This window comes from Mesorhizobium sp. PL10 (assembly GCF_053714315.1).
The window spans coordinates 1-56,227 of sequence record NZ_JBSKBR010000019.1 but is presented as its reverse complement, the minus strand read 5'-3'; the positions used below and the strand labels follow the sequence as shown (position 1 = coordinate 56,227).

The 56,227-nt window shown below is 63.4% G+C and carries 54 protein-coding genes, 1 tRNA gene and 1 riboswitch (1 of these 56 cut by a window edge); of the genes, 39 read left to right on the top strand and 16 right to left on the bottom strand.

Features of this window, described 5'->3' with window-relative positions; translation table 11 throughout:
• From nuoF to ACWGTO_RS25475, 14 genes are all read left to right on the top strand, one after another.
• Nucleotides 1-682, top strand: the 3' portion of a protein-coding gene (nuoF, locus tag ACWGTO_RS25540) for an NADH-quinone oxidoreductase subunit NuoF (protein ID WP_192257651.1). 623 nt of this gene lie to the left of the window's left edge; the window shows 682 of its 1,305 coding nt (coding positions 624-1,305); its start codon lies off the left edge, out of view; its stop codon occupies nt 680-682.
• A 74-nt stretch (nt 683-756) separates the two neighbouring features.
• On the top strand, nt 757-1,449 hold the full coding sequence (locus tag ACWGTO_RS25535) for an NADH-ubiquinone dehydrogenase (protein ID WP_454577570.1): 693 nt from the start codon (nt 757-759) through the stop codon (nt 1,447-1,449).
• A 9-nt stretch (nt 1,450-1,458) separates the two neighbouring features.
• Nucleotides 1,459-1,740, top strand: coding sequence for a pentapeptide repeat-containing protein (locus ACWGTO_RS25530; RefSeq protein WP_454577569.1), 282 nt, complete (start codon nt 1,459-1,461; stop codon nt 1,738-1,740).
• Nucleotides 1,740-3,821 (top strand): NADH-quinone oxidoreductase subunit NuoG, encoded by a 2,082-nt coding sequence (nuoG, locus tag ACWGTO_RS25525; RefSeq protein WP_454577568.1) that lies wholly within the window; start codon nt 1,740-1,742, stop codon nt 3,819-3,821. The genes ACWGTO_RS25530 and nuoG overlap by 1 nt, the downstream gene beginning before the upstream one ends.
• A gap of 2 nt (nt 3,822-3,823) precedes the next feature.
• Nucleotides 3,824-4,867 (top strand): NADH-quinone oxidoreductase subunit NuoH, encoded by a 1,044-nt coding sequence (gene nuoH / locus ACWGTO_RS25520; protein ID WP_454577567.1) that lies wholly within the window; start codon nt 3,824-3,826, stop codon nt 4,865-4,867.
• 244 nt (nt 4,868-5,111) lie between these two features.
• Entirely contained in the window at nt 5,112-5,603 is a 492-nt protein-coding gene (gene nuoI, locus ACWGTO_RS25515) for an NADH-quinone oxidoreductase subunit NuoI (protein ID WP_454577566.1), read from the top strand.
• Between the two features lie 123 nt (nt 5,604-5,726).
• Complete coding sequence (locus tag ACWGTO_RS25510; protein ID WP_454577565.1) at nt 5,727-6,347, top strand: NADH-quinone oxidoreductase subunit J; 621 nt, start codon at nt 5,727-5,729, stop codon at nt 6,345-6,347.
• A 2-nt stretch (nt 6,348-6,349) separates the two neighbouring features.
• Complete coding sequence (locus ACWGTO_RS25505) at nt 6,350-6,613, top strand: hypothetical protein (RefSeq protein ID WP_454577564.1); 264 nt, start codon at nt 6,350-6,352, stop codon at nt 6,611-6,613.
• A 7-nt stretch (nt 6,614-6,620) separates the two neighbouring features.
• Complete coding sequence (nuoK, locus tag ACWGTO_RS25500; RefSeq protein ID WP_023670810.1) at nt 6,621-6,929, top strand: NADH-quinone oxidoreductase subunit NuoK; 309 nt, start codon at nt 6,621-6,623, stop codon at nt 6,927-6,929.
• A 10-nt stretch (nt 6,930-6,939) separates the two neighbouring features.
• Nucleotides 6,940-8,913: an NADH-quinone oxidoreductase subunit L gene (nuoL, locus tag ACWGTO_RS25495; protein ID WP_454577563.1), complete on the top strand. Its 1,974-nt coding sequence runs from the start codon at nt 6,940-6,942 to the stop codon at nt 8,911-8,913.
• On the top strand, nt 8,913-10,418 hold the full coding sequence (locus tag ACWGTO_RS25490; protein ID WP_454577562.1) for an NADH-quinone oxidoreductase subunit M: 1,506 nt from the start codon (nt 8,913-8,915) through the stop codon (nt 10,416-10,418). The genes nuoL and ACWGTO_RS25490 overlap by 1 nt, the downstream gene beginning before the upstream one ends.
• Nucleotides 10,419-10,436: 18 nt before the next feature.
• Nucleotides 10,437-11,873, top strand: a complete 1,437-nt coding sequence (nuoN, locus tag ACWGTO_RS25485; protein ID WP_454577561.1) for an NADH-quinone oxidoreductase subunit NuoN — start codon at nt 10,437-10,439, stop codon at nt 11,871-11,873.
• A 5-nt stretch (nt 11,874-11,878) separates the two neighbouring features.
• Entirely contained in the window at nt 11,879-12,700 is an 822-nt protein-coding gene (locus tag ACWGTO_RS25480; RefSeq protein WP_454577560.1) for a biotin--[acetyl-CoA-carboxylase] ligase, read from the top strand.
• A 93-nt stretch (nt 12,701-12,793) separates the two neighbouring features.
• Nucleotides 12,794-14,464, top strand: a complete 1,671-nt coding sequence (locus tag ACWGTO_RS25475) for a ribonuclease J (protein ID WP_454577559.1) — start codon at nt 12,794-12,796, stop codon at nt 14,462-14,464.
• Between the two features lie 18 nt (nt 14,465-14,482).
• Here the strand turns inward: ACWGTO_RS25475 and ACWGTO_RS25470 are convergent, their stop codons facing one another.
• A complete protein-coding gene (locus ACWGTO_RS25470; protein ID WP_454577558.1) occupies nt 14,483-15,325 on the bottom strand; it encodes an MBL fold metallo-hydrolase in 843 nt (280 codons plus the stop codon).
• A 133-nt stretch (nt 15,326-15,458) separates the two neighbouring features.
• On the opposite strand from ACWGTO_RS25470, the gene mce reads away from it, so the two are divergent.
• From mce to ACWGTO_RS25440, 6 genes are all read left to right on the top strand, one after another.
• Nucleotides 15,459-15,863 (top strand): methylmalonyl-CoA epimerase, encoded by a 405-nt coding sequence (gene mce, locus ACWGTO_RS25465; RefSeq protein ID WP_454577557.1) that lies wholly within the window; start codon nt 15,459-15,461, stop codon nt 15,861-15,863.
• Nucleotides 15,860-16,144, top strand: coding sequence for a DUF1467 family protein (locus ACWGTO_RS25460; protein WP_454577556.1), 285 nt, complete (start codon nt 15,860-15,862; stop codon nt 16,142-16,144). The genes mce and ACWGTO_RS25460 overlap by 4 nt, the downstream gene beginning before the upstream one ends.
• A gap of 742 nt (nt 16,145-16,886) precedes the next feature.
• On the top strand, nt 16,887-18,215 hold the full coding sequence (gene proS / locus ACWGTO_RS25455) for a proline--tRNA ligase (protein WP_454577555.1): 1,329 nt from the start codon (nt 16,887-16,889) through the stop codon (nt 18,213-18,215).
• Entirely contained in the window at nt 18,212-19,528 is a 1,317-nt protein-coding gene (locus ACWGTO_RS25450) for a lipoprotein-releasing ABC transporter permease subunit (protein ID WP_454577554.1), read from the top strand. Before proS ends, ACWGTO_RS25450 begins: the two co-directional genes overlap by 4 nt.
• Nucleotides 19,525-20,208 carry an ABC transporter ATP-binding protein gene (locus ACWGTO_RS25445; protein ID WP_454577553.1) on the top strand — a complete coding sequence of 228 codons (684 nt, stop codon included), beginning with the start codon at nt 19,525-19,527 and terminating at the stop codon, nt 20,206-20,208. The genes ACWGTO_RS25450 and ACWGTO_RS25445 overlap by 4 nt, the downstream gene beginning before the upstream one ends.
• Nucleotides 20,209-20,787: 579 nt before the next feature.
• Nucleotides 20,788-22,038: a site-2 protease family protein gene (locus tag ACWGTO_RS25440; protein WP_454577552.1), complete on the top strand. Its 1,251-nt coding sequence runs from the start codon at nt 20,788-20,790 to the stop codon at nt 22,036-22,038.
• 21 nt (nt 22,039-22,059) lie between these two features.
• Here the strand turns inward: ACWGTO_RS25440 and lipB are convergent, their stop codons facing one another.
• Nucleotides 22,060-22,803: a lipoyl(octanoyl) transferase LipB gene (lipB, locus tag ACWGTO_RS25435; RefSeq protein WP_454577551.1), complete on the bottom strand. Its 744-nt coding sequence runs from the start codon at nt 22,801-22,803 to the stop codon at nt 22,060-22,062.
• 233 nt (nt 22,804-23,036) lie between these two features.
• On the opposite strand from lipB, the gene ACWGTO_RS25430 reads away from it, so the two are divergent.
• From ACWGTO_RS25430 to ACWGTO_RS25420, 3 genes are all read left to right on the top strand, one after another.
• A tRNA-Leu gene (locus ACWGTO_RS25430) sits at nt 23,037-23,121 on the top strand.
• A 403-nt stretch (nt 23,122-23,524) separates the two neighbouring features.
• Entirely contained in the window at nt 23,525-24,457 is a 933-nt protein-coding gene (locus ACWGTO_RS25425; protein WP_454577550.1) for a TauD/TfdA dioxygenase family protein, read from the top strand.
• A gap of 207 nt (nt 24,458-24,664) precedes the next feature.
• On the top strand, nt 24,665-27,103 hold the full coding sequence (locus tag ACWGTO_RS25420; RefSeq protein WP_454577549.1) for a GcvT family protein: 2,439 nt from the start codon (nt 24,665-24,667) through the stop codon (nt 27,101-27,103).
• A 150-nt stretch (nt 27,104-27,253) separates the two neighbouring features.
• On the opposite strand, the gene ACWGTO_RS25415 is transcribed toward ACWGTO_RS25420, so the two are convergent.
• From ACWGTO_RS25415 to ACWGTO_RS25385, 7 genes are all read right to left on the bottom strand, one after another.
• The gene (locus tag ACWGTO_RS25415; RefSeq protein ID WP_454577548.1) at nt 27,254-29,920 is read right to left on the bottom strand and encodes a phosphoenolpyruvate carboxylase; all 2,667 of its coding nucleotides are present in this window, start codon (nt 29,918-29,920) and stop codon (nt 27,254-27,256) included.
• Between the two features lie 68 nt (nt 29,921-29,988).
• Entirely contained in the window at nt 29,989-30,957 is a 969-nt protein-coding gene (locus ACWGTO_RS25410) for a 2-hydroxyacid dehydrogenase (RefSeq protein ID WP_454577547.1), read from the bottom strand.
• 72 nt (nt 30,958-31,029) lie between these two features.
• Nucleotides 31,030-31,929 carry a succinate--CoA ligase subunit alpha gene (gene sucD / locus ACWGTO_RS25405; protein ID WP_454577546.1) on the bottom strand — a complete coding sequence of 300 codons (900 nt, stop codon included), beginning with the start codon at nt 31,927-31,929 and terminating at the stop codon, nt 31,030-31,032.
• A gap of 14 nt (nt 31,930-31,943) precedes the next feature.
• Nucleotides 31,944-33,128, bottom strand: a complete 1,185-nt coding sequence (locus ACWGTO_RS25400) for a malate--CoA ligase subunit beta (RefSeq protein WP_454577545.1) — start codon at nt 33,126-33,128, stop codon at nt 31,944-31,946.
• A gap of 18 nt (nt 33,129-33,146) precedes the next feature.
• Nucleotides 33,147-34,109, bottom strand: coding sequence for an HpcH/HpaI aldolase/citrate lyase family protein (locus ACWGTO_RS25395; RefSeq protein WP_454577544.1), 963 nt, complete (start codon nt 34,107-34,109; stop codon nt 33,147-33,149).
• 11 nt (nt 34,110-34,120) lie between these two features.
• Nucleotides 34,121-35,311: an aminotransferase class V-fold PLP-dependent enzyme gene (locus ACWGTO_RS25390; RefSeq protein WP_454577543.1), complete on the bottom strand. Its 1,191-nt coding sequence runs from the start codon at nt 35,309-35,311 to the stop codon at nt 34,121-34,123.
• A gap of 147 nt (nt 35,312-35,458) precedes the next feature.
• Entirely contained in the window at nt 35,459-36,079 is a 621-nt protein-coding gene (locus ACWGTO_RS25385) for a LuxR C-terminal-related transcriptional regulator (RefSeq protein WP_454577542.1), read from the bottom strand.
• Between the two features lie 387 nt (nt 36,080-36,466).
• On the opposite strand from ACWGTO_RS25385, the gene mgtE reads away from it, so the two are divergent.
• Nucleotides 36,467-37,885 (top strand): magnesium transporter, encoded by a 1,419-nt coding sequence (gene mgtE, locus ACWGTO_RS25380; protein ID WP_454577541.1) that lies wholly within the window; start codon nt 36,467-36,469, stop codon nt 37,883-37,885.
• 157 nt (nt 37,886-38,042) lie between these two features.
• The gene (locus ACWGTO_RS25375; RefSeq protein ID WP_095494799.1) at nt 38,043-38,429 is read left to right on the top strand and encodes a MerR family transcriptional regulator; all 387 of its coding nucleotides are present in this window, start codon (nt 38,043-38,045) and stop codon (nt 38,427-38,429) included.
• A gap of 227 nt (nt 38,430-38,656) precedes the next feature.
• On the opposite strand, the gene ACWGTO_RS25370 is transcribed toward ACWGTO_RS25375, so the two are convergent.
• From ACWGTO_RS25370 to ACWGTO_RS25360, 3 genes are all read right to left on the bottom strand, one after another.
• Complete coding sequence (locus ACWGTO_RS25370) at nt 38,657-39,148, bottom strand: methyltransferase family protein (RefSeq protein ID WP_454577540.1); 492 nt, start codon at nt 39,146-39,148, stop codon at nt 38,657-38,659.
• The gene (locus tag ACWGTO_RS25365) at nt 39,145-40,140 is read right to left on the bottom strand and encodes a heparan-alpha-glucosaminide N-acetyltransferase (protein WP_454577539.1); all 996 of its coding nucleotides are present in this window, start codon (nt 40,138-40,140) and stop codon (nt 39,145-39,147) included. The genes ACWGTO_RS25370 and ACWGTO_RS25365 overlap by 4 nt, the downstream gene beginning before the upstream one ends.
• 249 nt (nt 40,141-40,389) lie before the next feature.
• Nucleotides 40,390-41,553: an aromatic ring-hydroxylating oxygenase subunit alpha gene (locus ACWGTO_RS25360; RefSeq protein WP_454577538.1), complete on the bottom strand. Its 1,164-nt coding sequence runs from the start codon at nt 41,551-41,553 to the stop codon at nt 40,390-40,392.
• A 122-nt stretch (nt 41,554-41,675) separates the two neighbouring features.
• Here ACWGTO_RS25360 and ACWGTO_RS25355 point away from each other — a divergent pair, with 122 nt between their 5' ends.
• The 5 genes from ACWGTO_RS25355 to cobO all read left to right on the top strand — a co-directional run bounded on the left by ACWGTO_RS25355 (nt 41,676) and on the right by cobO (nt 44,790).
• Nucleotides 41,676-42,368, top strand: a complete 693-nt coding sequence (locus tag ACWGTO_RS25355) for a gamma-glutamylcyclotransferase (protein WP_454577537.1) — start codon at nt 41,676-41,678, stop codon at nt 42,366-42,368.
• Between the two features lie 67 nt (nt 42,369-42,435).
• A riboswitch (cobalamin riboswitch) is annotated at nt 42,436-42,630 on the top strand.
• Nucleotides 42,631-42,666: 36 nt separating this feature from the next.
• On the top strand, nt 42,667-42,846 hold the full coding sequence (locus ACWGTO_RS25350) for a CbtB domain-containing protein (RefSeq protein WP_112565177.1): 180 nt from the start codon (nt 42,667-42,669) through the stop codon (nt 42,844-42,846).
• Nucleotides 42,847-42,861: 15 nt separating this feature from the next.
• Nucleotides 42,862-43,671 carry a CbtA family protein gene (locus tag ACWGTO_RS25345; protein WP_454577536.1) on the top strand — a complete coding sequence of 270 codons (810 nt, stop codon included), beginning with the start codon at nt 42,862-42,864 and terminating at the stop codon, nt 43,669-43,671.
• Nucleotides 43,664-44,176 (top strand): bifunctional adenosylcobinamide kinase/adenosylcobinamide-phosphate guanylyltransferase, encoded by a 513-nt coding sequence (gene cobU / locus ACWGTO_RS25340; protein WP_454577535.1) that lies wholly within the window; start codon nt 43,664-43,666, stop codon nt 44,174-44,176. The genes ACWGTO_RS25345 and cobU overlap by 8 nt, the downstream gene beginning before the upstream one ends.
• Entirely contained in the window at nt 44,176-44,790 is a 615-nt protein-coding gene (cobO, locus tag ACWGTO_RS25335) for a cob(I)yrinic acid a,c-diamide adenosyltransferase (RefSeq protein WP_454577534.1), read from the top strand. The genes cobU and cobO overlap by 1 nt, the downstream gene beginning before the upstream one ends.
• A gap of 51 nt (nt 44,791-44,841) precedes the next feature.
• Here the strand turns inward: cobO and ACWGTO_RS25330 are convergent, their stop codons facing one another.
• Nucleotides 44,842-45,180, bottom strand: coding sequence for a hypothetical protein (locus ACWGTO_RS25330; RefSeq protein ID WP_454577533.1), 339 nt, complete (start codon nt 45,178-45,180; stop codon nt 44,842-44,844).
• A 154-nt stretch (nt 45,181-45,334) separates the two neighbouring features.
• Nucleotides 45,335-46,312: an adenosylcobinamide-phosphate synthase CbiB gene (gene cbiB, locus ACWGTO_RS25325; RefSeq protein WP_454577532.1), complete on the bottom strand. Its 978-nt coding sequence runs from the start codon at nt 46,310-46,312 to the stop codon at nt 45,335-45,337.
• Here cbiB and cobD point away from each other — a divergent pair.
• Both cobD and ACWGTO_RS25315 read left to right on the top strand, forming a co-directional pair.
• Nucleotides 46,311-47,366 (top strand): threonine-phosphate decarboxylase CobD, encoded by a 1,056-nt coding sequence (gene cobD / locus ACWGTO_RS25320; protein WP_454577609.1) that lies wholly within the window; start codon nt 46,311-46,313, stop codon nt 47,364-47,366. The genes cbiB and cobD overlap by 2 nt on opposite strands.
• Nucleotides 47,363-47,872 (top strand): tyrosine phosphatase family protein, encoded by a 510-nt coding sequence (locus tag ACWGTO_RS25315; protein ID WP_454577531.1) that lies wholly within the window; start codon nt 47,363-47,365, stop codon nt 47,870-47,872. Before cobD ends, ACWGTO_RS25315 begins: the two co-directional genes overlap by 4 nt.
• A 12-nt stretch (nt 47,873-47,884) precedes the next feature.
• On the opposite strand, the gene ACWGTO_RS25310 is transcribed toward ACWGTO_RS25315, so the two are convergent.
• Together ACWGTO_RS25310 and ACWGTO_RS25305 are read right to left on the bottom strand one after the other, a co-directional pair.
• The gene (locus ACWGTO_RS25310; protein ID WP_454577530.1) at nt 47,885-48,688 is read right to left on the bottom strand and encodes a creatininase family protein; all 804 of its coding nucleotides are present in this window, start codon (nt 48,686-48,688) and stop codon (nt 47,885-47,887) included.
• Nucleotides 48,689-48,825: 137 nt separating this feature from the next.
• Nucleotides 48,826-49,209: a RidA family protein gene (locus ACWGTO_RS25305; RefSeq protein WP_454577529.1), complete on the bottom strand. Its 384-nt coding sequence runs from the start codon at nt 49,207-49,209 to the stop codon at nt 48,826-48,828.
• Nucleotides 49,210-49,463: 254 nt separating this feature from the next.
• On the opposite strand from ACWGTO_RS25305, the gene ACWGTO_RS25300 reads away from it, so the two are divergent.
• From ACWGTO_RS25300 to ACWGTO_RS25270, 7 genes are read left to right on the top strand one after another with little or no spacing between them, the layout of a single operon-like run.
• Entirely contained in the window at nt 49,464-50,468 is a 1,005-nt protein-coding gene (locus tag ACWGTO_RS25300; protein ID WP_454577528.1) for an ABC transporter substrate-binding protein, read from the top strand.
• 17 nt (nt 50,469-50,485) lie between these two features.
• Nucleotides 50,486-51,295, top strand: a complete 810-nt coding sequence (locus ACWGTO_RS25295; protein WP_454577608.1) for an ABC transporter ATP-binding protein — start codon at nt 50,486-50,488, stop codon at nt 51,293-51,295.
• Nucleotides 51,282-52,133: an ABC transporter permease gene (locus ACWGTO_RS25290; RefSeq protein WP_454577527.1), complete on the top strand. Its 852-nt coding sequence runs from the start codon at nt 51,282-51,284 to the stop codon at nt 52,131-52,133. The genes ACWGTO_RS25295 and ACWGTO_RS25290 overlap by 14 nt, the downstream gene beginning before the upstream one ends.
• A gap of 1 nt (nt 52,134) precedes the next feature.
• Nucleotides 52,135-53,451, top strand: coding sequence for a cytosine deaminase (locus ACWGTO_RS25285; protein ID WP_454577526.1), 1,317 nt, complete (start codon nt 52,135-52,137; stop codon nt 53,449-53,451).
• Nucleotides 53,451-54,848, top strand: coding sequence for an FAD-binding oxidoreductase (locus ACWGTO_RS25280; protein WP_454577525.1), 1,398 nt, complete (start codon nt 53,451-53,453; stop codon nt 54,846-54,848). Before ACWGTO_RS25285 ends, ACWGTO_RS25280 begins: the two co-directional genes overlap by 1 nt.
• Nucleotides 54,848-55,429: an NAD(P)H-dependent oxidoreductase gene (locus tag ACWGTO_RS25275; protein WP_454577524.1), complete on the top strand. Its 582-nt coding sequence runs from the start codon at nt 54,848-54,850 to the stop codon at nt 55,427-55,429. The genes ACWGTO_RS25280 and ACWGTO_RS25275 overlap by 1 nt, the downstream gene beginning before the upstream one ends.
• Nucleotides 55,429-56,016: an NAD(P)H-dependent oxidoreductase gene (locus ACWGTO_RS25270; RefSeq protein ID WP_454577523.1), complete on the top strand. Its 588-nt coding sequence runs from the start codon at nt 55,429-55,431 to the stop codon at nt 56,014-56,016. Before ACWGTO_RS25275 ends, ACWGTO_RS25270 begins: the two co-directional genes overlap by 1 nt.
• Nucleotides 56,017-56,227 lie beyond the last annotated feature (211 nt).

Sequence of the window (56,227 nt, the reverse complement as noted above, 5' to 3'; positions counted from 1 at the left end):
CAACAATGTCGAGTCGATCGCAGTGGCGCCGACCATTTTGCGCCGGGGTGCGGCCTGGTTCTCGTCCTTCGGCCGCCCCAACAATGTCGGCACCAAGCTGTTTTGCATCTCGGGCCACGTCAACAATCCGTGCACCGTCGAAGAGGCGATGTCGATCCCGTTCCGTGAACTGATTGAGACGCATTGCGGCGGCATTCGCGGCGGCTGGGACAATCTGCTCGCAGTCATTCCGGGCGGCGCTTCGGTGCCGTTGGTGCCGGCCGAGCAGATCATCGACGCGCCGATGGATTTCGACGCGCTGCGCGACCTCAAATCGGGCCTCGGCACGGCAGCTGTCATCGTCATGGACAAGTCGACCGATATCGTGAAGGCGATTGCCAGGCTGTCCTATTTTTACAAGCACGAAAGCTGCGGCCAGTGCACGCCGTGCCGCGAGGGCACCGGCTGGATGTGGCGGGTGATGGAGCGGCTGGTGCGCGGGGAAGCACAGAAACGCGAGATCGACATGCTGCTCGACGTCACCAAGCAGGTGGAAGGCCATACGATCTGCGCGCTGGGCGATGCGGCGGCATGGCCGATCCAGGGCCTGATGCGGCATTTCCGCGGCGAGGTGGAGCGACGCATCGACGAGTTTTCGCGCAACGCGCACCGGGCCGAGCCGGTGATGGTGGCGGCGGAATAGATTTGAAATACGGGCGCAAGCCCGGGACTGACATATAGGGGCGGGGCAGACGAAGAAACGACCAGGAGATATCTATGGCGCCGTATTCGAACCCTTTGATGCCCAATTTGGACCAGCTTGAGAAGATGAACCAGGATTTGACCAGGATGATGCCGAGGGAGATGGCCAGCGCCGTCAACCTTCTCGCGCATCCTGTCGCCGGTGCCGCCGCCATGTCGGCGCTGGGCTTCGGCCTCGCCAACCACGCCTTTGGCGTCTGGCTCGGCGCTATGTCGGGCGCTGCCGAGGCTTCGCAGCGGATTTTCCAGCCGATCATCGACGATTTCGACCAGCGCGCCGAGCGTTACTCGGAGACCGCCCCCGCCACCAAAGCGCGCGCCGCGACCAAGACCCTGATCGCCGAGGCGCAGACCTTTGCCCAGGAGGTGACTGATATTGCCGCCCGCACCGTCAATGCCGAGCCGGAGAAGGCCGATGCCGTCGCCGAAGACGCGACGACCGGGCTGATGCCGGAGGATTTCAGGCAGCCCAAGACCATTGCGCGTCCGTCCAAGCCGTCGGATCTCAAGGCAATAACGGGTGTTGGGCCGAAGCTGGAAAAAGTGCTGAACGGCCTCGGCATCTGGACCTTTGCCCAGATCGCTGCATGGACGCCGGAAGAGATCGCCTGGGTCGAGGATTACCTGTCGCTCAAGGGCCGCATCGGCCGCGACGAGTGGACCCGCCAGGCGGCGGCGCTGACGCTCGCCGCCAAGGCGAAGAGGTAGGGGGCAGGCATGGATGTCCACGACAGGCGCGATGTTCTCGATGTGCGCAATGCCATCGTCAGCAACTCCAGATTTGACGATGTGAACCTGTCGAACACGCAGTTTCACAATGTCAACCTGTCGGCGGCCCTGATGGACGACGCGAACCTCTCGAACGCGTTTTTCAACAATGTGAATATGAGCAACGTGAAGATAGAAAACGCTGACGTCGCCGGCATGATGATCAATGGCATCAGGCTGAGCGATCTGTTTCAGGCATATGAGACGGCGCAGACCGCCGGGGGCAATTGATGGCAAAGCTCAAGGTCGACGGGAAAGAAATCACTGTACCCGACCACTACACGCTGCTGCAGGCGGCCGAGGACGCGGGCGCGGAAGTGCCGCGCTTCTGTTTCCATGAGCGGCTGTCGATCGCCGGCAATTGCCGCATGTGCCTGATCGAGGTGAAGGGCGGGCCACCCAAGCCGCAGGCCTCCTGCGCCATGGGCGTGCGCGACCTGCGCCCGGGCCCGAATGGCGAAACGCCGGAAATCTTCACCAACACGCCGATGGTCAAGAAGGCCCGGGAAGGCGTGATGGAATTCCTGCTGATCAACCATCCGCTGGATTGTCCGATCTGCGACCAGGGCGGCGAATGCGACCTGCAGGACCAGGCCATGGCCTTCGGCGTCGATTCCTCGCGCTATCACGAGAACAAGCGGGCGGTCGAAGACAAGTATATCGGGCCGCTGGTCAAGACGGTGATGAACCGCTGCATCCACTGCACGCGCTGCGTCCGCTTCACCACGGAAGTTGCCGGCATTTCCGAGCTCGGCCTGATCGGCCGCGGCGAGGATGCCGAGATCACCACCTATCTCGAAAGCGCCATGACCTCGGAGCTGCAAGGCAACGTCATCGACCTTTGCCCGGTCGGCGCGCTGACCTCAAAGCCGTTCGCCTTCCAGGCGCGGCCGTGGGAGCTCACCAAGACCGAATCCATCGACGTGATGGACGCCGTCGGCTCGGCGATTCGCGTCGATAGCCGCGGCCGCGAAGTCATGCGCATCCTGCCGCGCGTCAACGAGGCGGTGAACGAGGAGTGGATTTCCGACAAGACCCGTTTCATCTGGGACGGCCTGCGCACGCAGCGCCTCGATCGCCCCTATGTGCGCAAGGACGGCAAGCTCGCCCCCGCAAGCTGGACGGAAGCGTTCGCCGCGATCAAGGATGCGGTGTCCAAGGCTGCGCCCGAAAAGATTGGTGCGATTGCCGGCGATCTAGCTGCGGTTGAGGAAATCTACGCGCTGAAACAGCTCATGGCTTCGCTCGGCTCGAAGAACACCGATTGCCGCCAGGATGGTGCAGCACTCGATCCGGCGCTGGGCCGCGCCAGCTACATCTTCAACCCGACCATCGAGGGCATCGAGCAGGCCGACGCTGTGCTGATCATCGGCGCCAATCCGCGCTTCGAGGCCTCGGTGCTCAACGCCCGCATCCGCAAGCGCTGGCGCATCGGCAATCTGCCGGTCGGCGTCATCGGCGAGGTCGGCGACACACGTTATGACTATGAGCAGCTGGGCGCCGGTCCGGAATCGCTGAAGGATCTGGCCGACGGCAACGGCAGGTTCTTCCAGGTGCTGAAGAAGGCGACGCATCCGCTGATCATTGTCGGCCAGGGCGCGTTGGCGCGCGCCGACGGAGCCGCGGTGCTCGGCCAGGCGGCGAAACTCGCCGCTGCCGTCAACGCCGCCCGCGCCGACTGGAACGGCTTTGCCGTGCTGCACAATGCGGCTGCCCGCGTCGGCGGCCTTGATGTCGGCTTCGTACCGGGCGAGGGCGGCAAGAACGTCGCCGGCATGCTCGGCGACAGCGACGTGCTGTTCCTGCTCGGCGCCGACGAGATCGACATGTCAAAGACCGGCGGCGCCTTTGTCGTCTATGTCGGCACCCATGGTGACGCCGGCGCGCATCGCGCCAATGTCATCCTGCCGGGCGCCGCGTACACCGAAAAGTCCGGCACCTATGTCAACACCGAGGGACGCGTGCAGCAGACCAACCGCGCCGGCTTCGCACCGGGCGATGCGCGCGAAGACTGGGCCATCATGCGGGCGCTGTCGGATGTGCTGGGCAAGAAGCTGCCCTTCGATTCGCTGCAGCAACTGCGCGCCAGGCTCTATGGCGAATATCCGCATCTCGCCCGCATCGACCATGTCGAGGCAGGCAGTGCCGATGATATCGCCAAGGTAGCGAAGCTCGGCGGGCGGCTGAACAAGGGCACTTTCACCTCGCCGGTCGCGGATTTCTATCTGACCAACCCGATCGCACGGGCCTCCGCCGTCATGGCGGAATGCTCGGCGCTGGCGAAGAGCGGCTTCAAGCAGGCGGCGGAATAAGCATGGAAACCTTCCTCTCCTTCTACGTGCTGCCGGCGCTGATCATCGTCTTGAAGTCCGTTTTGCTTATCGTCGTGCTTCTGATCGGCGTCGCCTATCTGCTTTATGCCGACCGCAAGATCTGGGCGGCGGTGCAGTTGCGGCGTGGCCCGAACGTCGTCGGCCCCTGGGGCACGCTGCAGGCCTTCGCCGACCTGTTGAAATTCGTGTTCAAGGAGCCGGTGATCCCGTCCGGCGCCAACAAGGGCGTTTTTCTCCTGGCGCCATTGGTTTCCGCCGTGCTGGCGATCTCGGCCTGGGCGGTTATCCCCGTCAGCGATGGCTGGGCGATCGCCAACGTCAATGTCGGCATCCTCTATGTCTTCGCCATCTCCTCGCTAGAGGTCTATGGCGTTATCATGGGCGGCTGGGCGTCCAACTCGAAATATCCGTTCCTCGGCGCGCTGCGTTCGGCCGCGCAGATGGTGTCCTATGAAGTCTCGATCGGCTTCGTCATCGTCACCGTGCTTCTGTGCGTCGGCTCGCTCAACCTGTCGGACATCGTCATGTCGCAACAGGACGGCCTGGGCACCAAGCTTGGCCTGTCCAACACCTTCCTCGACTGGCATTGGCTGTCGCTGTTCCCGATGTTCGTCATCTTCTTCATCTCGGCGCTGGCCGAAACCAACCGGCCGCCCTTCGACCTCGTGGAAGCCGAATCGGAACTGGTTGCCGGTCACATGGTCGAATATTCCTCGACGCCGTTCCTGCTGTTCTTCCTCGGCGAATATGTCGCCGTGGTGCTGATGTGCGCGCTGGCGACGATCCTGTTCCTTGGCGGCTGGCTGCCGCCGTTCGACTTCGCGCCCTTCACCTGGGTGCCCGGCGTGATCTGGTTCGTGCTCAAGATCTGCCTGATGTTCTTCATGTTCTCGATGGTGAAGGCCTTCGTGCCGCGCTACCGCTACGACCAGCTGATGCGGTTGGGCTGGAAAGTCTTCCTGCCGATCTCGCTGGCGATGGTGGTGATCGTCGCTGCCTTCCTCAAGCTCACGGGGATGGCGTGATGCGCGATTTGGTAATCTTGCTGTTAGGCGGCGCCTCTGGGCTCTTGGTGGGGTGGCTTATGACGCGCTCTGGGGCTCCACTCGAGCCATACCGGAAAAGGCAAAATAGTTTTTTGGGCTTTCCCCTACCCGATGAGGTGAAGCAATTGGACGAGCATTTCGCCAAGCGCGTCTTGACGGCTTACCCGCTCATACTGGGCGTCATGTTCGCGACCGTTGCGTTGGTCGCCTTTGGGAGTGGCAAATGGGTGCACTAACTCAGGCCGCAAAATCGCTACTGCTGCAGGATTTCGTCAGCGCCTTCTTCCTGTCGATGCGCCAGTTCTTCGCGCCGAAGGAGACGATCAACTATCCGCACGAGAAGGGGCCGGTCAGCCCGCGCTTCCGTGGTGAGCATGCGCTGCGCCGTTATCCCAATGGCGAGGAACGCTGCATCGCCTGCAAGCTGTGCGAAGCGATCTGCCCGGCGCAGGCGATCACCATCGAGGCCGGCCCGCGCCGCAATGACGGCACGCGGCGCACCGTGCGCTATGACATCGACATGGTGAAGTGCATCTATTGCGGCTTCTGCCAGGAAGCCTGCCCGGTCGACGCCATCGTCGAGGGCCCGAATTTCGAATTCGCGACGGAGACGCGCGAGGAACTTTACTACGACAAGGACAAGCTGCTGGCGAATGGCGACCGGTGGGAGCGCGAACTGGCGCGCAACATCTCGTTGGACTCGCCCTACCGCTGACATTTGACGCATGGACGGGGCGAGGGGCCTCGTCTAAGGACAACGCAACTTGCACACCGGAGGCGGTGGCAGACATCAAACAGGACGAGCGTCCTGTTTGGACAGGAACCCGGGGGATCCCCAATGCTGAGTGGACTAGAGGCGGCCTTTTTCTACCTCTTCGCCTTTGTCGCGGTGGCGTCGGCCTTCATGGTCATTTCGTCGCGTAACCCCGTGCATTCCGTGCTGTTCCTGATCCTGACCTTCTTCAATGCCGCCGGCCTGTTCATGCTGACCGGCGCCGAGTTCCTGGCGATGATCCTGCTCGTCGTCTATGTCGGCGCGGTCATGGTGCTGTTCTTGTTCGTCGTCATGATGCTCGATGTCGACTTCGCCGAGATGAAGGAGGGAGCGCAGCAATATGCGCCGATCGGTGCATTCGTCGGGCTGATCCTGGCTTTCGAACTGATCATCGTGCTCGGCGGCTACAGCTTCGCGCCGCGACTGGCGTCGACGGTGTCGAAGCCGATCCCGGACCTCGCCGCGCGGACAAACACGGCCGCACTCGGCGACATCCTCTACACGGACTACCTCTATTACTTCCAGATTGCCGGCCTCGTGCTGCTGGTTGCCATGATCGGCGCCATCGTCTTGACGCTGCGTCACAAGGAAGGGGTCAAGCGGCAGTCGATCGCTGCCCAGGTCGGCCGTACGCCGGCGACAGGCATGGAAATCCGCAAGGTCAAGTCGGGCGAGGGGCTCTGAGGATGTTCGACCGTTTGAAGAAAAAATACTGGGGAGAGGAGCTTTCCTCCTGGTCGGTTGCTTCGGCTCAAAGGGCGGCGTCAGTATTTGTCTGGAATCGCGACGGGAAGTTGACCCTCAACATCAAGAGCGAAAACTTTTCATACGTTCAGGCGCCAGGCCGGAATGATGGAACAGTTACCTTCGAAGCTTCCGCAATAGACAGCTTGCTGGACGCCATAGCGTCTGCGCGTTCAATGATTAAACAAATGCCGGGAAAGGTTTGATCTGGCTATGGTCGTCGGCATCGCGCATTATCTGACCGTATCGGCGATCCTGTTCACGCTCGGCGTGTTCGGCATCTTCCTGAACCGCCGCAACATCATCGTCATCCTGATGTCGATCGAGCTGATCCTTCTGGCGGTCAACATCAATTTCGTCGCCTTCTCGGCCGCTCTTGGCGATCTCGTCGGACAGGTGTTTGCGCTGTTCGTGCTGACGGTCGCCGCCGCCGAGGCGGCTATCGGACTTGCCATTCTCGTCGTCTTCTTCCGCAACCGCGGCTCGATCGCGGTCGAAGACGTGAACCAGATGAAGGGTTGACGGGGCTAACATGTATCAAGCGATCGTCTTCCTTCCGCTGCTCGGCTTCCTGATCGTCGGCCTGTTCGGCAATTCGCTCGGCGCCAAGGCATCGGAATACATCACCTCGGGCTTCCTGGTGATCTCGGCCGTGCTGTCCTGGGTCGCCTTCTTCTCCGTCGGCTTCGGCGAGGGCGAAGTGTTCACCGTGCCGGTGCTGCGCTGGATCCAGTCCGGTGGCCTCGACGCCTCCTGGGCGCTCAGGATCGACACGTTGACCGTGGTCATGCTGGTCGTCGTCAACACCGTTTCGGCGCTGGTCCACATCTACTCGATCGGCTACATGCACCATGATCCGAACCGGCCGCGCTTCTTTGCCTATCTGTCGCTGTTCACCTTCGCCATGCTGATGCTGGTGACGGCCGACAATCTGGTGCAGATGTTCTTCGGCTGGGAAGGGGTGGGTCTCGCCTCCTACCTGCTGATCGGCTTCTGGTACAAAAAGCCGTCGGCCAATGCTGCCGCGATCAAGGCCTTCGTCGTCAATCGGGTCGGCGATTTCGGCTTCGCTCTCGGCATTTTCGGCGTCTTCGTTTTGTTCGGCTCGGTCAATCTCGGCACCATCTTTGCCAATGCCGCGACCTTCATTCCGGCCGAAGGCGCTGAGCATGGGGCGGCGGTGCTGACCTTCCTCGGCTATGCGCTCGACAAACAGGCGGCCATGACCATCGTCTGCCTGCTGCTGTTCATGGGCGCGATGGGCAAGTCGGCGCAGGTGCCGTTGCACACCTGGCTGCCGGACGCCATGGAGGGCCCGACGCCGGTCTCCGCGCTCATCCATGCCGCCACCATGGTGACCGCCGGCGTGTTCATGCTGGCGCGCCTGTCGCCGCTGTTCGAGCTGTCGCATTCGGCGCTGACGGTCGTGACCTTCATCGGCGCCTTCACCGCCTTCTTCGCCGCCACCGTCGGCCTGGTCCAGAACGACATCAAGCGCGTCATCGCCTATTCGACCTGCTCGCAGCTCGGCTACATGTTCGTGGCGCTCGGCGTCGGCGCTTATGGCGCTGCCATCTTCCATCTGTTCACGCATGCCTTCTTCAAGGCGCTGCTGTTCCTCGGTTCGGGCTCGGTCATCCATGCCGTCTCCGACGAGCAGGACATGCGCAACATGGGTGGTCTCCGGACGCTCATTCCCAAGACCTACTGGATGATGGTGATCGGCACGCTGGCGCTGACCGGCGTCGGCATTCCGGTGACGGTCATCGGCACCGCCGGCTTCTTCTCCAAGGATGCCATCATCGAGGCTGCCTTTGCCGGGCACAATTCGGTTGCCGGCCTCGCTTTTATCCTGCTGGTCATCGCCGCCTGCTTCACCTCCTTCTACTCTTGGCGGCTGATCTTCATGACTTTCCATGGCGAGCCGCGGGCGAGCCACGACGTCATGCACCATGTCCATGAATCACCGCCGGTGATGCTGGTGCCGCTGTTCATCCTGGCGGCCGGCGCGCTGTTTGCCGGCATTATCTTCCACGGCGCCTTCATCGGCGAGGGCTATGCCGAGTTCTGGAAGGCCTCCCTGTTCACGCTGCCGGACAACCATATCCTGTACGAGATCCACGAATTGCCGTTGTGGGTCGAGCTGGCACCGTTCGTCGCCATGGTCATCGGCTTTGCCGTCGCCTGGAAGTTCTACATACGCTCGCCGGAATTGCCGCGGAGTGTGGCCGCCAACCATCGCCTGCTCTACGCCTTCCTGCTCAACAAGTGGTATTTCGACGAGCTCTACGACGTGCTGTTCGTGCGCCCTGCCAAGGCGCTGGGCCGGTTCCTGTGGAAGACCGGCGACGGCGCCATCATTGATGGGCTCGGCCCGGACGGAGTATCGGCGCGCGTCGTCGACGTCACCAACCGCGTCGTCAAGCTGCAGACCGGCTACCTCTATCACTATGCCTTCGCCATGCTGATCGGCGTGGCCGCACTCGTCACCTGGATGATGCTCTGATGACCGCCGTGCCAATCCTCTCGCTGGTCACCTTCCTGCCGCTGGTGGGTGTGCTGCTGATCCTGCCGATCAGGGATGACAGCCCGAATGCGCGCCGCAACATCCGCGCCATCGCATTCTCGACGACGGCGTTCGTCTTCCTGGTGTCGCTGTTCATCTGGACCGGCTTCGACAATTCGCAGGCCGGCTTCCAGTTCGTCGAAAAGTTCGCCTGGCTGGATTCAGGCATTTCTTACCATATGGGCGTCGACGGCATTTCGATGCTGTTCGTCATCCTGACGACGTTCCTGATGCCGCTTTGCATCCTGGCGTCGTGGGAAGCGATCGACAAGCGGGTCAAGGCCTACATGATCGCCTTCCTGCTCCTGGAAACGCTGATGATCGGCGTGTTCTGCGCACTCGACATCGTGCTGTTCTACGTCTTCTTCGAGGCCGGCCTGATCCCGATGTTCATCATCATCGGCGTCTGGGGCGGCAAGCGCCGCGTCTATGCCTCGTTCAAGTTCTTCCTCTACACGCTGGCCGGCTCGGTGCTGATGCTGCTCGCCATCATGGCGATGTTCTTCCAGTCCGGCACCACCGACATCCCGACGCTTCTGACGCACAACTTCCCAGCCAATATGCAGACCTGGCTATGGCTCGCCTTCTTCGCCTCCTTCGCGGTCAAGATGCCGATGTGGCCCGTGCATACCTGGCTGCCCGACGCGCACGTCGAGGCGCCGACGGCAGGCTCGGTCATTCTGGCCGCCATCCTGCTAAAGATGGGCGGGTACGGCTTCCTGCGTTTCTCCCTGCCGATGTTCCCGCTGGCGTCCGAAATGTTTGCGCCGCTGGTGTTCACGCTGTCGGTGGTCGCCATCATCTACACCTCGCTGGTGGCGCTGATGCAGGAGGACATGAAGAAGCTGATTGCCTATTCCTCCGTCGCCCATATGGGCTTCGTCACCATGGGCATCTTCGCCATGAACCAGGAAGGCGTGCAGGGCGCGATCTTCCAGATGCTGTCGCACGGCCTCGTCTCCGGCGCGCTGTTCCTGTGCGTTGGCGTCATCTACGACCGCATGCACACGCGCGAGATCGACGCCTATGGCGGGCTGGTCAACAACATGCCGAAATACGCCACGGTGTTCATGGTCTTCACCATGGCCAATGTCGGCCTGCCCGGCACTAGCGGCTTCGTCGGCGAATTCCTGACCATGCTCGGCGTGTTCCGGGTCAACACCTGGGTGGCGTTCTTCGCCGCCACCGGCGTCATCCTGTCGGCCGCCTACGCGCTCTGGCTCTACCGCCGGGTGATCTTCGGCGCGTTGACCAAGGAAAGCCTGAAGGGTCTGCTCGATCTCTCGACGCGCGAGAAGGCGATCATCTACCCGCTGGTCGTGCTGGTCATCTTCTTCGGTGTCTATCCCGCCCCCGTCTTCGATGCCACGGCCCAGTCGGTCAAGGCGCTCGTCACCAATGTCACCGCATCCATCGGCGCCGCGCAGACCGCGGCGGCGAACTGACCAGAGGTTTTGCGAACCATGACGCCGGACCTTTATTCCAGCCTTTCGCTCTCGACGCCGGAGCTGATCCTCGCCATCGGCGCGCTGGCGCTCTTGATGGTCGGCGCCTATTCGCGCGCCAACATGGTCAACCTGGTGACAGGCCTTGCCGTGGCGGTGCTGGTGATCGCCGGCCTGTGGCTGGTCTTTTCCACGGGGCAGGGCAGCGCCTATGGCAACGCCTTCATCCAGGATCCCTTTTCCCGCTTCATGAAGGTGCTGTCGCTGGTCGGTTCGGCGGTGACGCTGGTGATGTCGATGCGCTTCGCCAAGCAGGAGCATTTCGACAAGTTCGAATACCCCGTGCTGATCCTGCTGTGCACGCTCGGCATGATGCTGATGATCTCGGCCAACGGCATGATCGGGCTCTATCTCGGTCTCGAACTGCAATCGCTGGCGATCTACGTGCTGGCCGCGATCAATCGCGACAATCTGCGTTCGACCGAAGCCGGCCTGAAGTACTTTGTGCTTGGCGCGCTGTCGTCGGGCATGCTGCTCTACGGCATCAGCCTGGTCTACGGCTATACCGGCAATGTCGGCTTCCAGGAAATCGCCTCGGCGCTCGGCAGCGGCGAACGCCAGCTTGGCCTCGTCGTCGGCCTGGTCTTCGTTTTGGCCGGCCTCGCTTTCAAGATATCGGCGGTGCCGTTCCATATGTGGACGCCAGATGTCTATGAGGGCGCACCGACGCCGGTCACCGCCTTCCTGGCGGCAGCCCCCAAGATGGCGGCGATGGCGCTGATCGTGCGCGTCACCATGGGCGCCTTCAAGCCGATCGCCTCGGACTGGCAGCAGATCGTGGTCTTCATTTCGATCGCCTCGATGGCGCTCGGCGCCTTTGCCGCGATCGGCCAGACCAACATCAAACGGCTGATGGCGTATTCCTCGATCGGCCATATGGGCTATGCGCTGGTCGGCCTTGCCGCCAACAGCGAGGCCGGCGTGCGCGGCGTCGCCATCTACATGCTGATCTATCTTGTGATGACGCTCGGCACCTTCGCCTTCATCCTCGCCATGCGGCGCAAGGAAGGCAATGTCGAGCAGATCAGCGATCTGGCCGGTCTATCCTCGACCAACCCGATCATGGCCACGATCCTGACCATCCTGATGTTCTCGCTGGCCGGCATCCCGCCGCTCGCCGGCTTCTGGGGGAAGTGGTACGTCTTCCTCGCCGCCATCAACGCCAACCTCTATGCGCTGGCGATCATCGGCGTGCTGGCCTCGGTCGTGGGCGCTTATTACTATCTGCGCATCATCAAGATCATGTGGTTCGACGAACCCGCCGGCGGCTTCGTGCCGATGGCCAGCGAACTGCGCCTGGTGCTCGGCGTCAGTGGCGCCTTCGTGCTGTTCTATGTGCTGATCGGCGGTCCGATCGCGACCTACGCCGAAGCCGCCGCCAAGACATTTTTCTGAGCGGGATGGCATTTCGGCTGGCTCCAACCTCCGAGACGGAAGGGTTCCGGCTCGAGGTCCATGACAGTATCGGCTCCACCAATACGGTGGCACTGGACCATGCAAGGGCAGGTGACCCCGGCAAATTGTGGGTCGTTTCCAAGAAACAGGAAAGCGGGCGCGGCCGGCGTGGCCGTGCCTGGGTGTCGCCCGAAGGCAATCTGGCAGCGACTTTGCTCGTCATCACCGGCGGTGAGCTTCGCCTTGCCGCGACGCTCGGTTTCGTCGCCGGCCTGTCGCTGGCCGATGCGCTCGAGGCCGTCGTGCCCAAGGGCAGGATCGCAATCGGCCTCGATGGCGGCAGTGAGGGCAAAAACCGCTTCGAGCTGAAATGGCCGAACGATGTGCTGGCGTCCGGCGCCAAGCTGGCCGGCATCCTGCTCGAATCGGCCATTCTCGACGGCGGCCGTTTCGCGGTGGCGGTCGGCATCGGCGTCAATGTGGTGGCGTATCCCACCGATATGCCCTATCCGGCGACATCGCTGCAGGCGGTAGGTGCTGCATGCGATGCCGAAACGCTGTTTCTGGCGCTGTCGGATGCCTGGACCGACAATGCCCGGCTGTGGGATGACGGACGCGGGCTCGACGCCATCAGGCGGCGCTGGCTGGCGCGCGCGGCCGGGCTTGGCGGCGAGGTTGCTGTCAGGATTGACGGGAATGTCGTGCGCGGTACCTTCGAGACCATTGACGAGGACTGCCGTTTCGTGATCCGCGATGATGAGGGATCGGTTGTGACGGTCGCCGCCGGCGACGTGCATTTCGGCGCAGTAGCGTCGGCAAAAGTTTAGGGGCTGGCCCCACATGGGGTAGAGCATGATGTTATCCGAAAACCGCTCACACTTTTCGGCATCATGCTCTAGTGGCCAGGAAGGGAAAGATTGATGGCGAAAGCGCAAAACGCCGAACTCGTCTTCGTGCCGCTCGGCGGCGTCGGCGAGATTGGCATGAACTTCGCCCTTTACGGCTACGGGCCGCCCAGTGCGCGCGAATGGATCGTCGTCGACGTCGGCGTGACCTTTCCCGACGCGGCGCATCCGGGCGTCGACCTGATCCTGCCTGACACACGCTTCATCGAGGAGAACCTCGCCAATCTGCGCGGCATCATCATCACCCATGCGCATGAAGACCATTACGGCGCGCTGCTCGACACCTGGCCAAAGCTGAAGGCGCCGGTGTGGATGACGCCGTTCAGTGCCGGCCTGCTGGACGCAAAGCGGCAGGGCGAGCAGGGCGCGCCGAAAATCCCGGTGACGATCTACCGGGCAGGCGAAAAGTTCACCGTCGGGCCGTTCGAGATCGAGGCCATTCCGGTGGCGCACTCCATCCCCGAGCCGATGTCGCTGGCGATTACATCGCCGGCCGGTACCGTCATCCATACCGGCGACTGGAAGATCGATCCTGAGCCGACGATCGGTCCCAAAACCGACGAGGCGCGTTTCCGCGCCTATGGCGACAAGGGCGTGCTGGCGCTGGTCTGCGATTCGACCAATGCGCTGCGCGAAGGCGAATCGCCGTCGGAAGTGGCGGTTGGCGAGGGCCTGAGGGGTGTCATCCAGAGCGCCGTCGGTCGTGTCGCCGTCACCACCTTCTCTTCCAATGTCGGGCGCATCGTCTCGATCGCCAAGGCGGCGCGCGATGCCGGCCGCCAATGCCTGGTGCTCGGCCGCTCGCTGAAGCGGGTCATCGATGTCGCCGACGAGCTCGGCTACATGGACGGACTGCCGGAGTTCATCGCCGAAGAGGATTTCGGTTTCATCCCGCGCGAAAACCTGGTCATCATCTGCACCGGCAGCCAGGGCGAGCCGCTGGCGGCGCTGGCCAAACTTTCGCGCGACGAGATGAAGTCGGTGTCGCTGACGGCCGGCGACACGGTCGTGTTTTCCTCGCGCACCATTCCCGGCAATGAGAAGGCGATCCTCGAGATCAAGAACCGTCTCATCGATCTCGGCATCAAGATCATCGAGGACGGCGACGCGCTGGTGCACGTATCCGGCCATCCCCGCCGCAGCGAACTGCGCAAGATGTATGAATGGGTGCGCCCGCAAATCGGCGTTCCCGTGCATGGCGAGGCCGCACATCTGGTGGCGCAGGGGTCGCTGATGTCGACCTCCGGCATCGGCCAGGTGGCGCAGGTGCGCGACGGCGACATGCTGCGGCTGGCGCCCGGCCCGGCCACGATCATCGACCAGGTGCCGTTTGGCCGCATCTACAAGGATGGCAGGCTGATCGGCACCGACCAGGCGATGGGTATTCGCGACCGGCGCAAGCTCTCGTTCGCAGGCCATGTCGCGGTCAATGTCGTGCTCGACGACAAATATGAGCTGGCCGGCGATCCCGACCTGGTCGCCATCGGCGTCGCCGAGGCGGATGCGCGTGGCGAGAACATGGAAGATCTGATGCTCGACGCGGCCGTCGGCGCGGTGGACTCCATCCCGCGCCAGCGGCGCAAGGACCTCGATCTGGTGCAGGAAGCGGTGCGGCGTGCGGTGCGCGGCGCCGCCAACGAAGCCTGGGGCAAGAAGCCGCTGGTGACGGTGTTCGTCACGAGATAGGCGAAGCCAAGCGCTGGTTCAGCTGGTGGCGGGAAGCCAGCGAAAGGTCCCGTCCACCTGCTCGATGTGCCCGAGACCCGGAAACGGCATATGATAGCCGGCGACAAGCAGCCGGTGTTCGGCGGCCATTTTCAGCAAGCGCTTGCGGGTCTCGACGGCCTGCTCCTTCTCGTCGTCGAGATCGGCCTGCCACTCAGGCCGCTGGATCGAAACGACAGAGTGCAGGAAGGCGTCCGACCAGATGAGCAATTGCTGCCCATCGCTCTCGACGTGAAACGCCAGCAACCCTGGGGAATGGCCGGCGGCTTCGATCGCGGTGATGCCGGGCACGACCTCGTCTCCCGGCGCTACGAATTGCGCCCGGTCGGCAAGGCCGATGCAGACGCGCCGGAATAGGTCGCGGTTGCTCAGCCTGGCTTCGCGCACAGCATCGGCTTCGGTCCAGAAGACGAATTCGGCCGCGCCGAAGACATAGCGCGCCCGGCTGAAAACGGTTTCGCCGTTGTGTACGAGGCCCCCGATGTGGTCGGGGTGGCCATGCGTGATGACCACCAAATCGATGTCGGCGGGTTCGAGCCCGAGGTCTTGCAGGCATTGCAGCAGGCGACTGTCGGCGTCGCCGAAACCGGTGTCGAACAGGATTTTTTCCACGCCGGTGTCGACAAGCGTCGGGATGAAGCAATGCTCGTATCGATCAGGATCGATGAAGTTCGACATGGCGAGTTCCCGCACCGCGTCCGGCGATTGTCCAGGGGCGAAGGCAGCCGCGAGATTGTCGCGGAGATCGACGGCGTCGAGCAGGGCGGCGACCTTGAACGAGCCAAGATCGAAGCTGAAAACGCGGAGGCGGGCATCGGACATTGCCGTTTGTACTTCGCCGACACCGATTGGAACAGGCCGGCGGTTCACCCAAGTGCGACCTTGCGCGCCTCCGCAAAGGCTATTGATGTCGGCCGATTTGCCGTAAGACGCCAGAATGGAAGCTGGAGGTTTCATGCTGGGACGCTTGAACCATGTCGCGCTTGCCGTGCCGGATCTGGCTGCGGCGATCGCCGCCTATCGCGATACGCTGGGCGCCCGGGTGACCGCGCCGCAGGCGCTGCTGGAGCACGGCGTGACGGTGGTGTTCGTCGATGTCGGCAACACCAAGATCGAACTGTTGGAGCCGCTGGGCGAAGGCTCGCCGATCGCGGCTTTCCTGGAGAAAAACCCCTCGGGCGGCATGCATCATGTCTGCTATGAGGTCGACGATATCCTTGCCGCGCGCGATCATCTCAAGGCGAGCGGCGCCCGCGTGCTGGGCGACGGCAATCCCAAAACCGGCGCCCACGGCAAGCCGGTGTTGTTCCTGCATCCCAAGGATTTCTTCGGCACGCTGGTCGAACTGGAGCAGGCATGAGCTGGATTTCGTTTGCCGCGCTGTTCTTCATCACATGGTGGCTGATGCTGTTCATCGTGCTGCCGTTCAGCGTGCATACGCAGGATGACGATCACGACGTAACGCTGGGCACCGTTGCCAGCGCCCCGCGCGGGCCGCATATGCTGCGCGCCGTGATCCGTACCACCATCGTCACGGCGGTCGTCATGGGCATTTTCTACGGCCTGACGCATGGGCTGGGTTATAGCCTCGACGAAGTCCCTCACATCATCCCCGAAGCCAGCCAGGCACCGGCTAACTAAAGCACTTTCCTGCCGAAAAAATCGGGCGGGCAGCATGCGCCTTTTTGTGCCTATTTTCGGAGCATCGGACTCCAGTTTCGACACCTCGGGCTGAGGTTGGCAACTCCGCCCGCAAGCATAGCCAATCCTGATAGAATCGCGACCCAGATCACGTCGGCGCAAGCTCACGTGATTTGGCAACAGGTCGATCTAACCAGATGATTGGGCAAAAAAAATGCAAGGCACAAGGCCTTGCAATTTAAACGCGTTCCGATCTGTTTTCCGGTTTCCGGCGGCAGCGGGTAACCGCGCCTAGATCGCATCCTCCCAAGACTTTGACCGCGTAGGAGAGCAGATTTTTCTCTACCCTCTCGGTTATCGGGGCACACTAGCCTAACCCTGATGAAATTGTCACGCAGAATTTTGCCCGCAAACGGGCAATCCTGTGCTGCACTGCACAATAGTACGGCAGGCTTTGCTTGCGAAACGAACAACACCGGCGCTGCCCAATTAATGTGGCCAGGTGTGCTGTGCCGCTCAGACGCGCAAAGCGTGTGTCAGCACTTTGCAGCCATGCCCGGCACCTTGCATCAAAAGCATTACCGTTTTCGGTTCGAAGGTCTTTGGAAGAAGAATCGATTTTGCGATTTCGGGCCGATGCGGCCGGTCGGGTTTCCATTCCGTCACGAAATAGCTATGAAGCCGGGGCAAGCAAGCCAGCCGCGCCGATTCCGGTGCAGCCTCCTCTCTCACGGACCTGTCCATGCGTTTGTCGCAGTTTTTTCTGCCCATCCTGAAAGAAAACCCGCGTGAGGCCGAGATCGTCTCGCACCGGCTGATGCTGCGCGCCGGCATGATCCGCCAGCAGGGGCAGGGCAGCTTTTCCTGGCTGCCGCTGGGCAAGCTGGTTCTGGACAAGGTCTGCCGCATCATCCGCGAGGAGCAGAACCGCGCCGGCGCGCTGGAAATTCTGATGCCGACCATCCAGTCGGCCGATCTGTGGCGCGAAAGCGGCCGCTATGACGACTATGGCAAGGAGATGCTGCGCATCAAGGACCGACAGGACCGCGACATGCTCTACGGTCCGACCAATGAGGAAGTGGTCACCGAGATCGTGCGCGCCTACGTCAAGTCCTACAAGGACCTGCCGCTCAACCTCTACCATATCCAGTGGAAGTTCCGCGACGAGGTGCGGCCGCGCTTCGGCGTCATGCGTTCACGCGAGTTCCTGATGAAGGACGCCTATTCCTTCGACCTCGATTTCGAGGGCGCCAAAGCAGCTTACAACAGGATGTTCGTCTCCTATCTCAGGACGTTCACGCGCATGGGGCTGCAGGCGATCCCGATGCGGGCCGACACGGGGCCGATCGGCGGCGATCTCAGCCATGAATTCATCATCCTGGCCGACACCGGCGAGAGTCAGGTCTATTGCGACCGCGAGTATCTGTCGCTCCAGGTGCCCGGCGAAAACACCGACTTTGCCAATGACGGCGAGATCGCCGACATCGTCAAGACCTGGACGACGCCCTACGCCGCCACCGACGAGATGCATGACGAGGCGGCCTGGGACAAGCTCGGCGAAGCCGAACGGGTCTCGGCGCGCGGCATCGAGGTCGGCCACATCTTCCATTTCGGCGACAAATATTCCAAGCCCATGGGCGCCAAGGTGACCGGGCCCGACGGCAAGGATCATTTCGTCTCCGGCGGCTCCTACGGGATCGGGCCGTCGCGCCTGGTGGCGGCGATCATCGAGGCCAGCCATGACGATAGCGGCATCATCTGGCCGGACGCGGTGGCGCCGTTCGACATCGGCCTGATCAACATGAAGGTGGGCGATGCCGACTGCGACCGGGTCTGCGGCGAGCTGTATGCCGCCTTCACCGGCGCCGGCAAGGACGTGCTCTATGACGACACCGACCAGCGGCCGGGCGGCAAGTTCGCCACCGCCGATCTGATCGGTCTGCCCTGGCAGGTGATCGTCGGCCCGCGCGGCGTTGCTGCCGGCGAGATCGAGATCAAGAACCGCAGGACCGGCGAGCGCGAGACGCTGCCGGTCGCGGAGGCGAGGAAACGCTTCGGTGCAACCGCATGAGCGAAGCCGCGGCAGCGAAATCTCCGGTCGCCAAGTCGCCGGTCGCCAAGTCTCCGGTCGCTGGCCCGTTCTCCATGTTCGAACGCATGGTCGCCTGGCGCTATCTGCGGTCGCGCCGCAAGGAGACCGTGATCTCGGTCATCGCCTCGATTTCCTTCCTTGGCATCATGCTCGGCGTCGCCACGCTGATCGTCGTCATGGCCGTCATGAACGGGTTCAGGGCTGAGCTTCTGACCCGCATCCTCGGCGTCAACGGCCATCTGATCGTGCAGCCGCTGGATTCGCCGCTTGAGGACTACGCGCAGGTTGCCGCCCGCATCAACGGCGTGGCCGGCGTCAAATACGCCATACCGCTGATCGACGGCCAGGTGCTGGCGCAAGGCAATGTCGGCGGCGGCATGGGCGCGCTGGTGCGCGGCATACGTGCCGAAGACCTCGGCAAGATCGCCATCGTCGCCCAAAACGTCAAACAAGGCACGCTTGACGGCTTCGACTCCGGCGAGGGCGTCGCCATCGGCAAGCGCATGGCGGAGAATCTCGGCCTCGTGCTCGGCGACACCATCACGCTGATCTCGCCGGAAGGCGATGTGACGCCGATGGGCACGACGCCGCGGCTGAAGGGCTACAAGGTGGCGGCGATCTTCGAAGTCGGCATGTCGGAGTATGACAGCTCCATCGTCTACATGCCGTTTTCGGAAGCCCAGCTCTATTTCAACATGGACGGCAGGGCGCAGACGATCGAGATCTATGTCGACAATCCCGATAATGTCGACGCGCTGAAATCGCTGGTCGATGCGGCTGCGCAACGGCCGATCGACATGGTCGACTGGCGCCAGCGCAACGAGACTTTCTTCTCGGCGCTGCAGGTCGAGCGCAACGTCATGTTCATGATCCTGACGCTGATCGTGCTGGTGGCGGCGCTCAACATCATCTCCGGCCTGATCATGCTGGTGAAGGACAAGGGCCACGACATCGCCATCCTGCGCACGATGGGCGCTTCGCGGGGCGCCATCCTGCGCATCTTCCTGATGACGGGCGCGGCGATCGGCGTCACCGGCACGCTCGCCGGCGTGCTGCTCGGGGTGCTGATATGCACCAACATCGAATCCATCCGCCAGTTCTTCTCCTGGATGACCGGCAAGGTGCTGTTCAATCCGGAGCTCTATTTCCTCAGCCAGTTGCCGGCAAAGATGGACCCGCGCGAGACCACCTACGTCATCCTGATGGCGCTCGGCCTGTCCTTCCTGGCAACCGTGTTTCCGGCGTGGCGGGCCGCCCGTCTCGATCCGGTCGAGGCCTTGAGATACGAATGAAGTCCGAGATCATTATCGAGCTGAAGAGCGTCGAGCGGCACTATGTCCAGGGGCCGCGCAAGCTCACCATTTTGAACGGCGCCGATTTTTCGCTGAAGCGCGGCGAGGTGGTGGCGCTGGTGGCGCCGTCGGGCACCGGCAAGTCGACGCTCTTGCACACCGCGGGCCTGCTCGAGCGCCCCGACGCCGGCGATGTCATCCTGGCCGGTCGTGCCTGCGGACGGCTATCCGACGACGAGCGCACGGCGATCCGCCGCAACGATGTCGGCTTCGTCTATCAGTTCCATCATCTTCTGCCGGAGTTTTCGGCGCTCGAAAACATCATGATGCCGCAGCTGATCAAGGGGCTGTCGCGCAAGGAGGCGTCGGAGCGGGCGGCGCAGCTGCTCGATTACATGCAGATCGGCAAGCGCGCCTCGCACCGTCCGTCGGAACTGTCCGGCGGCGAGCAGCAGCGTGTCGCTATTGCCCGTGCGGTCGCCAACGCGCCCTTGCTGCTTTTGGCCGACGAGCCCACCGGCAATCTCGACCCGGTCACCGCCTCCTATGTGTTCGAGGCGCTGGGCGCGCTGGTCAAGCAATCGGGACTTGCGGCGCTGATCGCCACCCACAATCACGAGCTGGCCTCGCGCATGGATCGCCGGGTGACGCTGCACGAGGGTAAGGTCGTCCCGCTTTAGTCTCCCAGAGTCGTCATCCTAGGGCGAAGCTCCGCGAAGCGGAGCGCAGACCCTAGGATCCATGCCGCGACCTTGATCAAAGGATGCAACGGAGCAGAATTCTGGGCCGCTGCGGCGCGTTGGAGTCCCGGCATGGATCCTATGGTCTGCGCCGCGTCGCTTCGCTCCTTGCTTCGCCCTAGGATGACGACGCGATGTATGTGATCGCAAATCGCCTAGGCCGCTAAGCCGAAGAACAGCCTCGAACACCCCATAAACCTTTCCTTAACCCTGCCCAAAAGCGCCCCCCTAAATCCTTTCGGCGCGCTTCAGGAGGTCGTTGACATTCGAACAAAATTAGAACAAAATACGAACAGAGCAACAACAGGAGAGAGTTATGAGCGATCTTGTTCAGGACGTCGTTTCGTTGGTGTGCATGAGTGCGTTTCTCGTTTCCATGGCGGTCTGGATCGGCGCCATGTGATGGATCTGCGGTCCGCCGCAGGGTGTTAGGGCGGGCAGGAGGGCGTTGCGCCGTTAAGCCTTTCTTGCCACCATGACGCTAGGGTGCCCTGCCAAAGACAGGGAGCAAACGCCCAAGTGTCGCCAATCGTGACGGTCCTTCTCGTGGCCGGTAATCTCGGACTGATTTTCTTTTTGCTGACCGCGCCGCTCGGCTTGCGCACGGTGAGGCTAAGCCGCGTGGTGGCCATGGACCGGCAGCGCCTCTGGCAGGCGCTGTGGCCGCTCGGCAGCGATGCTGGCTGGTCCGGCGAGATACTCTCGGCCGAGCCGTTGGACGGGCAGGGCACGGCTCGCATCATGTTGTCCTGGGAAGGCCGTGACGGCCAGCCGATCGAGCGCAGGTCGCGCTTCGAAGACGTCGTCGAAGGCAGTCGTTTTTCGATGCGTGTCATCGAGGATACCGCCCTCGATGCTTCGTTCTGGAAGGATTTTTACGAGACCACCGAACTCGCGTCGGAAGGCGCTGCCACGCGCGTGACGCACAGCCAGACCGACCGCTATCGCGGCGTCGCCTTCCTGGTGTTCCGCTACTTCGCCATGCGACGCGAGCTTGGCAAGCTGCAACATTGGGCGAAGACCGGACAGTATCGCAAGGGTGGCTGGTTCGAGCATCCGCTGAGCCAGGTCGGCTTTGCCGTGCTTTCGGCCTTCATCCTGTGGCCGTTCTTCGGGCTCAATCGCGGTGGCTTTGCACTGGCCGCGATCCTGACCTCGGTGGTCGCCCTGCATGAACTCGGCCATATGGCGGCATTCCGGCTGACCGGTCATCGCAAGGTGCGGATGATCTTCATCCCGCTGCTCGGTGGCATCGCCATTGGCGGCCGGCCCTATGACAGCCGCTTCGAGGTCGCCTTCGTGGCGCTGATGGGCGCCGGCTTTTCCGCTTTCCTGGTGCCGCTGCTGATCGTCGCCAGCGGCTTCGCGTCCGGCGAGGGGTATCGGCTGGCCGCGGCCCTCTTGGCGACACTCGCAGGCTTTGCCGCGCTGTTCAACATCGCCAACCTAGTGCCGGTTTGGAAATTCGATGGCGGCCAGGTGCTGCGCCAGATCTGTCCGGGTCCGATCATGCTGGCACTGGCCTCGTTTTCCCTGCTCTCCGCCTTGCTGGCGATCGGCTGGCTGGCCGGCTTTTCCCAAAGTTTTCTGCTGGTGGCGGGCGCTGTCTTTGCGATCCTCAGCCTGCTGACCGTGGGCAGCGGGGTAAAGCCGCGCCACGAGCTGAAGCCGATCCGCACCGTCGACCGTTTCGCCATGGCCGGCGCGCTGGCGGCCGTCTTCGCCATCCACGGTTACGGGCTGTTGTGGGCCTCGGCGCGGTTGCTTTGAGCGTTTGATCGAGCCGAGGCGTCAGCCGGCCTTGCGCGCCGGTTCGGCAGAAATGCCTTCGGCCGCGCCAAAAACATGCTCGAAGGAAGACTTCAGCGCCAGGTCGAAATCAGTCATGGTCACCGGCAGGCCGAGATCGACAAGGCTAGTCACGCCGTGGTCCGGCACGCCGCAGGGCACGATGCCGCTGAAATGGCTGAGATCCGGTTCGACATTGACGGCGATGCCGTGAAAGCTCACCCAGCGCCGCAGCCGGATGCCGATGGCCGCAATCTTGTCTTCGGCCGCTGAGCCGTCGGGCAGGGCAGGGCGATCGGGCCGCACCACCCAGACACCGACGCGGTCCTCGCGGCGTTCGCCGCGCACATTGAAGGTGGCGAGCGTGCCGATGATCCATTGCTCGAGCGCGGCGACGAATGCGCGCACATCCTCGCGCCGGCGCTTCAAATCAAGCATCACATAGGCGACCCGCTGGCCCGGCCCATGATAGGTGTATTCGCCGCCGCGCCCGGCGGCAAAGACCGGGAAACGGTCGGGATCGATCAGGTCCTCGATGCGGGCGCTGGTGCCGGCGGTGTAAAGCGGCGGGTGCTCGACCAGCCAGACCATTTCGGCGGCCGCTCCGGTGCGGATCGCCTCGGCGCGCGTTTCCATCAGGGCAAGCGCATCGGTGTAGCCGGTCAAACCGGGCTCGATGCGCCATTCGACGGGTGCTGAACCGGGCAAGGGCAGGAAGGACGTGGCGATCTGGCTGCGTTCTGTCATGGCTTTTCGTTTTTCGCGCAACGCATGCCGGCTTCCGAAACCGCTTTGCCCCCGGGGCGGAATGCATTTGCCCTTCATATGGCGGTATCTGGCTGAAACGTCCAGATATCACCGCATTTCGGCCTTCCCCGCCGTTATGCCAATTCCCGGCGATTATTGCACGCCGCGCCCTTGTTTCGCCGGAAACGATTTGCTACACGCCGCGAGCCGGTTCGTTCCGGCTCCTACCACGTGCGGTCGTGGCGGAATTGGTAGACGCGCAGCGTTGAGGTCGCTGTGGGGCAACCCGTGGAAGTTCGAGTCTTCTCGACCGCACCAAAATTCACTCTCGATCCGTCGGCATCGCCGCCATCCAGAGCCCAGACAGAGATCATGTCTCGAGGTCCTGCTGTGTCTTGGAACCAGCAGCTCTCCCGCGAAGTCAGTACGATTTGGCGTCCGCCATTGCCGGCGCGCTGCGGGTACGAGCTCGGGCAGAAGTCATTTTTCCTCAAGCCATCGAACTTTAAAATCCTTTTTCTATCGAATTTGTAGAATTAAGCTTGAATAAGACCCCAGCACTGTTCGCCAAGTTCTGACGTCTTCACCTCCAAAGTGGCGATCGGCGCCTTGTACCAAGCAAGACAACTCCCTTTTTAGGGGGTGCTCCGCCGATCGCTATGCGGCCGGCAAACGGCGGAGCGTTGCCAGCAGCCCGCGGTTTCAGAGGATAGAGGTTTCCATGACCAAGTTTGTCTCCGTAGATCAGATCATCCCGCAAGCCGATATTGTCCCGCTTACCGGACGTGTGGGCGCAGAGATCAGGAACATACGGCTTTCCGGCGACCTGCCGCAGCAGACGGTGGCGACGATCAACCAGATCCTGTTGCGGCACAAGGTGGTGTTCTTCCGCGATCAGGCGCATCTCGACGACGTCGAGCAGGAACGCTTCGCGCATCGTCTTGGCGACCTCGTGCCGCATCCGACCCAGGGTCCCGTCAAGGGAACTGCGTCCATTCTCGAGCTCGATTCAAGCCGTGGCGGCGGTCGCGCCGATCAGTGGCACACCGATGTCACCTTCGTCGACGCCTATCCGAAATTCTCCGTTCTTCGCGGCGTCGTCATACCGCCGGCCGGCGGCGACACCATCTGGTCGAACACGGCCGCGGCCTACCAGGACCTGCCCGAGCCGTTGAAGCTGCTCGCGGACAATCTCTGGGCGGTTCACAGCAACGTCTACGACTACGCCGCGGTCCGGCCGCGGGCGAGCGCCGCGGAAAAGAAGCACTTCGAGGAGGTCTTCACCTCGACGATCTACGAGACCGAGCATCCCGTTGTCCTCGTCCATCCCGAAACAGGAGAACGCACGCTGCTGCTCGGCAATTTCGTGCAACGGCTAATCGGTCTGTCCAAGAGCGATTCAGCGCGGCTCTACGAGGTGTTCCAGTCCTATGTTACCGCACCGGAGAACACCGTCCGGTGGCGCTGGAAAGCCGGCGATGTGGCGATCTGGGACAATCGGGCCACGCAGCACTACGCAGTCAACGACTATGGCGATCAGCACCGGGTGGTGCGCCGCGCCACGGTCGACGGCGACATTCCCGTCAGCGTCGATGGCCGCCGCAGCGCTACTCGCACCAAGGTCGCGAAGCCGGCGACCGACAAGGCTGCCTGAGGTCCAGGCTGCGTGACGTCTGTGCCGCTTGAGGCGCGGTCGAACTTGAAGGCCGCTGTTCAGGCGGCCTTCCTGGTTGCGCCAGCGTGTCGGCAACCGCCTCCGAAGGAAGCATACCAACCGGCACCTCGGCGTCGCAAATGGCGTGACCGACGGTGTCGCGCTTACCTATAGTGCCCATGACAATTTCATCCAGGGGCATCGGGCATGTTGGGTAATTTTCGTGCGGTGGTCGTCGGTGGCGGCTGTGTCGGTGCAGGTATTCTTTATGGCTTGGCGAAGCGCGGCTGGAGCGATATCGCGCTGCTCGAGCGGACGCAGCTCACTGCCGGTTCGACATGGCATGCGGCGGGGCTGATACCCTCCTATGCCCGCAGTCTCAACGTCGGGCGGATGATCGCCAAATCCATTGAGATCTATGAGGGCCTCGAAGCCGAAACCGGCCAGAAGGTCGGCTGGCACAAATGCGGCCAGCTGCGCATCGCCAACACGCGCGACAGGCTCGACGAATACCGCAGCTATATCGATGTCGCCGAGGTTCAGGGCATACGGGCGCGGATCGTATCGCCCGCCGAGGCGCGAGAAATCTGGCCGCTGCTCAACAACAGCGGCATGCTGGGCGCGCTCTATCACCCCGATGACGGTCACATCGCACCCGCCGACGTGACCCAGGCCATGGCCAAGGGTGCACGAGACCTCGGCGCAAAGATCCACCTTGGCACCGAAGTGACGGGATTCGAGCGGATGCCGGGCGGCGAGTGGAAGGTCAGAACCTCCCGTGGCGACATGGTCTGCGAACACGTAATCCTTGCCACTGGCAATTATGCACGCCAGACAGGCGCCATGCTGGGCCTCGACATTCCGGCAATTCCGATCGTGCATCAGTATTGGATCACCGACGCGGTGCCCGAAGTCGTGGAGCGCAAGCGGCAGGGCCTCCCGGAAATGCCGATCCTGAGGGACGAGGGTTACGAGGGCTATCTGCGTGAAGAGGGGGACGGGCTGCTGTTCGGCCCCTACGAGCGCACCGAACAGCTCAAGCTGTTCGCCGAAAATGGCGTGCCGGAATGGTTCGGCGCCGACCTGCTCGATGAGGATTTCGATGCCGTTTCCTGGAACTGGGAGCGGGCGACGGAACTCGTGCCCGCGCTCGGACGCGCCGGCATCAAGAGAAACGTCCGCGGACCGTTCCAGATGACGGCCGACGAGCTGCCGCTGATGGGGCCGGCCTGTGGGCTTGAGAATGTCTGGCTGGCCGAAGGCGTGCCGGGCGGCATCCTGTGGGGCGGAGCGATCGGCCACTATCTGTCGGAGCGGATTGTCGAAGGCGGCAACAGCATCGATACGGCGGAACTGGATCCGAGGCGCTTTGGCGACCATGCCAACAAGAACTGGACCCGGGAGAAGGTCCGGGAAGCCTGGGGCACCCATGCAACACAGCATTATCCGGGCCAGGACATGCCGGCGGCACGACCGCAGAAAACAGCTCCGTCCTACGACCGCCTGAGCCAGCTCGGCGCTGTGTGGGACGTGCTGAACGGCTGGGAAATGCCAAGCTGGTTCGCACCTTCGGGCGTCGAGGCCCGCAATTCGTACAGCTGGCGCTGGACCGCCAAGGGCACCTATGTCGGCGAAGAAGTCCAGGCGGTCCGGCAAGCCGTCGGTCTGGTCGAAATGACGCCGATGACGAAATTCGAGGTCAGCGGCCCGGGTGCTGAGCGCTGGCTCGACGGGATCCTCGCCAATCGCTTGCCGCGCCTCGGCCGCATCGCGCTCGCCCACCATCTCACGCCGGCAGGTGGCGTGCAGGCCGAATATGTCGTGGCGCGATTGCAAGGCGACCTGTTCTACCTCGTCTCAACGCCGCGCGCCGAGCGTTGGAACTACGACGACCTCAACCGGCTGCTGCCGAAGGACGGCAGCGTACAACTGCGCAACGTCACCAACGATCGCGGCAGCTTCACCGTGGTCGGTCCCAAGGCGCGCGACGTTCTGCAGCCGCTGACGGAGATCGATCTGTCGAACGAGGCTTTCCCCTGGTTCAGCGTGCAGTCGGCGACCGTCGGCCTGGCCAGCGACGTGCGGCTGATGCGCGTCAACTATTCGGGCGAACTCGGCTGGGAACTCTATCATCCGCTCTGCTATCAACGGCATTTGCTGGACGCGCTTCTGGCATCAGGTGAGGCGCATGGGCTCAGGCTGGTCGGTCTGCAGGCGCTGGAATCGCTGCGTCTCGACAAATCTTTCCGCGCCATGTACCGCGACATGAACCTCGAACTGTCGGCCTGGGAGAGCGGTCTCGACCGCTTCGTCAGGCTCGACAAGGGCGACTTCATCGGCCGCGCCGCCCTGGTCGCGAAGCACAAGCAGGGCCTGCCACGCCGGATCGTCACGCTGTCCATCGACTCCGATGGGGCAAGCGCCTTTGCCTATGAAGGCGTCTATCGCGACGGCAGCCTTGTCGGCCGCGTCACGTCGGCGGGCTACTCCTACACGTTCGGCCATGACATAGCATTGGCGCTGCTGCCGCCGGAGCTTGGCACGCCCGGCACGGCGCTGGAGGTGTCAATTCTCGGCGAGCGGCGCCCGGCAAGGGTGATCGCCGACTCTCCCTATGACCCGGAGGGTGCGCGCGGGCGCATGTGAGGAATCCATAGCACAGTCGTTCAGGCCGCCTGCGGTCTGAAACTGACGACGGAAGCTTTGAAAATCACGCCGCCTTCTTCGTCCGCGCCGTGGTCGATCAGCTTCGGACGATGACGCCAGGTGACGTCGGTCGCACTGCGAAAACCGGGCTTATCCGGTCCACCCCAGGCCGGACGAGATACAATTGATCGAGACAAGCAGCGCATCTGTCGCCCGCTTTTGATCCGCCGCGCCGGTATTCGCCCTGACTTCTCGCAGCAGATCGACCTGCAGCCGGTGGATGTCGTCCATCTGGCCCCGCAGGCTGTCGAAACGCCGCTTGAACATGGGAAAGCGCACGGAAAGGTCGCCTCCGGTGAGGTCGCGGATCAGGCGTCGCGTCAATTCGTATTCGGCGCGGATACGGGTGTAGATGCGCTGAGAGGCATCGCGATCCGACACAAGGCCAGCGTAGAGAAGCGCGATCTCCATGTCGGACTGGTAGAGCGTCTTCTCCGCCTCGTCGACGATCAGACGGAAGAAGCGCGAGTGTTCGAACATGCGCGCCAGGAGGTCTCGCCCGGCATCGCCGCGCACCGCGACGAAGGAACTCAGCGCGCTGCCGATGCCATACCAGCCGGTCAGCAGATGGCGGTTCTGGCTCCAGGCGAACACCCAGGGGATGGCGCGCAGATCGGCAATGCCGCCGGCGCCGAAACGGCGCTCCGGCCGTGAGCCCATTTTCAGCAACCCCAGCTCCGCCACCGGGCTCGCCTGGTTGAAGTAATCCAGGAAGCCTGGCTCCGCCATCAACCTGGCATAGGAGGCCTGCGACATGCCGGCCAGCGCCTCCAGCGCTTCCTCGAACTCAGGCGTTTGCTTCGCCTCGACATCGCCGGGCGAGCCGACACTGTGCGCCAGCACGCCGGCGGCGAGGATCTCGAGCTGGTTGAGGCCGGTGCCGCGATTGGCGAATTTCGACGACACGACCTCGCCCTGTTCCGTCACGCGCATGGCTCCGGCGACGGTGCCCGCCGGCTGCGCGGCGATCGCCCGGCCGGTCGGCGCGCCGCCACGGCTGACGGAGCCGCCACGGCCGTGGAAGAAGCTGATCCGGACCTTTTGCTTGCGCCCGACGGCCGCGAGGCGCTTCTGCGCCTTTGCCAGTTCCCAGTTGGAGGCCAGGAAACCGCCGTCCTTGTTGGAATCGGAGTAGCCGAGCATGATTTCCTGGCGCGCAGCGAAATCCCGCACCGTGCGCCGCACCAGCGATGTGTCGAGCAGTCCATTGAGGATGGCAGGGGCGGCCTGCAGGTCGGCGATGGTCTCGAACAAGGGCACGATCCGCAGCCTGATCGTGCCCCCGCTGCCGGTCGACAGTCCGCAATATTGCGCCAACAGATAGACCGCGAGCAGATCGTCGACCGAGCGGGTCATCGAGAGGACGAAACAGCCGACAGCGTCGGTCTCCGCGCCGGAGGTGGCGATGACCGCGAATGTCGAAAGCAGTTCTTGTGCTTCAGGCGAGAGGCGGCCGGCGTCGATCTCCAATTGCTCGCTTTGGCTGAGTGCTGAGCGTATGCGCGCCGACCACTGCGGCGTGCCGAGCGCGACGGGATCGGCGGTCAGCGCAAACAGCTCGGCCAGCACGCGGTTGACGACCGTGGAGTTCTGCCTGACATCGAGCGAGACCGTACGAAAGCCGAAGCTTCGGACTTGCTGGAGCAGCGGCTGGACGAAACGCCTGGCCACAGCTCGGCCGCCGATCGCCTCGAGGACGGAAGACAGCCCGCTGAGATCGGCACCGAACGCCGCTGCCGAGGGGTACGCTGCCACACCGCCATCTCGCGTGGCCTCCAGCCGGGCCAGCAAGGCCGAGGCGAACTGGCGCAGCGGTTCGTCAGGGTTGCGGGCGGCGATTTCATGCGCCCGGCCGCTTTTGTCGAGCGCCTTTTGCAGCAGCGGCGTGAAGCTTTCCGGCAGGTCGACGACGTTCGAACTGACGCTGAGCACCGTCACCAGCCGCTGCATTTGCGTCAGGTACCAGCCAATGGCGGTGTTGCGGTATTCGGCCAAGGCATGGGCGGTCATGGCGGCGGTCACGTTCGGATTGCCATCGCGGTCACCGCCGATCCACGAGGCATAGCGCATGAAGGAAGGAATTCTGACCGGCTCTCCGGGATAGTGACGCTGGAAGGCGTCCTGAAGCTTGCCGTAGAGCTGTGGCGTCGCCTCGAAAATGACTTCGCGAAAGAAATGCAGGCCCCAGGCGATTTCGCGTTCGACCGTCGGGCGCTCCAGCCGCAATTCGCCCGTCATCCACAAAAGCTCGACCTCGCTTTCCAGATCGGCCACCAGAAGATCGCGTTCGCGTGGCGCCCAGCGCGGCTGGTCGAGCTCGGTCAGCTTGCGATAGATGCGGCGGTGGATTTCGAGAACGGTGACGCGTTTGGCTTCCGTCGGGTGCGCTGTCATGGTCGGGCCGACGCAGAGACCGTCGAGCGTCGCCTGGACTTCCTGCGCCGAGTGGCCGTTCGCCGCCATCTGCGCGATCACGCTGGCGAAGGATCCGGGCACTTCGTCGGCGCCGGCACCCTGTTCGAGTTCGCGGCGCGTGCGCATGGCAAGCAACTCATCTGATATCGCCAGCAACTGGAACCATACGCCGCTCGCCTGAAGGGCCGGGATGCGCTGTTCCGGGGCCAGCGAGACAAGCGACCTGCGCCCGCTCAGAACGGCGGCGATCTCGGGCTCGCGCGCGCTTGCGACCTGAAGCAGCAGCCGCAACAAAAGGCTGCGCTCGTCCTCGCGAAATCTGATGCGTTTGCTCTGTTCCACCACTGTCCTGATCCGTCCGCATTGGTTGGCACGCTAACGGCGCCGGAATCGACGGGCGGCGCCTTCTGTCAGGCGACCCGATCGGGCACCGGGCGGCCCTCGAAGAAGGCGGTCAGGTTCTCCACCACCTTCATGCCCATCGCCACCCGCGTTTCCTCGGTCGCGGAGCCCAGATGGGGCAACAGCACGACGTTCTCCAGCCGCTTCAATGCTTCTGGGACGGCCGGTTCGCCGTCAAAAACATCGAGGCCTGCGCCGGCGATTTCGCGCCTTTCCAGCGCACCGATCAGGGCGTCCTGATCGACAACGTCGCCGCGCGCCGTGTTGATCAGGAACGCGCCGGGCTTCATCAGCCGCAGGCTGCGGGCATCGATGAGGTGGCGGTTTTCCGCGCCGCCCGGACAGTGCAAGGAGACGAAATCGGATGCCGTGAGCAACCCTTCCAGGGTTTGCATCTGGACGGCGCCCATGGCGCGCGTCTCGTCGTCGTCGATCGGCGAGCGGTTGAAGAACACGATCCTCATGCCGAAACCGAAATGCGCGCGCCTGGCTGTCGCCTTGCCGATGCGGCCCATGCCGATGATGCCGAGGGTTTTGCCCGACACCTTTGCACCGGCCATGTGCGTCGGCGACCAGCCGCGCCATTCTCCTGCGCGTAGCTGGCGCTCGCCTTCGCCGGTCCGTCGCGCCACAGCCAGGATCAGGCTGAGCGCCAGGTCGGCGGTGCAATCGGTCAGCACGCCCGGCGTGTTGGTCACCACGATGTCGCGGTCGCGGGCGGCCGCGACGTCGATATGACTGAAGCCGACGCCGAAATTGGCGATGATGCGCGTGCGGGCATCGCTGTCGGGAAAGACTGTGACCGGCAGACGGTCGCTGACCGTTGCCAGGATCGCATCGTAGTCAGCGAAAGCCGATCCAATCGCGGCCGGGCTCAAGGGCGTGTCGCTGACGTTGAACGTCGTGTCGAAGCGCTCGGCAAGGATCGCTTCGACGGCGGCCGGCCATTTGCGGGTGACAATCAAACGGGGTTTCATCTGACATCCTGCCAATCGACGGGGTTGGCGATGGCGCCAACCCTCACATTCCGGGTTATTCAGGCGTTGGCCTCACGCCGCTTTCTTCATCCGCGACAGCGTATCGGCCACCACCTCACCGAAGGACGACGGCGTCGGCACGATGACGACTCCGGCGTCTTTGAGGATTTCGACCTTTTCCTGCGCCGACTCGCCGAAGGCCGAGATGATGGCGCCGGCGTGGCCCATGCGGCGTCCCTTGGGGGCGGACAGGCCGGCGATGTAGGCGATCAGCGGCTTCCTCATATTGTCGCGCGCCCAGATCGCGGCTTCGGCTTCCTGTGGACCGCCGATCTCGCCGATCATCACCACGGCGTCGGTCTCGTCATCCTGCTCGAACAGCTTCAGCATATCTTTGAACGAAGAGCCGTTGATCGGATCGCCGCCGATGCCGACGCTGGTCGAAACGCCGATGCCGAGCGCCTTCATCTGCGACGCGGCTTCGTAGCCCAGCGTGCCGGAGCGGCCGACGATGCCGACGCGGCCGGGCAGATAGATCGAGCCCGGCATGATGCCCATCAGCGCCTGTCCCGGCGTAATGACGCCGGCGCAGTTGGGGCCGATCAGCCGCATGCGGTCTTCGTAGCGGTAGCGGCGCATGTAGCGTTTGACCTGCATCATGTCCTGCGAAGGGATGCCGTCGGTGATGCAGACGCAGAGCTTGATGCCGGCATCCGCCGCTTCCATGATCGAATCGGCGGCGAAGGGCGGCGGCACGAAGACGATGCTGGCCTCGGCGCGGGTCTCGCGCACCGCGCCCTTGACCGTGTTGAAGACGGGCAGGCCGAGGTGCTTCTGGCCGCCCTTGCCGGGGGTGACGCCGCCGACCAGCTTGGTGCCGTAGCGTTTCATGTCCTCGGCATGAAAACTGCCGATCTTGCCGGTGAACCCCTGGACGATGACGCGGGTGCTGCGGTTGAGCAGGATTGCCATGTGTTCTCCCTCCCTCAGGCTGCTTTTTTCTTGGTGGCCGCGCGCCAGGCGGCGACGGCTTTTTCGGCGGCTTCGGCCAGTGTGTCGGCGACGATCACCGCTTCGCCGGAATCGGCCAGGATCTTGCGTCCTTCCTCAGCCTTGGTGCCGGAGAGCCGCACCACCAGCGGCACGGTGACGCCGACCTCGCGGATCGCCTTGATGACGCCTTCGGCGACCCAGTCGCAGCGGTTGATGCCGGCAAAGATGTTGACCAGGATGGTCTCGACATTCTTGTCGCCGAGCACGGCGCGGAAGGATTTCGCCACCCGCTCGGGCGAGGCGCCGCCGCCGATGTCGAGGAAGTTGGCCGGCTCACCGCCGGCGATCTTGATCATGTCCATGGTTGCCATGGCGAGGCCAGCGCCATTGATGATGCAGCCGATGTTGCCGTCGAGGCCGACATAGGAGAGGCCACGGTCGCTGGCGAAGGTTTCGCGCGGGTCTTCCTGGCTCTTGTCGCGCAGTTCGGAGATTTCCGGCCGCCGGAACAGCGCGTTCTCGTCGAACGACATTTTGGCGTCGAGCGCGATCAGATTGCCGTCGCGAGTCACCACCAGCGGATTGATCTCCAGCATCGAGGCGTCGTAGTCGCGGAACACCTGGTAGCAGCTGAAGATGGTTTCGGTCGCCTTGCCGATCAGATTGTCTTCCAGCCCGAGCCCAAAGGCGATTTCGCGCGCCTGGAAGCGCTGCATGCCGACGCCGGGATCGACCGCGGCACGGATGATCGAATCCGGCGCCGTTTCGGCGATCTCCTCGATTTCCATGCCGCCGGCGGCCGAGGCCACGATCATGACGCGCTCCTCCTTCCGGTCGAGGACGAAGCCGAGATAGAGCTCCTGCGCGATATCGACAGCTTCTTCGAGATAGAGGCGCGAGATCAGTTTTCCGCGCGGGCCGGTCTGATTTGTGACCAGCTTGCGTCCGAGCATCGCTTCGGCGGCGTTGGAAATCTCGTCGTCATTGACGCAAAGCTTGATGCCGCCGGCCTTGCCGCGGGCGCCGGAATGCACCTGCGCCTTCAGCACCCATTTGCCGCCGCCGATTTCGCGCGCCCTGTAGGTCGCCTGCTCAGGGCTGTAGGCCAGTCCGCCACGCGGCACGTGCACGCCGTGGCGGGCCAGCAGTTCCTTGGCCTGGTATTCGTGGATGTCCATCTTGTCCTCCCGGAGATATCAGTGCGCGGCGACACGGGCCTGGCCCGCGCGTTCGATCGCTTCGTTCACCACCAGCACGTTGCGCGCCATGCGCTCCGAAGCGGCATCGATCATCTTTCCGTCTAGAGCTGCCGCGCCCTTGCCGGCGGCCTCGGCCTCCTTCAGCACCTCAAGGATGCGCCTGGCGCGGGTGACTTCCTTTTCCGGCGGCGAGAAGACGTCGTTGGCGAGCGCGATCTGCGATGGGTGGATCGCCCATTTGCCTTCGATGCCGAGGGCTGCCGCTCGCTTTGCGCCGGCGATGTAGCCTTCCGGATCGGAAAAATCGCCGAACGGCCCGTCAATGGCGCGCAGTCCATAGGCGCGGCAGGCGACGGTCATGCGCGACAACGCGAAATGCCACTGGTCGCCGGGATAATCGGGATTGAGGCCGCCAATGTTGACGGTGCGCGCCTTGCAGCTAGCGGCGTAATCGGCGACGCCGAAATGCATGGCTTCCAGCCGGCCGGGCGTGGCGGCAATCGCCTCGACATTGGCCATGCCGAGCGCGGTTTCGATCAGCGCTTCGAGGCCGACGCGGGTCTTGTAACCCTTGGCCATCTCGATCTGGTTGACCATGGCCTCGACCATGTAGAGATCGGCCGGCACGCCGACCTTCGGCACCAGAATGGTGTCCAGCCTGTCGCCGGCCTGCTCCATGACGTCGACCACGTCACGGTACATGTAATGGGTGTCGAGGCCGTTGATGCGCACCGAGACGGTCTTGCCCTTGGCGCGCCAGTCGATGTCGTTCAGCGCCTGGACGATGTTCTTGCGGGCGCGCTCCTTGTCGGGAGGGGCGACCGCATCCTCGATGTCGAGGAAGATGAAGTCGGCGGCGCTGTTGGCCGCCTTGTCGATCATTTCCGGGCTGGAGCCGGGAACGGCAAGTTCGCTGCGCTGCAGCCGCAGTTTCTTCAAATGGTTGATGGTGTGGCTCATCGTCTTGTCCCTCAGGCGGCTTCGGCGACCGGCACGGCGGCCGAGGCGCGGAAATGCTGGATGGCGGCACCGACACCGGAGCCGGGCGCAAGCCGGACGCCGCAATCGAGCAGCGTGAGTTCAGCTGCGGACAGCGAGGCCAGCACCATCACTTCGTTCAGCCAGCCGAGATGGCCGATACGGAAGACCTTGCCGGCCACCTTGTTCAGGCCGCCGCCAAGGGACGTCTGGTAGGCCCCGGCTGCACGCTTGACGACGTTGGCGCTGTCGATGCCTTCCGGCACCAGAATGGCGCTGACCGTATCGGAGTGCCATTTCGGCGCCTTGGCGCATAGCTTCAGGCCCCAGGCGTCGACCGCCTTGCGCACGCCTTCGGCGAGACGATGGTGGCGGGAAAAAATGGTTTCGAGCCCTTCCTCGGCGATCAGGTCGAGCGAGGCGCGCAGGCCGCGCAGCAGCTGTGTAGCCGGCGTATAGGGAAAATAGCCGGTGTCGTTGGTACGGATCATGTCCTCGAAGGAGAAGTAGCAGCGGCGGTGCGTCGCCGTGCGCGATGCGGCGAGCGCTTTCTGGCTGACGGAGAGGAAACCGAGGCCGGCGGGCAGCATGAAACCCTTCTGCGAGCCAGAGACTGCGCAATCGACGCCCCATTCCTCCTGGCGGAAGTCGATCGAGCCGATCGACGAAACGCCGTCGACGAAGAGCAGGGCAGGGTGGTTTGCGTCGTCGAGCGCGGCGCGGCAGCCGGCGACATCGCTGGTCACACCGGTCGCGGTCTCATTCTGGGTGCAGAAGATTGCCTTGATGCGGTGTGCCTTGTCGGCCTTCAGCCGCTCGGCATAGAGCTCGAGCGGCACGCCCGTTCCCCATTCGCAGTCGATGACATCGACCTCGAAGCCGAGGCGCTCGGCCATGTCGACCCACAGATGCGAGAACTGGCCGAAGCGCGACATCAGCACGCGGTCGCCGGGGCTGAGCACATTGGTCATCGCCGCTTCCCAGGCGCCGGTGCCGGAGGAGGGGTAGATGAAGACGCGGCCGGTCTCGTTCTTGAAAACTTTTTTGACGTCTTCGAACAGCGGCAAAGTGAGATCCGGGAAGGACGCGGCGCGCATATCCTCCATCGGCAGGTTCATCGCCTGCCGGACCTGTTCGGGAATATTGGTCGGTCCGGGAATGAAAAGATGGGTGAAACCGGCCATGGTGCGAACTCCTCCTGATCCAGCAAAGCGGTGATGGGGAGTTTCGTTTCGAGGGCTAAAGGCGACAACACCTTGCCGGGTAACATCTCACTGCCTGTGGGTGGGGGAGGCCTACCCGATCGGCCTACCCGGGTGGCACGTGTTGTCCTACCCGAAAGGTTGTTTCGAGGTGCGCCTTTCCCTCGAATAGAGCGCGACAGCCATCGCCCGGTTGCGGACATCGAGCTTGTCGTAGAGATTCTTGAGGTGGTATTTTACCGTGTTCTCGGAAATCCCCGTCCGCGTGGCGATCTGCAGATTGGTCCAGCCGTCGGACAGCACCGCCAGCAGCTCGCGCTCGCGCACGGTGAGCTGCGCCAAGGGCGTGTCGTTGACCTTGTTGATGTCGATATAGGGGATGCAGATGCGGCCATGCGCGACCGCCAGGATCGTTTCGAAGATGATCGACGGGTCGTCGAACTGGAAGCAGTAGCCCTGGGCGCCGAGCCGCACGCACTGCTTCAGGATGCCGATGTCGTGGTCGTTGGAAAACACCGCGATGCGCACGCCGAGCTTGCGGCTGTGAACCTCGGCCAACACATCGGCGCCGTCCATGTCGGCGAGCTTCCAGCCGATGACGGCGACGTCGAATTCACCTTCCGCTGCCAGCTCGATGAAATGCCTGCCGCTTTGCACGCAGGCCAGGAGCTCGAAGCGTCCGTCGCAGTCCAGCATTTCGCGCAGCGCCGATATCACGAGCGGATTGCGTTCTGCCACGACCACGCGCACGCGCCGTTCCGCGGTTGCCTTGGTTTCTGTCTGTGACCTGATCTTCAAGAGCTTCCGGCTGTTCTGGTTGCAACCTGAGCGGTCCGGCGATTGCCTGGACCTGCATCATGACAATTCTGCCTCAACCGTGTGGGGGTGCTCTTTCCCCAGCGACATGCGCTGTCGCGTCGTCTGAAGCGGGCGGGGCATCGGTTTTCGATGGAAACGGCATAGTTGCTGCGGCTGGAGCGATCTTGCTGCCGGTGTCGTCAATTGGCCGGATAGGGTGTATTTCGTTTGATATTCCGTGCGTTAGGGCGATAGGTTCGCAAATCGAATCGTACTGCCGCTTCATGCTCTATTCCTAAGATTGCAGCTTGTCCGGAATCCTGATGGCGGGAGGCGCCGGTGGAAGGCGAACACGAACAGACGAGCGGCGCCAAAGCCGCTGACGATACCCACGTCGATATCTATGGCGAGGACGGCGTCGTTCTGTCGTCGTTCCTGGCGCAGATCGGCGCTGCCATCGCCGATCGCGACACGCTGACGCTGAAGCGCGAAGTCGACGACCTGCACCAGTCGGAACTCGGCGATCTGCTCGAGGCGCTGCACCCCGAACAGCGCCGTGCTCTGGTCGAGCTTCTCGGCACCGATTTCGACTTTTCGGCGCTGACCGAAGTCGACGAGGCGATCCGCCGCGACATCGTCGACAACCTGCCCAACGAACAGATCGCCCAGGGCGTTCAGGACCTCGATTCCGATGACGCGGTCTACATTCTCGAAGACCTCGAAAAGGAAGACCAGGACGAGATCCTGTCGCAACTGCCGTTCACCGAGCGGATCAGGCTGCGCCGCTCGCTCGACTATCCCGAAGAGACGGCCGGCCGCCGCATGCAGACCGAGTTCGTCGCCGTGCCGCCGTTCTGGACCACCGGCCAGACCATCGACTACATGCGCGAGGACAAGAACCTCCCCGACCGTTTCAGCCAGATCTTCGTCATCGATCCGAGCTTCAAGCTGCTCGGGGCCATCGACCTCGACCAGATCCTGCGCACCAAGCGCACGGTCAAGGTCGAGGAGGTGATGCATGAGACGCGTCACGCCATCCCGGCCACCATGGACCAGGAAGAGGCCGCGCGGGATTTCGAGCAGTACGATCTTCTCTCCGCCGCCGTCGTCGACGAGAACGAACGGCTGGTCGGCGTGCTGACCATCGACGACGTCGTCGACGTCATCCAGCAGGAGGCCGAGGAAGATCTATTGCGCATGGGCGGCGTCGGTGATGAAGAGCTGTCCGACAGCATCTTGTCGACCTCGCGCTCGCGCGTTCCCTGGCTGCTGGTCAACCTGCTGACGGCGTTCCTGGCGGCATCGGTGATAGGCCTGTTCGACCGCACCATCGAGCACATTGTGGCGCTGGCCGTACTGATGCCGATCGTGGCCGGCATGGGCGGCAATGCGGGATCGCAGACCATGACCGTCACGGTGCGTGCGCTGGCGACGAAGGACCTCGACATCTATAATGCCGGCCGCATCATCCGCCGCGAAATGGGCGTGGGCTCGATCAACGGTATCATCTTCGCCGTGCTGATCGGCATCGTCGCGGCGGCTTGGTTCCGCGATCCGAATCTGGGCGGCATCATCGCGGCGGCGATGATCATCAACATGTTCGTGGCCGCGCTCGCCGGCATCCTGATCCCGCTGCTGCTCGACCGATTCAAGATAGATCCGGCGGTGGCGTCGGCGGTTTTCGTCACCACGGTCACCGATGTCGTTGGCTTTTTTGCCTTTCTCGGCCTGGCGACCTGGTGGTTCGCGGTGCCCTAGAGAAAGGGTAGCGCGGTCTGAATTGACTTTTACGTAAATGCCGTGCGACGTTCGTGTCGGGGTTTCACGCCGAGTCCGGCTTGGAACGGGGTTGATCGGAATGCGTTGGAAATGCCGGCGACCGGTCATTTTCCAATGTCCGACATTTGGAGCGAGAATGCGGGAATATTATTCGATCACCGAACTGACGCGCGAATTCGACGTGTCGACGCGCACGCTGCGCTTTTACGAGGATGAGGGGCTGGTGCAGCCGGTCCGGCGCGGCCGCACAAGGCTGTTTCGACCTTCGGACCGGCATCTGATCCGCCAGATCATGCGTGGAAAGCGACTCGGCTTCTCGATCAACGAAATCCGCGAAATCATCCAGATGTACAAGGAGCCGCCAGGCGAGGTCGGCCAGCTCAACCTGATGATCAGGCGCATCGAGGAAAAGCGCGAGGATCTCAGGCAGAAGCGGCGGGATCTTGAAGAAACGCTGGCGGAACTCGACCAGGCGGAAGAGTCGTGCGTGGAGCGGCTGGTGGAGCTAGGGGTTAATACCTGAACCTTCGTCATTCTAGGGCGAAGCAGGAGCGAAGCTCCGTCGCGGAGACCCTAGAATCCATTCCGTGACCTTGGCCGTGGAGTGCAGCGGCGCATAATTTCGCAACGTTTGCAATGATTTAGCGTCACGGCATGGATCCTCGGGTCTGCGCTGCGTCGCTTCGCTCCTTGCTTCGCCCGTGGATGACGAAGGGTTGGGCGTATCAGTCACTCGCCGAAGTACCGCTCTCAGATCCAGCGCCGGACCCGCTTTGCGTAATCGCGATACTTCTTGCCGAATTTGGCTGCCAGCACTTTTTCCTCGCTCTCGATCGCGACCTTCTGGGTGGCGAAGGCCGCGATCAGCGCCAGCGGCAGGAACCAGACGATCCCTGAAACGAAGGCGGCGCCGATCAGCAGCAGCGTGTTGGCGAGATACATCGGATTGCGGGTGACGCCGAACGGGCCTGACGTCACCAGATGCTCCGGCACGCCATTGGGGTTCATTGTCGTCCTGGCCCGCATCATGGTGCGGATCGCGGTGAACCACAGTGCGGCGACGGCAAACAGCACCACAAAGCCGGCGGCGAACAAAAGGTCGCCCAGCAGGTCGCCGATCCAGGGCAGGGGATAGAGTAAGCCGAGCACGACACTGATGGCGATGGCGGCGCAGTAGATCAGCGGCGGCCACGGAATCAGTCCTCGTTTCGGCAGCCCGGGTTTTGGCGCCTTGTCGGTCATTGTTGCCCTCCCTGCGTCATCGGGCCCTCCTCCGTCTTGGCGGTGCAGATGCCGGCGAGTTCACCGAGATGCGTCTTGAACTCCGGGGTCTGGTCGCCATTGTAGAGCCGGTCAAATGCTGCCTCGCCTTGCAGCGTGTCCAGCATGCACACACAATAGCTGGCGCAGAACTCCGTGTCGCGCTGCTGTTCGCAGGATACCTGGCATTCCTTGAGGAACACCACTTCCCGTGTCTCGACCGGCGCCGGCGCGATCTGCGAGAACAGCCAGACACAGCCGAACAGCAACGGCTGGTGGATCAGGTAGAAAGCCAGGCTGTGGCGGCCGATGAAGGTGAGCGGCTTGGCCCAGCTTCCTGATGTCAGCGTCGCCAGCCGCGCCAGCACGCCGCTGGTGGACGCCAGCTTTGCCGCGGCGATGCCGACAAGCACGGCGCCGAACCAGGGAAACAGCGGAACGTAATCGTTGGAGCGCGGGTTGATCGCCGACAGGCCGACCCACCACAGCCCCGGATGATCGAAGGCTTCGGATCTGAGATAGAGGGGTGCTGCGATCACCACCGCCGCCACGACCAGCGTCAACAAGGACGGCAGCCGCAGGAACAAAAGGCCGAGCAGGCTGGCCAGCGCGATCTCGTGCAGGATGCCGAAGAAGATGAAGCTGTCCGGCGTGATGAAATACGTGACCGCCGATATGGCCACCGCCGCGACGGCTACCATGGCGAACCGCTTCCAGAAGCCGTTCCAGCGGATCTGCCTGCCATGGGCGAGGAACAGGCTGACGCCGACCAGGAACAGGAAGGTCGAGGCGATGCAGCGTGCATAGAGCTTCCACCAGCCGACGGCGGTAAGGCCGGGATCGGTGTAGTGGAAATTTTCGAGATCCCAGGTGAAGTGGTAGCTGGCCATGGCGATCAGCGCGATGCCGCGCACGATGTCGATGGCCACGATGCGGCTCGGTTGATCTCCAGCGGGTGCGGTATGGATGCTCATGGTCTCGCGATCTGAATCAGCCCTTGAAGACGACTATCACGGTTGCACCGGACAAAAGAAGGCCGCCCGCGCTTGCCTGCGGGCAGCATCGCGCATGCTGCATCAGCCGGCGCTTTAGGCCGGCGGCGGAAGGCCTTTGACCGAATTCGTTTTTTTGCCGGGAACGGATCGGTGTTCGCCACACCCAGCATGCTTGCGGCGGTCTGCGGCTTCGCAAAGTGGCGCTATCTGCCGAAATCGCTCTGAGGATCAGAGCGCCGCATGCCGCTCGCGCACCCAGTTGTGGAAGCGGTGCAAGTCATATTCCTCGGGCATCAGCACGCCTGTCTGGTGGCGCACCGAGCGCAGGCCTTTCTGGTTGACCTCGCAGATCGCGGCATCCTCCTCCAGCACCTGGGTGCCGAAGGCGACGACATTGTCGATGTCGGTCTCAGGCAGTGCCTCCTTCGCGAACAGCCATTCGGCGGTGAGTTCGGTCTGCTCGGGGCCGAGCGGTGTCAGCCGCACGGTGCGGACATAGTCGACATGGCCGACGATGAACATCGAGGGCAGATTGGTGGCATAGGTCTGGCCGGCCGCGCGCTCGGCCGGCGTCAGGCCGGAGAAGACCGGGCCATGGGCGTGTCCATCGCGCGACCAGGTCTCGGCGTCGGCGCGCAAGCCACCGGAAAACTCCGGCGCGTCATTGTCGGCATGGCGAACCCAGTCGGGGTCGTCGTGCCGGCTCATCAGGCCGCGGCCGTAGATCGGCACCAGCCGAGACAGGTCCTTGTGGACGCCGGGGCAGTGCAGGCACTCGTTGAAATTCTCCCAGAAGATCTTCCAGTTGCAGTTCATCACCTTGCGCAGCACATGGCCTGATACCAGCGTTTCTAATGGCCAGTTGCCGAGGTTGCCGGATGCCGGATCGAAGGATGCCTGGGCCGAACCGGCGGCATCCTCCTGCAGGTTGACGAAGACAAAGCCGCGCCAGACCGACAGCGCCACGCGATAGAGCGGATGATCAGCCTTGTCGAAACCCTCGGGCAGCGATTTCGAGGGAACGCGCACGAGGTCGCCGCGCAGCGAATAGGACCAGGCGTGGTAGGGGCAGGTGATGAGCCGCGCCTTCAGCCGGCCCTCGCTCTCCTGGCACAGTTGCGAGCCGCGATGCCGGCAGGTGTTGTGGAAGGCGCGCAGTTCGCCGGTATCGTCGCGCAGCGCGACGATTTCCTGCGTGCCGACGCGGAAGGTCCTGAACGCCAAAGGCTGGGCAAGGTCGGCCTCGCGGCAGACGAGCAGCCAGCTTTTGTACCAGATGGCGTCGAGATCGCGCCCGTAGCTTCCCGCGTCCCAATAGGCCGAGGACGGCAGCGTCGGTTCGGCCTTGGTCAGGCCGTTATAGGGGGCGCGCTGGCTCGGATTGGGTTGCATGGCTGGCGTCCTCTAAGGATACGCCAGCCGACACCCCGGCAAATCGTTTGTCAATCAGGGCGCCGCATTGCCGGCTTGGGGCGCGGCGCATAATCATGTCGCGGATATGGGGGATTCGGAACGTGGCCGCACGACAGATGTCGCTTACGCCGGAATTGGTCGCGCGCTGCTGGCGCGAGATCAGGGACCCTGGGCCGGATCCGGACTTGATGCATCTGGATGACCGCGACTACGACGTGCTGGTGGATGAATTGCAGGCCGAACTCCCCGATAGCGAACCGCTGTGGCTGTTCGGCTACGGCTCGCTGATCTGGAAACCGGAAATCGATTATGTCGAGGACCGCGTTGCCCTGGCGCGCGGCTGGCACCGCTCCTTTTGCATGAACATGACGCGCTGGCGGGGCACCAAGGAAAGCCCGGGCCTGATGATGGCGCTCGACAGCGGCGGACAGTGCAAGGGCGTCGCCTTCCGGCTGCCCGACGACAACCGGCGAGAGCAGCTGGGCCGGCTGTTCCGGCGCGAAATCACACTGAAGCCGACAAGCTACCGGCCGCGTATGCTGAAGCTTGCAAGCGAGGCCGGTCCGCTCAGAGCCCTGGCTTTCGTCATCAACCGCAACGGGCTGACCTATTCCGGCCCGCTCGACGAAGCGAAGGTCGTCGACAGGCTGGCAACTTCCTGCGGGCACTGGGGGTCAGGCGCCGACTATCTCTACAACACGGTGAAGAATCTGGAGGAGCGCGGCATTCACGATCGTCATCTGTGGCGGCTGCAGCGGCTGGTTGCGGAGCGGATCACCGCCTTGAACCCGTAACGCTGCATGGCGCATTCGCGCTGTTGGCCGGCGGAATTTGGTTTGCCGGATGCGGCTGTTTCAGCCTATAGTCACGCATGTCGTCGGTTCCACTAGGGACCAAGAGGGAATGCGGTGAGGGCTGACTTGTTGCCCGATGCCGTGGCTGCCCCCGCAACTGTGTGCGGTAGTCCTCTCCAAGCCACTGAGGATTTTTCTTCGGGAAGGTGGGGAAGGGCGCTGATCCGCGAGCCAGGAGACCTGCCGGCGACAGGGAACTGACTTCGATGCCCTCGGGTGGAGGGCGAAAGGACAAGATATGAATACCGCTTCCGTCTCCCTCGGCGCTTCCGTCTCCTCGCAGTCGCGTTTCATGCAGCTCGTGCTTAGCGCGTTTCTGGGCATTTTCGTCATCGGCGTTGTCGGCTTCTCGCATATCGATGCGGTCCACAATGCCGCGCACGACTATCGCCATTCGATGGCGTTTCCCTGCCACTGACGAGGACCTGACATCATGACCCTGTTTCGCAACGTCGTGTTCGTCGCGGCGATTGCCGGGCTCGTGGCTGGCGTCGTTCTCGCCTGCCTGCAGGCCTATGCTACCGTGCCGCTCATCTTGAAGGCGGAAGTCTACGAACAGGCTGGTGGCGGCCATGACCATGAGCATGCCGCGGCGCCCGCCGCCAACGCTGCGGGCACCACGGCCATGAGCACCGCCGCGCCGGCGGAAAATGCCATGAGCAGCGCAGCACCCGCACCCGCTGTAGCAGCCGCGCCCGCGGAGGACGAAGGCTGGGCGCCGGCCGATGGCTTCGAGCGCTTCGCGTTCAGCGTGCTGGCCAACATCGTTACCGGCATCGGTTTCGCGCTGGTCTTAGTGGCGGTTTCCGAATTCGCCGGTGGCATCGGCAGTTGGCGCCAGGGCGTATTCTGGGGTCTGGCCGGCTTTGCCGTGTTCACGCTGGCGCCGGGCCTCGGCCTGCCGCCGGAACTGCCGGCAATGCCGGCGGCCGATCTCATGCCGCGCCAGATCTGGTGGTGGTCAACGGTGGCGGCGACCGCCATTGGCCTTGCCTTGATCGCCTTCCGCACCTCGGCGCCGCTGACCGTCCTTGCCGTCGTCCTGATTGTCGCCCCGCATATTGTCGGCGCGCCACAGCCCGACAGTTTCGAGACGCCGATCCCGGAAGGCCTGCACCATCAGTTCGTGGTGGCGGTGACGGTGACCAATCTGGTGTTCTGGCTTGTGCTTGGTGCCGTTGTCGGCGTGGTACGCGGGCGCTTCACCGGCACCGCGACCAGCCCGCGCGACAGCTTTGCCTGATCGCAGTTTGACCTTCATCATCGGCGGCGCGCGCTCCGGCAAGAGCGCGCACGCCGAAACCCTGGCGACGGCGTTGCCGCGGCCATGGACCTATATCGCCACCGCGGAAGCCTATGATGACGAGATGCGCGCGCGCATCGCGCAGCATCGGTCGCGGCGCGGCGAAGGCTGGACGACTATCGATGCGCCGCTCGATCTTGCCGGCGCGCTTGAGGTCTTGCCTGACAACCAGCCGGTGCTGGTCGACTGCCTGACGCTGTGGCTGACCAACCATATGCTTTCCGACCATGATCTTGATGCAGAATGCCGGCGGCTGGCCGATGTGCTGGCGCGGCCGCGCGGACCGTGGTTCGTGGTCTCCAACGAAGTCGGGCAAGGCATCGTGCCCGACAATGCGCTCGCGCGCCGTTTCCGCGACGCTGCCGGCCGGCTCAACCAGCAGGTCGCGGCGATTGCCGATACGGTGCTATTGATGGTGGCCGGGCTGCCGCTCAAGGTGAAATAATGACCGATATCGACGCAAGAGACGAAGAACGCCATCGCGCCAAGATGGCCAAGCGCAAGGCGGTGCAGGATGCCGAGGTTGCGGAAAAGACGGTCGAGAAGGGGCTGCTGATCGTCAACACCGGACCCGGCAAGGGCAAGACCACGGCCGCCTTCGGCCTCGCGTTGCGCATGCTCGGCTACGGCAGGCGTGTCGGCGTCGTCCAGTTCATCAAGGGCAAATGGCACACCGGCGAAAAGGATGCCTTTGCCGCGTTCGGCGACCGCGTCGTCTGGCACACGATGGGCGAGGGGTTCACTTGGGAAACGCAGGATCTGAAGCGCGACATCGCGGCTGCCGAAGCCGCCTGGGCCAAGGCGCTGGAGCTGATCGCCGATCCCTCGATCAGCCTTGTCGTGCTCGACGAACTGAACATTGCGCTGCGCTACGACTATCTCGACCTCGACAGGGTGGTGGCGGCGTTGAAGGCGCGGCGCGAAGGCCTGCATGTCGTCGTCACCGGCCGCAACGCCAAGCCGGCACTGGTCGAGGCGGCGGACCTCGTCACCGAAATGGGCGTGACCAAGCACCATTTTTCGGCGGGTGTGAAAGCGCAGCAGGGGATTGAGTTCTAAGGGGCTCTTACCCTCCCCGGTGCGGGGGAACTATATATTTGACAAGTAGGGCTACGAGCTACCTGCCAACAGAGGGGGCCTGAAGATGCGGGTAGCTCCTTCTTCGGGGTCGATCACCAGAACAACGTTTTCCGGATTTTGCCAAGGCAACGACAGCACGTAGGCCGCAAAATCGTCTTCAGGAAAATGATTAAAACCTCCGCCGGCCACAAACATTTGCGGATGTTTGCCGCCGCCGAAGCTGTCCTCGACGCTTCTAAGTTGTTGGAAGGGGCCGCCGTGGGTCGCTAGCCATTCCTGTACTCGCTCGAAGAGAACGGGCTGACCGTTCGGGTTCGAACAGTCTTCAGCAGAGGACGTACAAAGCACTACACCGCTCACGACGCTCATTTTTGTCTCCGAAATAACCATGCCTTTTTATGGCACGGCGATTTCTATTTCTTGGTCTTGGGTTCCGGTTTCCCTTTCGCGAGTTGGCCAAGCCTACCCCCACCCGATCCGCTATGCGGAACGACCCTCCCCACAGGGCGAGGGTAAGAACCGCTCAGAACGTCACCGCGATCAGCACCGCCGAGAGCAATCCGAACAACCCAATCAGCAGATAATCTGCGACCTGGTAGAGTTTCAGTGCCCGCCTGATGTCCAGGCTCTCGGCCTCGCGCCGGCCGCCTTCGCCCATGAACGCATCGTCGACGACAACGCCGCCATAGCTGCGCGGGCCGGCGAGCGCCAGGCCGAGGGCGCCGGCCATAGCGGCCTCTGGCCAGCCGGCATTGGGCGAGCGATGCTTTTTGGCGTCGCGCCGCACCGCATCCCATGCGTTGCGAGGATCGGCGCCGCTGACAAGAAAGGCGGCGCCAATGATGAGCAGCGCGGTCAGCCGGGAGGCCGGCAGGTTGATCCAGTCGTCGAAAAGTGCTGCCGCCCGGCCGAAGGCCTCGTGGCGCGGGGTGCGGTGGCCGATCATCGAATCGGCGGTGTTGGCGGCCTTGTAGGCGACGCCGCCGGCCAGCCCGCAAACGCCGGTCCAGAAGGCGGGTGCGACGATGCCATCGGAAAAATTCTCTGCCAGGCTTTCGATCGCGGCGCGGCTGACGCCGGCGTGATCGAGCTTTTCGGGATCGCGGCCGACGATGCGCGCAACCGCAATGCGCCCGAGCGCCAGTCCACCAGTGTCCAGCGCATCGGCCACGGCCTCGACATGTTTGGTAAGGCTCTTCTGCGACAGCAGCGACGATGCCAGGATCGCCGTGACGATCATGCCGGCAGGAAAGAGCTGCCAGAGCAGGATTTGTACGATGAAGGCAATCACCGCCGGCACCAGCACAATGACCAGCAGCGCGTGTACGCCGCGGCGGCGACGCAAGGCGTCGGAATCAGTGGCGCGGTTGAGCCTGAGGTCGAGAAAGGATATCAGCCTGCCGAACCAGGTGACGGGATGGCCAACGGCACGGAACAACCAGTCCGGGTAACCCAGGATGCGTTCGATGGCCAGCGACAGGAAAGCGATCAGGACCGACATGAAGCTTTCTGATGGAGCGATTGCTGCGGTGGATCACGGTGGATCCCTTGGCCGGGCGAGCGCGCTCTTCCCCCACGCGCCACAGCCTTTCGTCGATCTCTCGACGGGTATCAATCCGCACTCCTACCCGCTTTTCGAGCTGCCCGCCACCGCTCTGTCACGATTGCCGGAAGCGGCGCGTCTGCGTGAGCTGGCCAGGATCGCGGCAGGCGCCTATGGCGCGCCTTCGGCAGCTCATGTGGCATCCGCCCCGGGCACGCAGATCCTGCTGCCGCGCGTCGCTTCGCTGGTGGGCCCCGGCCGGGCGCTGGTGTTGGGGCCGACCTATGCCGAGCACGCCAGGGCCGCTGCGATTGCCGGCCATGCCGTCGCGGAGGTCGACGATGTCAAGGCGCTCGCTGCGGCCGACCTCGCCATCGTCGTCAATCCAAACAACCCGGACGGGCGCGTTGTGCCGCGGGAAAGTCTGCTGCGGCTTGCCGCGGAATTGCGCGCCAGAGGCGGACTACTGGTCGTCGACGAGGCCTTCATGGATGTCGGCCCGGATGCGGAAAGCCTCGCCGGCGATGTCGGGCAGGACGGTATCGTCGTGCTGCGTTCCTTCGGCAAGTTCTTTGGCCTGGCCGGCCTGCGGCTCGGCTTTGCGCTTGCCGATGCGTTGACGGTCGAAAGGCTTGAAACGCAATTCGGCCCCTGGGCCGTCGCCGGCCCGGCACTGGAGTATGGTATCCGCGCGCTTGCGGACAGCGGCTGGCAGGCCGACATGCGGCGCCGGCTGGCTGCGGATGCCTGGCGGCTCGATGAGCTGTTTGCACGCTTCGGTGTCGCTGTTACCGGTGGCACGACGCTGTTTCGCTATCTTCAAATGCCGGACGCCGTCGGGCTGTTTTCGGCGCTCGGTGAGCACGGCATCCTGCTTCGGCATTTTGCCGACCGGCCGCAGGTACTGCGTGCCGGACTGCCGGGGTCCGATGAGGAATGGCGGCGGCTCGAATCGGCGCTTGCCGACTGGCACGCACGGCGCGACGATGGCGCCAGGGAGATTGCGCGATGATCCATGTCTGTTCGCTGGCAAAGCTCGAGGATACGGTGGCCAGAAGCGGCGCCGAGCGCGTGGTGTCGCTGCTTGCTGCCGGCACCGAGGTGACACGGCCGGCCTCGATCGCCAGGGAGAACCACCTGCATCTGGTCATGCACGATATTGCGGTGGCGCAGGACGGCATGACCATGCCGGGCGAAGACCATGTGCGTAATCTGCTCGACTTCGCCCGCAAATGGGATCGCGCGAAGCCGATGGTCGTGCATTGCTATGCCGGCGTCAGCCGCTCGACCGCCTCGGCCTACATCATTGCGGCGGCGCTCGCTCCGAAGCGCGACGAGTTGGAGCTGGCGCAGACATTGCGGAAGCTTTCGCCCTCGGCGACGCCCAACCCGCGGCTGATCGCCGTCGCGGACACTCTGCTTGGCCGCGATGGCCGCATGATCGAGGCGATCGAGGCGATCGGGCGCGGGGCCGATGCTTTTGAAGGCACGCCTTTCGTTCTCAAGATCGACGGCTGAGCGCCAAGCCTTCTACGCCAGCCAGTCGGCAAGCTTGGCCTTGCGCACATCCCTGAGCAGGCTGATGAAACCGTCGGCCTGATACTCCGCGGTCAGCCGGCCTTTTTCCGCCGTGGCAATGCTGGCGTCGCCGACGACGCCGTTGGGGTTAAGGTCGCTGGCGATCCAGGCGAAGGCGTGCGTTCCGGTGTGGCGCAGCAGCGCAAATTCGGTCTCGGCGCGTGCGACCTTGGAGACGAAATTATCGGCCTTGCCCATGTCGACGAGGTCGGGGCGGAAATGCAGCATCAACGAGGTCTCGACATCGCCGCCATGAATGCCGTGACGATCTTCCAACTCGGTGTACATGCCGGCAGGGCGACCGAAGCGCTGCCAGCTGGTCTTCACCGCCAGCATCCTTTCACGCACGCGCAGTTCGCGCGTGACGATGCCCATGATCTCTTCATTGCCGCCATGCGAGTTGACGACGATCAGTTTTCTCACCCCGGCGCGGGCGACTGACAGGCCAAGCTCGGTCCAGGCATCGACCAGGGTCGTCGCCGGCAAGGTCAGCGTGCCCGGCGCGTGCAAATGCTCGTTCGACTTGCCGACCGCCTGGACTGGCAGGATGCGGATGTCGAGATCGGTTGGCAGGCGGGCAATGACCGTCTCCAACATGCCGTTCATGATCGAGGTGTCGGTCGAAACCGGAAGATGCGGGCCGTGCTGCTCGATCGCCGCCACCGGCAGAACGGCAACAGTCGCCTCTGGATCGATCGCGGCATATTCGGTGGTCCGGTAGTCGCCCCACCACACGCGTCTGTTTGCAACGGTCATGTCATGCCTCTTTGATAGCCGAGCCAGCCTTAGGGCTGGAACCCGAAATTGTCGACCCGGCTCCCCGCTATGGCTTCGGGCGTTCGTCGCTTGGAAAGCCAATTCTATGGCTTTCCATCCGCTTCGCGGACCACTCCTCACCCAGCGGCGATTGCCTCGACCTCGACCTTGAATTCCGGCCGCGCGAAGCCCGACACGATCATCAGTGTCGAGGCGGGCGCGGGGTTGGCGAATAGCCGGTCGCGGACATCCATATAGGGTCGCAGATGCGCACGGTCGGTGACATAGGCGTTGATGCGCACGATATCGCCTAGCCCCAGGCCGGCCTCGCCGAGGATCGCTGCAATGTTCTGAAAGCACAATTCGGCCTGCGCCCCGGCGTCCTCCGGGATCTGGCCATCCGCGGTGATGGCGACCTGACCGGAGCACAGCACCAGCCGCTTGCCGGGAGGCACTTCGACGCCGTGGCTGTAGCGGGCAAAAGGCGGCTTGATCGACTTCGGGGTGAGGAATCTGAACATGGCAATCTCCGGTTTGCGGCCAAGCCTAGGGCTGGAAAGCAAGTCCCTCAAGATGCGGTGCATGGCACAGGGGCGATTGTGGACAGGCGTCCAAAAAATAGGCACGATGCCTCCCACACAGCATGACCCGTCCGGTCTTGGCAATGACTGCCGCGTAGAGCAGGCGGTCCGGGCGGTGGCATGTGTTTTGCTTCTTGGACCAATGGTGTCGAGCCCGGCGCGTGACGCTCCGGAGCCAACAAAGGGTGGTGTCGATGTACGGAAGACAGAAGATTTTGGCTGGCGCGCTCGCGCTGCTTGGAGCCAGCACGCTGGGTGCGGCGGCGAACGAGAAAGTTACCTTCGGCACCAATTGGCTGGCCGAGCCCGAGCATGGCGGTTACTATCAGGCTGTCGCCGACGGCACCTATGCCGCATGCGGTCTCGATGTGACGATTTCGCAGGGCGGTCCGCAGGTCAGCGGTCGGCCGCTGCTGCTGGCCGGCAAGCTCGATTTCTATATGGGCGGCAACCTTCTGTCGGCCTTCGACGCCGTCCAGCAGGGCATTCCGATGCGCGTCGTCGCGGCCGATTTCCAGAAGGACCCGCAGGTCATCATGTCCCAGCCGGGGCAGGGGCTGGACAAGTGGGAAGATCTGAAGAACGCCGACCAGTACATCCTGGGCGACGAAGGCGCGCAGACCTTCTTCCAGTGGATGGTGACCGAGCTCGGCTTCGATGCCGCCAAGCGCGTGCCCTACACCTTCAATCCGGCGCCCTTCATCGCCAACAAGAAGTCGATCCAGCAGGGCTATGTTACCTCGGAGCCGTTCGCGGTGCAGAAAGCCGGCGGCTTCCTGCCCAACCAGTTCCTGCTCGCCGACTATGGCTGGGAGACCTATGCGACCACGGTCGAGGTCATGCAGGACACGATCGACAAGCGGCCTGAGGTCGTCCAGTGCTTCGTCGATGGCTCAGCCAAGGGCTGGTACAATTACCTCTACGGCGACAACAAGGCTGCCAACGACATGATCAAGAAGGACAATCCTGACATGACGGATGAGCAGATCGCCTTCTCGATCGAACAGCTGAAGAAGTTCGGCGTGGTCGATTCCGGCGATTCGGAAAAACTCGGCATCGGCGCCATGACCGACGCACGCATCCAGAGCTTCTATGACAAGATGGTCAAGGCCAAGGTCGCGCAGCCCGGCATCGACATCAAGAAGGCCTATACGCTGGCCTTCGTCAACAAAGGCGTCGGGCTCGAGCTGAAGAAGTAATCGTGAGACTGGAGACAATGGCGCAGGCGCCCATGACGGCATCGGGTGGAAGCCCGATGCTGCTGGCGCTGCGCAATGTCGGCAAGGTCTTCTCCAACGGCGTCACGGCGCTGAGCGATGTCGATCTTGCCATTCGCGAGGGCGATTTTCTCAGCCTGCTCGGGCCGTCCGGCTGTGGCAAGTCGACGGCCTTGCGTCTGATCGCCGGCCTGTCGACGCCGACCTCAGGCGTGCTCGACTGGCGTGGCTCCATCGACCGCTCGAACATCGGCTTCGTCTTCCAGGAGCCGACGCTGCTGCCCTGGGCCAATGTCTTCGACAATGTCTGGTTGCCGCTCAGGCTGAAAGGCATTTCGCGCGCCAAGGCGGCGTCGGCGGTGACGGAGATGCTGGCGCGGGTACACCTGACCGGCTTCGAGAACGCCGTGCCGCGCGAACTTTCGGGCGGCATGAAGATGCGCGTCTCGATCGCGCGCGCCATGGTGACCAAACCGCGCATCCTGCTGATGGACGAGCCGTTCGCCGCACTCGACGAGATCACCCGCTTCAAGCTCAACAACGATCTGCTGGAGCTGTGGCAGGACGAACGCTTCACCGTCGTCTTCGTCACCCACAGCGTCTTCGAAAGCGTGTTCTTGTCCAACCGCGTCGTCGTCATGGCGGCACGGCCGGGCCGCGTCCATGCCGAGTTGGCGATTGATGCCGCCTATCCACGCGACGAGGTGTTCCGCACCTCGCCCGATTGTGCCGCGCTCTGCCGCCAGGCCTCGGATATTCTGGTCAATGCCATCAACACATCAGTCGGACCGCATCATGACGGCCATTGAGCAACCCGTGCTGACCCTTGATCCCGAGGAAGCCGGCCGCGTGCGCCAGGAGCGGCTGGAGCGGATCGGCCGATGGGTCTTGCCGCTGGCGATCATGATCCTGGCGATCTGGCTATGGGACCGGGTGTGCGTCTGGAACGAGATTCCAAAATACATCCTGCCGCGCCCGGGCGTGGTGCTGCAGACGCTTTATGACGATTCCGGGCTCTTGTTCTCCTCGTTGCTGGTGACGCTCAGGATCACCTTCCTCAGCCTGCTTCTGGCGGTAATCGGCGGTGTCGGACTGGCGGTGCTGTTTGCGCAATCGAAATGGGTGGAGATGTCGTTCTTCCCCTTCGCCATCGTGCTGCAAGTGACGCCGATCGTCGCGATCTTTCCGCTGATCAACATCTATGTGAACAACCAGACGGTGAAGCTGCTGCTGTGCGCCTGGATCGTCGCCTTCTTCCCGATCCTGTCCAACACCACGCTCGGCCTCAACTCCGTCGACCGCAATCTGCGCGATATGTTCAAGCTCAATGGCGCGACGCGCTGGCAGCAATTGCGCTATCTCAGGCTGCCGGCGGCGATGCCGTATTTCCTCGGCGGGCTGAAAATCGCCGGCGGCCTGTCGCTGATCGGCGCCGTGGTGGCCGAGTTCGTCGCCGGCGCGCAGGGGCAATCGTCGGGGTTGGCGTCACGCATCATCGAGGCCGGCTACCGCCTCAACGCGCCGCGGCTGTTTGCTGCGCTGATCCTGATCTCGCTCACCGGCATATTGATCTTCCTGGTGTTGTCGCTGGTGTCGCATCTCATCCTGCGCCGCTGGCACGAGAGCGCGCTGAAGCAGGAGCGGTAGGGTGACGTCAGCCATCAGCATTCCGCAGGACGGTTCTTACGTCCTGGCCAACGTTCGCCTTCACCGGTCGCTGACGCCTAGCCTTGCCGAGGCTTATGACAGCGACGGCTTCGCATTGGCCGACATCTCTGTTGCCGATGGCAAGATCTTGGACATCGTCGCGCATAGGAAATCAAAAACGCCAGCCGACGCCATCGACCTTGCCGGCCGCATCGTGCTGCCGTGTTTCGTCGATTGCCACACCCATATCGACAAGGGCCATATCTGGCCCAGAAAACCCAATCCAGACGGCACGTTCATGGGTGCGCTCAACGCCACCGGCGCCGACCGCGCTGTGCGCTGGAGCGCCGAGGACGTGGCGCGGCGCATGGATTTCTCGCTGCGCTCGGCCTATGCGCACGGCACCAGGGCCTTGCGCACGCATCTCGACAGCGTGCCGCCGCAGGAGGAGATCTCCTGGCCGGTGTTCGAGGCGATGCGAGACAAATGGCGCGGCCGCATCGAATTGCAGGCGGCCTGCCTGCTCGGCATCGAGGGCGTGCGCGACACAATATGGTTCGAGAGGCTGGCCAAGCGCGTGGCCGCGGCAAAGGGCGTGCTCGGCGTCGTCACCTATATGGTGCCTGACCTCGAGGAGCTTCTCGACAAGGTGTTCGCCGAGGCGATCAAGCACGGGCTCGATCTCGATTTCCATGCCGACGAGACCGACGATGTCGCGGCTATCTCGCTGAAGAAGATCGCCGAGGCTGCCCTCTGGAACAGCTTTGAGGGCAATATCCTGGTCGGACATTGCTGCTCGCTGGCGCGTCAGCCGGATCTCGACGTGCTGGACACACTCGACAAGGTGGCCAAGGCCGGGCTGGCGGTGGTGTCGCTGCCAATGTGCAATCTCTATCTGCAGGACCGGCGTGCCGACCAGACCACGCCACGCTGGCGCGGCGTGACGCTGCTGCACGAGATGAAGGCGAGGGGCATTCCGGTCGCAATTGCTTCCGACAACACCCGCGACCCGTTCTATGCCTATGGCGATCTCGACATGCTGGAGGTCTACCGCATGGCGACGCGCATTCTGCATTTCGACCATCCGGTCGGCGACTGGCCGCAAGCGGTGGCGGCGACGCCAGCCAAGGTGATGCGGCTCGATGGTGTCGGCACGCTGGCCGCTGGCGGCAGCGCAGACTTCATCGTGTTCAAAGGCCGGAGCTGGACGGAATTGCTGTCGCGGCCCGAATCGGATCGCATCGTCATGCGCGCGGGCCGCGCGATCGACCGGCAATTGCCCGACTATGCCGAACTCGACGAACTGATGGTGGACTAATGGATGTTTCGGCGCTTAAACGCGATCTCGATGGGATAAAGCTCGACGACAATCCGGCCATCGTCCAGCAGAAGAGCCGCGATTTCTACTGGTATAGCCCGGTGCTGAAACAACAGCTCGACCATGTTACCGGCGACCTGATCGTGACGCCGAAGAACGAGGCTGAACTGATCCGCGTACTCGCCGCCTGCCACCGCCATGGCATCCCGGTGACACCGCGCGGCAGCGGCACCGGCAATTACGGCCAGGCGATGCCGCTATCGGGTGGCGTGGTGCTCAACCTTGCAGAAATGAACGAAGTGAAGGCGATCGCGCCGGGGCGCGTGGTGACCGGACCGGGCGCGGTTCTGGCCGACATCGATCGCGCTACGCGCGCGCATTCCAGACAGGAACTACGCATGTCGCCCTCCACCTACAACACGGCCTCTATCGGCGGCTTCGTCGCCGGCGGCTCCGGCGGTGTCGGCTCGATCCGCTGGGGCGGGTTGCGCGATCTTGGCAACGTCATCAGGCTGCGCACGGTCACGATGGAGGCCGAGCCGCGCGTGATGGATCTCACCGGCGAGGAGGTGCTCAAGGTCATGCACGCTTATGGCACCAACGGCATCATCACCGAGGTCGAGATGCCGCTGACGGCCTCTTACGACTGGATCGATGTCATCGTCGGTTTCGACGATTTCATGGACGCGGCCGGCTTCGGCAACGACCTTGCCGTTCAGGACGGCATACTGGCGAAGCTGATCACGCCGATCGCCGCACCCGTCCCTTACGACTATTTCAAGCGGCACCAGAAATTCTTCCGGCGCGAGCAGAGCATCGTGGTGTGCATGATCGCGTCGCACGCCATGGACGCTTTTGTGGCCTTCGTCCGCAGCGGCAAGGGCGAGATCGTCTTCCGCGCCGACCAGGAGGCCGACCTCAAGGGGTTACCGCCGGCCTATGAACTGACGTGGAACCACACGACGCTGCGCGCCATCAGGGTCGATCCGACGATCACCTATCTGCAGGCACGCTATCCGTCACCGGACCATCTCGCGCACGTCAAGGCGATGGTCGACCGCTTCGGCGACGAGGTGCCCGCGCATCTCGAATTCATCCGCTTCGACGGCGCGATCGGCGCCGCCGGCCTGCCGTTGGTGCGCTACACTACGGAAGAGCGGCTCGACGAGATCATCCGCATCCATGAGGACAATGGCTGCTGGATCTTCAACCCGCACCGCTACACGCTGGAAGAGGGCGGCATGAAGCAGACCGACGAAATCCAGCTGGCCTTCAAGCGCGAGACCGATCCGCAAGGCCTGCTCAATCCCGGCAAGATGATCGCCTGGGAAAATCCGGATTACGATTATCGCTCGGGCCGGACGTTCCTGTTCAAGGGACCGCAAAGGGCAGGGTAATGAAAGTCCTCGTCCTCTATGCGCATCCGGTGGAGACCAGCTTCAATGCCGGCCTGCACCGCACGATCGTCGAGCGGCTGACGGCGGCGGGCCATGCGGTCGATAATTGCGATCTCTATGCCGAGGATTTCGATCCCAGGCTGACGCGCGGGGAGAGGCTGGATTATCACAATCAACGCAGCCCCGCGGATCCGGCCGCACCCTATGTCGAGCGGCTGCTGCGGGCCGAGGCGCTGGTGCTGTCCTACCCCGTCTGGAATTACGGCTTTCCGGCCATCCTGAAAGGCTTTTTTGACCGCGTCTTCCTGCCCGGCGTGTCGTTCAAGCTGGTCGCCGGCAAGGCGCAGCCGTCCTTGCACAACATCGGCAAGCTCGCAGCGATCACCACCTATGGCGGCAGCCGGTTCCGCGCCATGCTAATGGGCGATCCACCGCGCCGGCTGGTCAAGCGCATGCTGCGCGCGACGATCAAGCCCGGCGCCTCGGTATCCTACCTCGCGCATTATTCGATGAACCTGTCGACTGACCAAACGCGCCGGGCTTTCATTGCCAAGGTTGCGTCCGGGATGGATGAATTCTGATGCGCGTGCTGGTGGTCTATTGCCATCCGGTGCCCGAAAGTTTTTGCGCCGCGATCAGAGATACCGCCGTCGACGTGCTGCAGGCGCGGGGCTGGGAGGTGCGGCTGCTTGACCTCTATGCCGAACAATTCGACCCGGTGATGGGCACTGCAGAGCGGCGCGCCTACAACGACCGCGCGCCGGACGATCCGGTGCTGAAACCACATTTCGAGCATCTCACCTGGGCTGAGGCGATCCTCTTCATCTACCCGACCTGGTGGTACGGACTGCCGGCGATGCTGAAGGGCTGGCTCGACCGGGTGTGGGCGACCGACGTCGCTTTCAAGCTGCCGGCGGGCAAGGGGCGGATTCAGTCGCTGATGAGGCACGTCACCAAGGTCGGCGTCATCACCACCTGCGGCGCGCCGACCTGGTGGAGCGTCGTGGTCGGCCAGCCCGGCCGCAAGACGCTTTTGCGCGGCATGCGGGCGCTTTGCGCGACGCGTTGCCGGACGTTCTTCCTGGCGCATTACCTGATGGACGCCTCGACGCCGAAGAGCCGGGCGGCGTTTCTGGAGAAGGTGCGGGCGAAGCTGGAGCGGTTTTGACGGGGCCGGACTTCCCTTCTCCCCTTGCGAGAGAAGGTGGCCGAGCGAAGCTCGGTCGGATGAGGGGTGTTCCAGCTTGCAAGGACGGCGCTCCTTCGCGTACCCCTCAACCGTCTCGGCGTTGCGCGCCGATCCACCTTCTCCCACAGGGGGCCTGTTGCGCAGTTGCTGACCAGGTAGCGTTGAGCGTTGAAAGCAGGCGATTGCTGCT

Excerpts from the sequence above, each read along its gene's own strand:
- ACWGTO_RS25535 (WP_454577570.1), top strand. The coding sequence starts at position 757 with ATGGCGCCGTATTCGAACCCTTTGATGCCCAATTTGGACCAGCTTGAG.
- ACWGTO_RS25530 (WP_454577569.1), top strand. The coding sequence starts at position 1,459 with ATGGATGTCCACGACAGGCGCGATGTTCTCGATGTGCGCAATGCCATC.
- nuoG (WP_454577568.1), top strand. The coding sequence starts at position 1,740 with ATGGCAAAGCTCAAGGTCGACGGGAAAGAAATCACTGTACCCGACCAC.
- nuoH (WP_454577567.1), top strand. The coding sequence starts at position 3,824 with ATGGAAACCTTCCTCTCCTTCTACGTGCTGCCGGCGCTGATCATCGTC.
- nuoI (WP_454577566.1), top strand. The coding sequence starts at position 5,112 with ATGGGTGCACTAACTCAGGCCGCAAAATCGCTACTGCTGCAGGATTTC.
- ACWGTO_RS25510 (WP_454577565.1), top strand. The coding sequence starts at position 5,727 with ATGCTGAGTGGACTAGAGGCGGCCTTTTTCTACCTCTTCGCCTTTGTC.
- ACWGTO_RS25505 (WP_454577564.1), top strand. The coding sequence starts at position 6,350 with ATGTTCGACCGTTTGAAGAAAAAATACTGGGGAGAGGAGCTTTCCTCC.
- nuoK (WP_023670810.1), top strand. The coding sequence starts at position 6,621 with ATGGTCGTCGGCATCGCGCATTATCTGACCGTATCGGCGATCCTGTTC.
- nuoL (WP_454577563.1), top strand. The coding sequence starts at position 6,940 with ATGTATCAAGCGATCGTCTTCCTTCCGCTGCTCGGCTTCCTGATCGTC.
- ACWGTO_RS25490 (WP_454577562.1), top strand. The coding sequence starts at position 8,913 with ATGACCGCCGTGCCAATCCTCTCGCTGGTCACCTTCCTGCCGCTGGTG.
- nuoN (WP_454577561.1), top strand. The coding sequence starts at position 10,437 with ATGACGCCGGACCTTTATTCCAGCCTTTCGCTCTCGACGCCGGAGCTG.
- ACWGTO_RS25480 (WP_454577560.1), top strand. The coding sequence starts at position 11,879 with ATGGCATTTCGGCTGGCTCCAACCTCCGAGACGGAAGGGTTCCGGCTC.
- ACWGTO_RS25475 (WP_454577559.1), top strand. The coding sequence starts at position 12,794 with ATGGCGAAAGCGCAAAACGCCGAACTCGTCTTCGTGCCGCTCGGCGGC.
- ACWGTO_RS25470 (WP_454577558.1), bottom strand. The coding sequence starts at position 15,325 with ATGTCCGATGCCCGCCTCCGCGTTTTCAGCTTCGATCTTGGCTCGTTC.
- mce (WP_454577557.1), top strand. The coding sequence starts at position 15,459 with ATGCTGGGACGCTTGAACCATGTCGCGCTTGCCGTGCCGGATCTGGCT.
- ACWGTO_RS25460 (WP_454577556.1), top strand. The coding sequence starts at position 15,860 with ATGAGCTGGATTTCGTTTGCCGCGCTGTTCTTCATCACATGGTGGCTG.
- proS (WP_454577555.1), top strand. The coding sequence starts at position 16,887 with ATGCGTTTGTCGCAGTTTTTTCTGCCCATCCTGAAAGAAAACCCGCGT.
- ACWGTO_RS25450 (WP_454577554.1), top strand. The coding sequence starts at position 18,212 with ATGAGCGAAGCCGCGGCAGCGAAATCTCCGGTCGCCAAGTCGCCGGTC.
- ACWGTO_RS25445 (WP_454577553.1), top strand. The coding sequence starts at position 19,525 with ATGAAGTCCGAGATCATTATCGAGCTGAAGAGCGTCGAGCGGCACTAT.
- lipB (WP_454577551.1), bottom strand. The coding sequence starts at position 22,803 with ATGACAGAACGCAGCCAGATCGCCACGTCCTTCCTGCCCTTGCCCGGT.
- ACWGTO_RS25425 (WP_454577550.1), top strand. The coding sequence starts at position 23,525 with ATGACCAAGTTTGTCTCCGTAGATCAGATCATCCCGCAAGCCGATATT.
- ACWGTO_RS25420 (WP_454577549.1), top strand. The coding sequence starts at position 24,665 with ATGTTGGGTAATTTTCGTGCGGTGGTCGTCGGTGGCGGCTGTGTCGGT.
- ACWGTO_RS25410 (WP_454577547.1), bottom strand. The coding sequence starts at position 30,957 with ATGAAACCCCGTTTGATTGTCACCCGCAAATGGCCGGCCGCCGTCGAA.
- sucD (WP_454577546.1), bottom strand. The coding sequence starts at position 31,929 with ATGGCAATCCTGCTCAACCGCAGCACCCGCGTCATCGTCCAGGGGTTC.
- ACWGTO_RS25400 (WP_454577545.1), bottom strand. The coding sequence starts at position 33,128 with ATGGACATCCACGAATACCAGGCCAAGGAACTGCTGGCCCGCCACGGC.
- ACWGTO_RS25395 (WP_454577544.1), bottom strand. The coding sequence starts at position 34,109 with ATGAGCCACACCATCAACCATTTGAAGAAACTGCGGCTGCAGCGCAGC.
- ACWGTO_RS25390 (WP_454577543.1), bottom strand. The coding sequence starts at position 35,311 with ATGGCCGGTTTCACCCATCTTTTCATTCCCGGACCGACCAATATTCCC.
- ACWGTO_RS25375 (WP_095494799.1), top strand. The coding sequence starts at position 38,043 with ATGCGGGAATATTATTCGATCACCGAACTGACGCGCGAATTCGACGTG.
- ACWGTO_RS25370 (WP_454577540.1), bottom strand. The coding sequence starts at position 39,148 with ATGACCGACAAGGCGCCAAAACCCGGGCTGCCGAAACGAGGACTGATT.
- ACWGTO_RS25365 (WP_454577539.1), bottom strand. The coding sequence starts at position 40,140 with ATGAGCATCCATACCGCACCCGCTGGAGATCAACCGAGCCGCATCGTG.
- ACWGTO_RS25360 (WP_454577538.1), bottom strand. The coding sequence starts at position 41,553 with ATGCAACCCAATCCGAGCCAGCGCGCCCCCTATAACGGCCTGACCAAG.
- ACWGTO_RS25350 (WP_112565177.1), top strand. The coding sequence starts at position 42,667 with ATGAATACCGCTTCCGTCTCCCTCGGCGCTTCCGTCTCCTCGCAGTCG.
- ACWGTO_RS25345 (WP_454577536.1), top strand. The coding sequence starts at position 42,862 with ATGACCCTGTTTCGCAACGTCGTGTTCGTCGCGGCGATTGCCGGGCTC.
- cobO (WP_454577534.1), top strand. The coding sequence starts at position 44,176 with ATGACCGATATCGACGCAAGAGACGAAGAACGCCATCGCGCCAAGATG.
- ACWGTO_RS25330 (WP_454577533.1), bottom strand. The coding sequence starts at position 45,180 with ATGAGCGTCGTGAGCGGTGTAGTGCTTTGTACGTCCTCTGCTGAAGAC.
- cobD (WP_454577609.1), top strand. The coding sequence starts at position 46,311 with ATGAAGCTTTCTGATGGAGCGATTGCTGCGGTGGATCACGGTGGATCC.
- cbiB (WP_454577532.1), bottom strand. The coding sequence starts at position 46,312 with ATGTCGGTCCTGATCGCTTTCCTGTCGCTGGCCATCGAACGCATCCTG.
- ACWGTO_RS25315 (WP_454577531.1), top strand. The coding sequence starts at position 47,363 with ATGATCCATGTCTGTTCGCTGGCAAAGCTCGAGGATACGGTGGCCAGA.
- ACWGTO_RS25310 (WP_454577530.1), bottom strand. The coding sequence starts at position 48,688 with ATGACCGTTGCAAACAGACGCGTGTGGTGGGGCGACTACCGGACCACC.
- ACWGTO_RS25305 (WP_454577529.1), bottom strand. The coding sequence starts at position 49,209 with ATGTTCAGATTCCTCACCCCGAAGTCGATCAAGCCGCCTTTTGCCCGC.
- ACWGTO_RS25300 (WP_454577528.1), top strand. The coding sequence starts at position 49,464 with ATGTACGGAAGACAGAAGATTTTGGCTGGCGCGCTCGCGCTGCTTGGA.
- ACWGTO_RS25295 (WP_454577608.1), top strand. The coding sequence starts at position 50,486 with ATGGCGCAGGCGCCCATGACGGCATCGGGTGGAAGCCCGATGCTGCTG.
- ACWGTO_RS25290 (WP_454577527.1), top strand. The coding sequence starts at position 51,282 with ATGACGGCCATTGAGCAACCCGTGCTGACCCTTGATCCCGAGGAAGCC.
- ACWGTO_RS25280 (WP_454577525.1), top strand. The coding sequence starts at position 53,451 with ATGGATGTTTCGGCGCTTAAACGCGATCTCGATGGGATAAAGCTCGAC.
- ACWGTO_RS25275 (WP_454577524.1), top strand. The coding sequence starts at position 54,848 with ATGAAAGTCCTCGTCCTCTATGCGCATCCGGTGGAGACCAGCTTCAAT.
- ACWGTO_RS25270 (WP_454577523.1), top strand. The coding sequence starts at position 55,429 with ATGCGCGTGCTGGTGGTCTATTGCCATCCGGTGCCCGAAAGTTTTTGC.